Source organism: Burkholderia sp. Bp8994, from assembly GCF_003853805.1.
Classification (GTDB): domain Bacteria; phylum Pseudomonadota; class Gammaproteobacteria; order Burkholderiales; family Burkholderiaceae; genus Burkholderia.
Map to the genome: position 1 here is coordinate 1 of NZ_QTQH01000012.1, position 57671 is coordinate 57671.

General features: G+C 66.4%; 39 protein-coding genes and 1 pseudogene (1 of these 40 running past the window's edge). 15 read left to right on the forward strand and 25 right to left on the reverse strand.

Features of this window, described 5'->3' with window-relative positions:
- The 4 genes from DIE04_RS14775 to DIE04_RS14790 all read right to left on the reverse strand — a co-directional run.
- Positions 1-399, reverse strand: a 399-nt coding sequence (locus tag DIE04_RS14775) for a GntR family transcriptional regulator (protein ID WP_148091651.1), incomplete at its 3' end; no start/stop codon positions are given.
- A gap of 82 nt (positions 400-481) precedes the next feature.
- Positions 482-1273 (reverse strand): aspartate/glutamate racemase family protein, encoded by a 792-nt coding sequence (locus DIE04_RS14780; RefSeq protein ID WP_124484779.1) that lies wholly within the window; start codon positions 1271-1273, stop codon positions 482-484.
- Positions 1270-2514, reverse strand: a complete 1245-nt coding sequence (locus tag DIE04_RS14785) for a D-amino acid dehydrogenase (protein ID WP_124519427.1) — start codon at positions 2512-2514, stop codon at positions 1270-1272. Before DIE04_RS14785 ends, DIE04_RS14780 begins: the two co-directional genes overlap by 4 nt.
- Positions 2515-2526: 12 nt before the next feature.
- Positions 2527-2874 carry a RidA family protein gene (locus DIE04_RS14790; protein WP_124519426.1) on the reverse strand — a complete coding sequence of 116 codons (348 nt, stop codon included), beginning with the start codon at positions 2872-2874 and terminating at the stop codon, positions 2527-2529.
- A 306-nt stretch (positions 2875-3180) separates the two neighbouring features.
- Between DIE04_RS14790 and DIE04_RS14795 the strand changes: the two genes are divergently transcribed.
- Genes DIE04_RS14795 through DIE04_RS14820 form a run of 6 tightly spaced genes read left to right on the forward strand, consistent with a single transcriptional unit; the run spans position 3181 to position 8936 of the window.
- Positions 3181-4275, forward strand: coding sequence for an ABC transporter substrate-binding protein (locus DIE04_RS14795; protein WP_124484776.1), 1095 nt, complete (start codon positions 3181-3183; stop codon positions 4273-4275).
- A gap of 16 nt (positions 4276-4291) precedes the next feature.
- A complete protein-coding gene (locus tag DIE04_RS14800) occupies positions 4292-5185 on the forward strand; it encodes a branched-chain amino acid ABC transporter permease (RefSeq protein WP_124519425.1) in 894 nt (297 codons plus the stop codon).
- Positions 5178-6065, forward strand: coding sequence for a branched-chain amino acid ABC transporter permease (locus DIE04_RS14805; protein WP_124522945.1), 888 nt, complete (start codon positions 5178-5180; stop codon positions 6063-6065). Before DIE04_RS14800 ends, DIE04_RS14805 begins: the two co-directional genes overlap by 8 nt.
- On the forward strand, positions 6062-6844 hold the full coding sequence (locus DIE04_RS14810; protein WP_124522943.1) for an ABC transporter ATP-binding protein: 783 nt from the start codon (positions 6062-6064) through the stop codon (positions 6842-6844). Before DIE04_RS14805 ends, DIE04_RS14810 begins: the two co-directional genes overlap by 4 nt.
- Positions 6841-7560: an ABC transporter ATP-binding protein gene (locus DIE04_RS14815; protein ID WP_124484772.1), complete on the forward strand. Its 720-nt coding sequence runs from the start codon at positions 6841-6843 to the stop codon at positions 7558-7560. The genes DIE04_RS14810 and DIE04_RS14815 overlap by 4 nt, the downstream gene beginning before the upstream one ends.
- The gene (locus DIE04_RS14820; RefSeq protein WP_124484771.1) at positions 7557-8936 is read left to right on the forward strand and encodes an MFS transporter; all 1380 of its coding nucleotides are present in this window, start codon (positions 7557-7559) and stop codon (positions 8934-8936) included. The genes DIE04_RS14815 and DIE04_RS14820 overlap by 4 nt, the downstream gene beginning before the upstream one ends.
- Before the next feature lie 215 nt (positions 8937-9151).
- Here DIE04_RS14820 and DIE04_RS14825 read toward each other — a convergent pair whose 3' ends face one another.
- Positions 9152-10210 carry a porin gene (locus DIE04_RS14825; protein ID WP_260426175.1) on the reverse strand — a complete coding sequence of 353 codons (1059 nt, stop codon included), beginning with the start codon at positions 10208-10210 and terminating at the stop codon, positions 9152-9154.
- Between the two features lie 459 nt (positions 10211-10669).
- On the opposite strand from DIE04_RS14825, the gene DIE04_RS14830 reads away from it, so the two are divergent.
- Positions 10670-11407: a helix-turn-helix transcriptional regulator gene (locus DIE04_RS14830; RefSeq protein WP_260426903.1), complete on the forward strand. Its 738-nt coding sequence runs from the start codon at positions 10670-10672 to the stop codon at positions 11405-11407.
- Positions 11408-11470: 63 nt separating this feature from the next.
- On the opposite strand, the gene DIE04_RS14835 is transcribed toward DIE04_RS14830, so the two are convergent.
- The 13 genes from DIE04_RS14835 to DIE04_RS29760 all read right to left on the reverse strand — a co-directional run bounded on the left by DIE04_RS14835 (position 11471) and on the right by DIE04_RS29760 (position 27759).
- Positions 11471-12178, reverse strand: coding sequence for an ABC transporter ATP-binding protein (locus DIE04_RS14835; protein ID WP_260426177.1), 708 nt, complete (start codon positions 12176-12178; stop codon positions 11471-11473).
- Positions 12175-13950 (reverse strand): ABC transporter permease subunit, encoded by a 1776-nt coding sequence (locus DIE04_RS14840; protein ID WP_124522941.1) that lies wholly within the window; start codon positions 13948-13950, stop codon positions 12175-12177. The genes DIE04_RS14835 and DIE04_RS14840 overlap by 4 nt, the downstream gene beginning before the upstream one ends.
- Complete coding sequence (locus DIE04_RS14845; protein ID WP_124522939.1) at positions 13928-14773, reverse strand: branched-chain amino acid ABC transporter permease; 846 nt, start codon at positions 14771-14773, stop codon at positions 13928-13930. Before DIE04_RS14845 ends, DIE04_RS14840 begins: the two co-directional genes overlap by 23 nt.
- A gap of 4 nt (positions 14774-14777) precedes the next feature.
- Complete coding sequence (locus tag DIE04_RS14850; protein WP_124484768.1) at positions 14778-15962, reverse strand: substrate-binding domain-containing protein; 1185 nt, start codon at positions 15960-15962, stop codon at positions 14778-14780.
- A gap of 36 nt (positions 15963-15998) precedes the next feature.
- Complete coding sequence (iaaH, locus tag DIE04_RS14855) at positions 15999-17420, reverse strand: indoleacetamide hydrolase (RefSeq protein WP_124484767.1); 1422 nt, start codon at positions 17418-17420, stop codon at positions 15999-16001.
- 198 nt (positions 17421-17618) lie between these two features.
- Positions 17619-18851 carry an MFS transporter gene (locus DIE04_RS14860; protein WP_221621947.1) on the reverse strand — a complete coding sequence of 411 codons (1233 nt, stop codon included), beginning with the start codon at positions 18849-18851 and terminating at the stop codon, positions 17619-17621.
- 149 nt (positions 18852-19000) lie between these two features.
- Positions 19001-20053 (reverse strand): carbon-nitrogen hydrolase family protein, encoded by a 1053-nt coding sequence (locus tag DIE04_RS14865; protein ID WP_124484766.1) that lies wholly within the window; start codon positions 20051-20053, stop codon positions 19001-19003.
- A gap of 151 nt (positions 20054-20204) precedes the next feature.
- Positions 20205-21164: a helix-turn-helix domain-containing protein gene (locus DIE04_RS14870; protein ID WP_124573104.1), complete on the reverse strand. Its 960-nt coding sequence runs from the start codon at positions 21162-21164 to the stop codon at positions 20205-20207.
- Between the two features lie 83 nt (positions 21165-21247).
- Positions 21248-22393 (reverse strand): alpha-hydroxy-acid oxidizing protein, encoded by a 1146-nt coding sequence (locus DIE04_RS14875; protein ID WP_124522937.1) that lies wholly within the window; start codon positions 22391-22393, stop codon positions 21248-21250.
- Positions 22394-22486: 93 nt separating this feature from the next.
- A complete protein-coding gene (locus DIE04_RS14880) occupies positions 22487-23833 on the reverse strand; it encodes an MFS transporter (RefSeq protein ID WP_124522935.1) in 1347 nt (448 codons plus the stop codon).
- Positions 23834-24096: 263 nt separating this feature from the next.
- Positions 24097-25548: an aldehyde dehydrogenase gene (locus DIE04_RS14885; protein ID WP_124522933.1), complete on the reverse strand. Its 1452-nt coding sequence runs from the start codon at positions 25546-25548 to the stop codon at positions 24097-24099.
- A 55-nt stretch (positions 25549-25603) separates the two neighbouring features.
- The gene (mdlC, locus tag DIE04_RS14890; RefSeq protein ID WP_124522931.1) at positions 25604-27193 is read right to left on the reverse strand and encodes a benzoylformate decarboxylase; all 1590 of its coding nucleotides are present in this window, start codon (positions 27191-27193) and stop codon (positions 25604-25606) included.
- A 413-nt stretch (positions 27194-27606) separates the two neighbouring features.
- Positions 27607-27759: a hypothetical protein gene (locus tag DIE04_RS29760; protein WP_185500365.1), complete on the reverse strand. Its 153-nt coding sequence runs from the start codon at positions 27757-27759 to the stop codon at positions 27607-27609.
- Here DIE04_RS29760 and DIE04_RS14895 point away from each other — a divergent pair.
- Positions 27738-27959, forward strand: a pseudogene (locus DIE04_RS14895) (ankyrin repeat domain-containing protein); the annotation flags it as partial. The gene DIE04_RS29760 and the pseudogene DIE04_RS14895 overlap by 22 nt on opposite strands.
- Positions 27960-28111: 152 nt before the next feature.
- On the opposite strand, the gene DIE04_RS14900 reads toward DIE04_RS14895, so the two are convergent.
- The 3 genes from DIE04_RS14900 to DIE04_RS14910 all read right to left on the reverse strand — a co-directional run bounded on the left by DIE04_RS14900 (position 28112) and on the right by DIE04_RS14910 (position 33166).
- Positions 28112-30028, reverse strand: a complete 1917-nt coding sequence (locus DIE04_RS14900) for a serine hydrolase (RefSeq protein ID WP_124522929.1) — start codon at positions 30026-30028, stop codon at positions 28112-28114.
- Positions 30029-30037: 9 nt separating this feature from the next.
- The gene (locus tag DIE04_RS14905) at positions 30038-30919 is read right to left on the reverse strand and encodes a sterol desaturase family protein (RefSeq protein ID WP_124522927.1); all 882 of its coding nucleotides are present in this window, start codon (positions 30917-30919) and stop codon (positions 30038-30040) included.
- Positions 30920-31396: 477 nt separating this feature from the next.
- Positions 31397-33166, reverse strand: a complete 1770-nt coding sequence (locus DIE04_RS14910; RefSeq protein WP_124522925.1) for a hybrid sensor histidine kinase/response regulator — start codon at positions 33164-33166, stop codon at positions 31397-31399.
- Positions 33167-33305: 139 nt separating this feature from the next.
- Between DIE04_RS14910 and DIE04_RS14915 the strand changes: the two genes are divergently transcribed.
- Positions 33306-33962 (forward strand): response regulator transcription factor, encoded by a 657-nt coding sequence (locus DIE04_RS14915; RefSeq protein ID WP_124522923.1) that lies wholly within the window; start codon positions 33306-33308, stop codon positions 33960-33962.
- 119 nt (positions 33963-34081) lie between these two features.
- Here the strand turns inward: DIE04_RS14915 and DIE04_RS14920 are convergent, their stop codons facing one another.
- The gene (locus tag DIE04_RS14920; protein WP_124522921.1) at positions 34082-46474 is read right to left on the reverse strand and encodes an LWXIA domain-containing protein; all 12393 of its coding nucleotides are present in this window, start codon (positions 46472-46474) and stop codon (positions 34082-34084) included.
- A gap of 569 nt (positions 46475-47043) precedes the next feature.
- On the opposite strand from DIE04_RS14920, the gene DIE04_RS14925 reads away from it, so the two are divergent.
- The 3 genes from DIE04_RS14925 to DIE04_RS29765 all read left to right on the forward strand — a co-directional run bounded on the left by DIE04_RS14925 (position 47044) and on the right by DIE04_RS29765 (position 49575).
- Positions 47044-48303, forward strand: a complete 1260-nt coding sequence (locus DIE04_RS14925) for a porin (RefSeq protein ID WP_124519407.1) — start codon at positions 47044-47046, stop codon at positions 48301-48303.
- Positions 48304-48637: 334 nt separating this feature from the next.
- Positions 48638-49129 (forward strand): peptidoglycan-associated lipoprotein Pal, encoded by a 492-nt coding sequence (gene pal, locus DIE04_RS14930; RefSeq protein ID WP_124484754.1) that lies wholly within the window; start codon positions 48638-48640, stop codon positions 49127-49129.
- Positions 49130-49404: 275 nt separating this feature from the next.
- Entirely contained in the window at positions 49405-49575 is a 171-nt protein-coding gene (locus tag DIE04_RS29765) for a hypothetical protein (RefSeq protein WP_185500360.1), read from the forward strand.
- Positions 49576-49670: 95 nt separating this feature from the next.
- Here DIE04_RS29765 and DIE04_RS14935 read toward each other — a convergent pair whose 3' ends face one another.
- From DIE04_RS14935 to DIE04_RS14945, 3 genes are read right to left on the reverse strand one after another with little or no spacing between them, the layout of a single operon-like run.
- A complete protein-coding gene (locus DIE04_RS14935) occupies positions 49671-50930 on the reverse strand; it encodes a cytochrome c (protein WP_124522919.1) in 1260 nt (419 codons plus the stop codon).
- Positions 50927-51628: a (2Fe-2S)-binding protein gene (locus tag DIE04_RS14940; protein ID WP_124522917.1), complete on the reverse strand. Its 702-nt coding sequence runs from the start codon at positions 51626-51628 to the stop codon at positions 50927-50929. Before DIE04_RS14940 ends, DIE04_RS14935 begins: the two co-directional genes overlap by 4 nt.
- Positions 51625-54501 carry a xanthine dehydrogenase family protein molybdopterin-binding subunit gene (locus tag DIE04_RS14945; protein WP_124522915.1) on the reverse strand — a complete coding sequence of 959 codons (2877 nt, stop codon included), beginning with the start codon at positions 54499-54501 and terminating at the stop codon, positions 51625-51627. The genes DIE04_RS14940 and DIE04_RS14945 overlap by 4 nt, the downstream gene beginning before the upstream one ends.
- Positions 54502-54998: 497 nt before the next feature.
- Here DIE04_RS14945 and DIE04_RS14950 point away from each other — a divergent pair, with 497 nt between their 5' ends.
- The 3 genes from DIE04_RS14950 to DIE04_RS14960 form a co-directional block, all read left to right on the forward strand.
- Positions 54999-56558, forward strand: a complete 1560-nt coding sequence (locus DIE04_RS14950) for a sensor domain-containing diguanylate cyclase (protein ID WP_124522913.1) — start codon at positions 54999-55001, stop codon at positions 56556-56558.
- 271 nt (positions 56559-56829) lie between these two features.
- On the forward strand, positions 56830-57105 hold the full coding sequence (locus DIE04_RS14955; RefSeq protein ID WP_044844576.1) for a hypothetical protein: 276 nt from the start codon (positions 56830-56832) through the stop codon (positions 57103-57105).
- Between the two features lie 244 nt (positions 57106-57349).
- A protein-coding gene (locus DIE04_RS14960; protein ID WP_124519401.1) for a succinylglutamate desuccinylase/aspartoacylase family protein crosses the window boundary here: on the forward strand, positions 57350-57671 show its start. The gene runs 713 nt beyond the window's last position; the window shows 322 of its 1035 coding nt (coding positions 1-322); its start codon is at positions 57350-57352; its stop codon lies beyond the right edge, outside the window.

A 57671-nucleotide genomic window follows, 5' to 3' on the forward strand; every position in this document is an offset into this window, starting at 1 on the left:
AGATGCGCTCTTCATCACCTGCCGCCAGAAGCGGCGCAGTGTCTTGATGTCGTTGTCGGACGCCCGTTCGCACGCGAGCATCACCGCGGTCGACTCGATCGAACGCCTCAGCTCAAAGAGATCGAACACGTCTTTCCCTTCCAGTTGGCGGATGAAGAATCCGCGATTCGGCACGAAGACCAGCAGGTTCTCCGCGACGAGACGGTTCAGTGCTTCCCGGATCGGCGTGCGGCTGACGTCGAACCGTTCCGCCAGTTCAAGCTCGTTGACCCGCTCGCCCGGCCGGATCTTGTACAGCACGGCCATCTGCTTCAACTGCTCGTAAATCTCGTTGACCGTAAGGCCCGCGCGCCTGGGCGCCATAGCCTCGCGGCCGCCAAGCACGGAATTCGCTGCCATCTCGCCTCCTCCTTCGTCTGTCGGCGACCGTCATTATCGACCATGGACCGGCCTGCGGACGCTTCGGGTGCTTCTGCCACCGTCATTGCATCAACAGGCGTCCGAAGCCCGGCACCGGATCGTCGACGCCCGCGAGCCGCAGCGCATGCCACGCGAGCGCGTGATTGCTCGACAGGACCGGCTTGCCGGCGCGCGCCTCGATCTCCGCGAGCGCGTCGACTAGCCTAAGGCTCGTGCACGACACGAACACCGCATCCACCGCCGGATCGGCGGCCAGCGCCAGCACCGCGCGCTCGATGGAAGCGCGGTCGATCCGCGCCACCTCGTTGTCGTCGCGATGCTCGAACGAACCCGCCCTGACGACGTCGACGCCGCGCGCGCGCAGGTAGGCGGCCATGGCTTCGTTGATCGGGCGCTCGTACGGCGTGAGAAGCGCAACGCCGCGCGCACCCAGCGCGCCCAGCGCGACCCGTGCCGCGGTGATCGGCGTCGTGCACGCCACGCCCGGCCGCGCTTCGCGAATCCGCTCGAACACGCGCTCCTCGCCGAGCACCGTCGACGCGGACGTGCAGCCGAACGCGACCACGTCGAGACGTTCGCCGGGGCGGATCAACTCGACGGCCGCCGCGATCCCGCCGTCCATCCGCGCGAGCGTCTCCGCGGTGATGTCGGCGGAGTTCGCGATCCGGCTCTCGTAGAACGCGACGCCGTCGAGCGAGAGCACGCGCCGCCATTCGTATTCGATCGTATGGTCGGTCGCGAGCACGACGAGCCCGATCGCCGCGCGGCGCGCGATGCCCGCATCGAGCGAGAAGCCGAAGCGCGCGTACGAACCGGCGCCATGCTGCACTGGGGTCGAAAGAAGTTCGCTCACTGGAGTGTCATCCCGGTAATGTCGATGTCGGGCTGCCGGCCGTGGATCAGGTCGGCGACGATCTTCGCGGTACCGCACGACATCGTCCAGCCCATGTGGCCGTGCCCGGTGTTGAGAAAGAGATTGCGATGGCGGGTCGCGCCGATGATCGGCGTGCCTTCCGGCGTCATCGGCCGCAACCCCGCCCAGTACGACGGCTTCGTGTAGTCGGCGCCGTTCGGAAACAGCGCCCGCGCGGTCGCCAGCATGTGCGCGAAGTCCGCGGGCGTGTGGGTCGTGTCGTAGCCGCTGAATTCGGCCGTCGCGGTCAGGCGCAGCCGATCGCCGAACCGCGCCCACGCGACGAGCTGGTTTTCCTCGACGCCGCCGAGCGTCGGCGGCTCGTGGCGTGCATCGATCGGCAGCGTGACCGAATAGCCTTTCACCGGATAGATCGGCAATCGGTAGCCGAGCGCGCGCGCGACGAACGGCGAGTACGAGCCGAGCGCGAGCACATAGCGGTCGCCGCTCACGCGGCCCTGCGACGTCTGCACGTAGTCCACCGCGTCCGCATGCGCGCGCACGCCGTCGATCGTTGCGCCGAAACGGAACTCGACGCCGAGCGCGCGGCAGCGTTCGGCGAGCGCCCGGGTGAACAGGTGCGCATCGCCGCTCTCGTCGGACGGACAGTAGATCGCACCGGCAATCGCGTCCGCCGCGCCGGCGAGCGCGGGCTCGCGCTCGATCACCGCGCGCAAATCGAGCGTCTCGAGCGGCAGGCCGTTGTCGGACAGAATCCGCATGTTCGCGACGCCGCGCTCGAACGATGCGGGATCCCGGTACAGGTACAGCAAACCGCTGCTGATCCGGTCGTACGCGAGGGCCTCGTCGCGGGTCGCCGACTGGAGCTGCTGCTGCGCATAGCGGCACAGCCGCACCTTGATCGACGTGTTCCTGCGCGAGCGCTCCGCCGTGCAGTTCCGCAGGAACAGGCGACACCACGCCCACATCCGCCAGTCCGGCGACCATTTGAGACGCAACGCCTGCCTGTCCGAAAACAGCGACTTGAGCAGGATCTTCGGCGCCCGCGGGGATGCCCACGTATAGGAATGCCCCGGCGCGATCAGTCCCGCGTTCGCGAAGCTCGTCTCGAGCGCGACGCCGTCGCGCCGGTCGACCACCACGACCTCGTCGCCGGCCTTCGCGAGAAAGTACGCGGTCGTCACACCGACGATGCCGCCTCCCAGCACGACCGTCCTCATGACTCGTCTCCGCTAGAGCGCAGCGATCGCCGCGATTTCGACCGTGTACTCGGGAAACGCGAGCGCCGATTCCACGCATGCGCGCGCCGGCGTATCGCCCTGCGCAACCCATGCATCCCAGACCCGGTTCATGTCGGCAAAGCTCCGGTGATCGGCCAGCCAGATACTCGCGGACACGATCCGGCGCTTGTCGAGCCCCGCGCCGTCGAGCAGCCGGTCGATCTTGTCGAGGATCTGGCGTGTCTGGCCGGCGACGTCGAGCGCGGTGTCATCGGCCACCTGTCCGGCAATGAACGCGAAGCCGCCCGCCACCACGAGCTGGCTCATCCGTTCCCCCGCGCCATAGCGCTTGATGTCCATCGCACTGCCTCCGTTTCCGTGTCGAGTCGGTTGAATTCTAAGCATTCGTATTCATCACTGTATACACTTTTTTCGAAAAGATTCGACATTGACCCAATCTGGCGCATCTGCCCGTCGCTGGTGTTTACAGTCGCTCTTGTTGTGCGTCTAGTGCGCTAAAACAAGGCATTTTCTTGTTCATTCCAAGGCACTTTACGGACCTCGCAACATTCGTCCAAAAAATGTTTGCCAACGATTTTTGTTCTGTGATTCTGTCGACACTTTTGTATTTCAAACGCAATTCAACACATGTTCAGGAGCGCAAAAATGAAGCTGGGTTGCTGGAGTCTCGGGATCTGCGTCGCGCTCGGCGCGTGGACAACATTTCCTGCGTACGCCGACGTGAGCGTCGGCGCCGTGTTGCCGCTGACAGGCGCGAGCGCGTCGATCGGCGAGGACCAGCGGCGCGGGATCGAGCTCGCGGTCGCGAAGATCAATGCGCAAGGCGGCGTGCTCGGGCAGAAGCTGCAGGTACGGATCGAGGATTCGGGCGGCACGGCCAACACGGCGCTCGACGCCGCACGCAAGCTGGCGACCGTCGAGCGCGTGCCGCTCGTGCTCGGCGAATTTTCGTCGTCGGTGACGATCCCGATCGGACAATTCCTCGTGCGCCAGGGCGACGTGCACGTCAACATCGGTTCGTCGAGCCAGCAGGTCCGCAAGATCGGCGCGGGCTCGTTCAGCACGATCGGGCTCGACGACCAGTCCGCGCGCTTCGCCGCGCAGGACGTGTACGACCGCAAGCTGCGGCGCATCGCACTGATCGCGCCGAACAACGGTTACGGCCAGGGCATCGCAACCGAGTTCAGGAAGCGTTTCGAGGCACTCGGCGGCACGATCGTCTCGACGGTTCTCTACACGGAAGGCCAGTCGACCTACCGGCGCGAACTGGAACAGGCATCGCGCGCGCAGCCCGACGGCTACGTGTACAGCGCGTACGGGCAGGAAGCCGCGACGCTAAACCGGCAGGCGTTCGAAATGCGCCTCAACCAGCGGCCGTGGTACGGCATCTACCTGACGATGTGCACGAGCGACACGCCCGCCCAGATCGCCCAGGGGCAGATCGGCCTGGAGGTCGCGGCGCTCGGCGGGAGCGCCGCCGCGTACGCGGCGGCCTATCGCGCCGCGTATCACGAGGCGCCGCGCTCGGCGTTCGGCAGCTACGCGTACGACGCCACGATGCTGTCCGCGGCGGCAATCAACCGCGCGCACTCGGCCGATCCAGCGAAGGTGCGTGCGGAACTCGCGGCCAGCCAGCCCTATGACGGTGTGACGGGCACGATCGCCTTCGATGCCGACGGCCAGCGGCTCGTGCAGCCGTACGAGAAGGTCGTGTACCGGCAATCCGTCGTCGCCCAGTAGCCACCGGGAGCACGCGATGCTGCAGTTCCTGATCGATGTCCTGATGCGCACGTCCGACTTGTTGCTGGTATCCGTCGGCCTGTCGACGCTGTACTCGCTGATTCGCTTCCCGAACATCGCACACGTCCAGTACGCGATGGTCGGCGCGTTCGCGACCCTCGGGTTCGAGCGCATCGGCATGCCGTTCCCGCTTGCGACCGCCGTGTCGTGCGCGCTGGTCGGCCTTGCCGCGACGCTGCTGAACCTGTTCGTGTTCACGCGCCTGCTGCGCTCCGGCAGCGCGGTCGCGATGATCGGCTCGCTCGCCGTTTCGCTGCTCGCCGTCGCGCTGATGCTCGGCACCGCCGGCTCGCGGCCGCTGCAGTACGCGCAGGCGGTGCGCCCGCCACTGATGGTCGGAGGCGTCGCGATGTCGCCCGCGCAGGCGGGTTCGATCGCGTGCGGTTGCGTCGCGCTCGCCGTTTTCGCGCTGCTGCTGTACCGCACCCGCCTCGGCCGTGCGATGCGTGCGCTCGCGTCGAATCGCGCGCTCGCGCTCGCGACGGGCATCGATGCGCGGCGCGTGACCAACGTGATCACGTTCGCGAGCGGCGTGCTCGCGGCGCTCGGCGGCACGATGCTCGGCGCGACTGAAAGCGTGCACGTCAACCTCGGCTACGGGCTGCTGATCCCGGTGTTTTCCGCCGCGATCCTTGGCGGTCTCGGCAATCCGCTCGGCGCGGCGGCCGGCGCATTCCTGATCGCGCTTGCCGAGACGACCGCGCTCGATGTCGACTTCGGCGGGCTGGTCGGCCGGCCGGTCGCTTTCTTTCCGGTCGAATACGTCGGCGCGGTGTCGTTCGCCATCCTGCTCGTCGTGCTCGTGTTCCGGCCGTATGGAATCTTCGACGGGGAGGTGCGTCGTGTCTAGTTTCATCGTCCATCTGCTGACCGTCACGTGCCTGTACGCGACGATGGCGCTCGGCCTGAACCTGCAGGCAGGCTACGCAGGGCTCGTCAATTTCGGCTTCGTTGCGTTCGCGGGGCTCGGTGCCTACGCCGCCGGCATCGCTTCGCAGCTCGGCTGGCCGCTGCCGGCCGCCGTGGCGCTCGCGGCGGGCGCGGCGAGCGTGCTGGCCGTCTCGATCGCGCGGCTCGGCCGACATCTGTCGGCCGACTATTGGGGCATCGCGACGCTCGCGATCGCCGAGATCCTGCGCACGTTCGCGCTGAACGAGGGCTGGCTGACGGGCGGTGCGCAGGGTATCGGCGGCATCGCGCCGCTCTTTCCCGGGCTGCGCGCGCCGTGGGCCGATCTCGCGTTCCTCGCCGTCGCGGCCGGCGGCCTCGCCGTCGCCTGCGTCGCATGCCGGCTGCTGACCACCGGCCGCTTCGGTCGCGCGCTGAAGGTGATGCGCGAGGAGCCCGCGCTCGCCGTCTGCTTCGGCTACGACCCGGTCGCGCTGAAGACCTGGGCGAGCGTCGCGGGCGCGCTGCCCGCGGCGTTCGCGGGCGCGCTTCTCATCTGGTACATCAGCTACGTCGGCCCGGATGCGATGGTGGCGTCGGAAACCTTCGCGCTGTGGACCATCGTCATGGTCGGCGGGCTCGGCAGCCACGCCGGCGTGCTGGCCGGCGCGCTCATCGTTCAGGCGGTTTACGCGTTCGCGCCGTTCCTGAAGGACTGGCTCGGCGTCGGCAGCGACCTCGCGGGTGCGGTGCGCCTCGGCCTCGTCGGCCTGATGCTGCTCGCATGCGTGCTGCGGCGCCCGCGCGGCCTCGTGCCGGAACGGCTGGAGGTTCGCCCATGAGCGCCCTGCTCGACCTTGAAGGCGTCACGATCCGCTATGGCGACAACGCGGTGCTGTCCGGCCTCTCGCTCGCCGTCGGCGACGGCGAGATCGTCGGACTGCTCGGGCCGAACGGCTCGGGCAAGAGCACTGCACTCAATGCGATCACGGGCTTCGCGCCCGTCGCGGCCGGCGCGATCCGCTTCGCCGGGCGTCGCATCGACACGCTTGCGCCGTACCGGATCGCACGGCTCGGCATCCGCCGGACGTTCCAGTTGCCGTCGATGCCCGCGCGCATGTCGGTGCTCGAACTGGCGATGGCCGCGTCGTCGGCCCGCCACGGCCCCGTCGCGGCACTGCTGCGCAGCCGCGCGACACGCACGCTGGAAGCCGCGACGCGCGCACGCGCCACCGCGCTGCTCGAGGAACTGAAGCTCGCGCACGTCGCCCAACTGGGCGCCGCGGCGATCTCCGGCGGCCAGAAGAAACTGCTTGGCATCGCGTGCGCGATGATGACCGAGCCGAAGCTGCTGCTGCTCGACGAACCGACCGCGGGCGTTCATCCCAACCTGCGCGGCGAACTGGTCGCCGAGCTGCGCCGCATCCGCGGACTGGGCGTCACGCTGGTCGTGATCGAGCACGACATGCACTTCATCCGCGAGCTGTGCGACCGCTGCATCGTGCTCGATCGCGGCGCCGCGATCGCCGACTGTCGTCCCGCCGAACTCGAAAGCAACCGCCGCGTGCTCGATGCCTACCTGGGCCGGGCCCATGCGCGCCATCTGATGGGGGCGTCATGATCGAAGTTCGCGACCTGGTCGCCGGCTACACGGCCGACATCGACATCCTGCACGGCGTATCGCTGTCCGTCGGGCCGGTCGACATCGTCACGATCCTCGGCCCGAACGGCTGCGGGAAATCGACGCTCCTCAAGGCGATCGCCGGCTTCGTGCCGCCCCGCGCCGGCACGGTCACGATGCATGGCCGCGACATCGCGCGCGTGCCGGTACACCGCAAGATCCGCGAACACGACATCGGCTTCGTCCCGCAGACCGACAACGTGTTCGGCGCGCTGACGGTGCGCGAGAACCTGATGCTCGGCGGCCACGCGATGTCCGCGTTCCCTCGCGAAACGCGGATCGAGGAGCTGTGCGAGCAATACCCCGTCCTGCGGCGCCGCTATCGGTCGCCCGCGGGCGCGCTGTCCGGCGGCGAGCGGCAGATCGTGTCGCTCGCGCGCGCGCTGATGCCGCGCCCGGTGCTGCTGTTGCTCGACGAGCCGTCGGCAGGCCTGTCGCCGAAAATGGTCGACGAGGTGTTCGACGCGATCGTACGGATGCGCGATACCGAGCACGTCGCGGTGCTGATGGTCGAACAGAACGCGATCGAGGCGCTGCACATCGCCGATCGCGGCGTGGTGCTGACGATGGGTCGCGTCGCGCTGACGGGCACCTCGGCCGAGCTGCTCGACAGCGACGAGATGCGGCGCCTCTATCTCGGCGGGCGCGCGGCATGAGCACGAACGCCGCGCCCGCAGCCGGCGCGACCGGCGCGCCTGCCGCGCGGCCGGCACACGTGCTGGTCGCGCTTGCCTGCGGCTTCGTGATGGCGATGCTCGACGTGACCATCGTGAACGTCGCGCTGAAGGCGATGCAGGGGAGCCTCGACATGTCGCTGACCGCGCTCGTCTGGGTCGTCGACGCCTATACGCTCAGCTTCGCCGCGCTGCTGCTGTTCGGCGGCGCGCTCGCGAACCGTTACGGGCCGCGTGCGATCTATGTCGCCGGGCTCGCGCTGTTCGTCGCCGCGTCGGTGCTTTGCGCGGCCGCGCAGACGAGCGGCATGCTCGTCGCCGCGCGGCTGCTGCAGGGCGTGGGTGCCGCGCTCTTCATGCCAAGCTCGCTCAGCCTGCTCACGCTGGCGTTTCCGGCCGGGCCGGTGCGCACGCGGATGATCGGCATCTGGGGGGCGCTCGTCTCGGCGGCGATGGCGATCGGGCCGTGCATCGGCGGCGTGCTCGTCGACGCGATCGGCTGGCGCGGGATCTTCTGGGTCAACCTGCCTGTCGGGCTCGCCGGACTGTGGCTCACGTGCCGCCATGTCGAGCATTCGCCGCGCCATCCCGGCCCGCTGAACACGATCGGCCATCTGCTCGGCGCGCTCGCGCTCGCGGCGCTCAGCTATACGCTGATCGAGGGGCCGGGCACCGGTTGGCGCTCGCCCGCCATCGTCGCCGGCGCGGCCGCGACGTTTGCCGCCGGCGCGGCATTCGTGTGGCGCGAACGTCGCGCCCGCGACCGGATCCTGCCGCCCGCGCTGCTGCGCAACCGGCGCTTCGTCGCGGGCGGACTGCTCGGGCTCGCGATCAATTTCGGCATCCTCGCGGAAATCTTCCTGCTGAGCCTTTACCTGCAGCAGACGCGCGGCGCGAGCGCGCTGCGCGCCGGCTTCGAGCTGTTTCCGCTGATGGCGATGTTCGGCATCGGCAATCTCGCTTCCGCCCGCGTGAGCGCGCGGCTCGGCCCGCGCGGCACGCTGCTCGCGGGCCTCGCGCTCGCCACGCTCGGCAGCGCCGCGCTGATCGGCATCGAGGCACTGCCCTACACGACGCTCGCGATCGCGGTCGGCATCGCGAACTTCGGCGCGGGCCAGGCCATCCCCGCGATGAATCTCGTCGTCATGCAGTCGGCCGGCCCCGCGGACGCGAATCTGGCCGCCGCATCGCTGAACGCGAGCCGGCAGATCGGCTCGCTGGTCGGCGTTGCGATCGCGTCGGTCGTGCTGCACGCGATCGCCAGCCCGGAGCGCTCGACCGCGGCCGGTTTCGCCGTGATCGCGAGCGTCTACCTGGCCGGCTTCGCGATCGTGTTCAGACGCATCGACCCGGGTTGACGCCCCCGCGGGCCGCCCTTCTTCATGACAGCGAGGACATCATGCACACAGCGACTGGCCGCAAGGGATGGTGGATTCAACCGGTCGATGCAACACACTAGACACTGCGTAAGCAGTGGCTCGAGCTTCTCTGCATCCGACAACACTCTGGACTGTGCCCCTTCCCCAACAGATTGGTGAAGCTCCAGTTCGCCATCGGTCTTACCCCGCAACAGTTAGAACTTGTGCCGAATGCCAATTCTCGCCGCAGTCTGAAAACTCGTGCTGGACGGCGACCCGAGCGCTGCTTCGATTTGAGCGCCGTGTGCATGATCATGCGCGAGCGCCCCAACGAAATAAACGTCCGTGCGTTTGGAAATGAAGTAATCCGCCCCGATGGTGACCTGATTCGCGCTGCCGACCCCGTTATTGCGCTCTTGAAACTGGAACCCTGCTCCAAGCGAAAGATCTGGCCTGACAAAGTAAGTCATGCCACCGTCATAGGTCAGCGCCCGAGCTTTGGTGCCGCTGCTCAACTGGACATCGGTCACTACGCCGAATATCTGGGCTTTCCCGAGACTGTAAGTTGCACCGCCTGCGTATTCCGTCAAATTCGCGGAGTTTGTCGCGTTATGCTGCTTGAAATACGACAGCGATGCGGCGAGCCCACCTTGACTGTAGTTCAGCAGAAAATTCATCGAGCTATTGGTCCCCAACGAGCCGGCGACATTGCCGAAACCATACATGGCGCCGGCACTGAAACCCGAAATCTTTGGCGAGAGATACTTCACCGAGTTATTGACGTTATCGCCCCACAGTCGGTTATCAAGCGTATACCCGCCAGCCGCATACGCCGGGATTCCCCACCCCAGGATGCCCGCTGCCGTGTTTCCTGCGATCGAGTACGCCGGGAAAATATCGCCGATGAAGTCGTATTGCCGCCCGAGCGTCAGCGTCCCGAAGCGCCCGTCAAGGCCCACGAAGGCTGCACGATTGAACAACAGCCCGCTCTGCGCCAAGGCCCCGTTGGAAAGTTGAAAGCCACTTTCGAGCGTGAAGATCGCCTTGAGCCCGCCCCCCAGGTCCTCTTTACCCGTCAGCCCCCACCGATCTCCCTGCGAAGACCCGGACGCAAACTGCACGAGCGCGCCATGTCCGGTGCTCGACGTCGCATTGTTCGTGTACGTAATGCCCGCATCCACCAGCCCGTACAGCGTCACTGAGGACTGCGCATGTGCCGCGCCGCACCCAACCGCGGCGCAGACAACCATGCTTCGCTTAATGACCATATTCATATCGCTTTCCTAATTTTATAGCGTAGTTTTCGTTGACGAGAATGACTGAGGAAAACGTCCCGCTGGAAATGCATCGGAATCGTTTGGTCAATGGGCAGGCGTCTCCGGGTAATCCTGCAGCTTGCCTCACTACAACGAACAGTCTCAGCACGTCCGCTTCCCACTGTGCGTCTACTCTATGAGCAGCTTTTTTTGAGCCCCATCGTTAGAAATGTCGACACGAATTCCCTGGCCTCCCCCCTCGCTCACGAAATTCGAAGGCCCCGGCGAGCGTCCCTTTTTGATTTGTAGGTATGCCGTGGATCCAGCTGAGACATGAATGCAACGAACAGGTAGAGGAAGCGAAGTTTCGTTGCCGATCAGCATTTTTTCCCTGCTATGCTTGACGTGTAATGCGAGCCTGTCTTTCAAGGCTGCCGCGCATGCTGTCTCTTGATTCTTCCTACCGATGAGGCACCCTTGAAGCCACCAGTTCACGACCTCACGCTCGACGAACTCCGACTTTTCGGGGACATCATCGGACGGCTCGAAGAGCTCGGACCGATGGTGGATGCAAGACGCGTCGTTTTGCCAGACTTGACCCGGCTGCTGCGATCCGATTTCTGCGTCTCGTACAACTGGGATGCAGAAAAAGGAACATACGTCGACCCGATCGCGGTCAATGTCGACTCCGATCATGTGCGCCGCTACACGAGCTGGTACCAGCACAATGACCCGATGACGGCGCAGCTCTGCAAGATGCGCAAAGCCACCTTGGTGGAGGAGGTCATGGACCGACCTGCACTAGAGAAAAGTGAGTTCTATAACGAGTTTCTCGCACAGGATGGTTTGCATCACGGGATCAACATGTTTGTTTTCGACGGCGAGCGCCAGCTCAGCGATCTGAGAATCTGGCGGACACAGGATCGACCTGAATTCGAGATGCGCGACAAACTCGTGCTCGATGCGCTCGAGCCGTTCCTTTGCCGCGCCATCAAACGTCGGGCAGGTAGTGCAACGGGTCTCACCGACCGTGAGAGCGAGATCGCGCAACTTGTCGCGAAGGGTTGTACCGATCAGGATATCGGCCGCCTGCTCTGCATCAGCTTGTCGACCGTGCGCACCCATTTGCGGCGGATCATGGACAAGAAGGGATTCTCCAACCGCGCGGAGCTTGCTGCTTCCGTCGCCGCGGCTAGAACGACCGCGCCGTCATGAGTGTTGAACGGCACGATCGACGATCAGGTGCACGCGACGCGACGAATCGTTTGATACGGAAGACTAAACCGCCAATACGGCTTCGAGCTGGTCGCGAGACATATCGATCGAGTCGCCCGACAGCACGATCTCTCCATGATCCAAACCGATGAAATTGTCGGCGATCGAAGTTAGAAACGTCAGATTCTGTTCGACAACCACGAACGCCGCTCCTTCTGCGGTCCGAGACCGGATAACAGACGCCATGCGCTCCAGGTTCTCCTGCTGAACCCCTTCCGACGGCTCGTCGATCAGCGTGAGAGGCGAACGCTCCGCGATGATTCTGGCGAAGGAAAGCAACTTCTTTTCACCACCGCTCAGCTTTCCAGCCGGCTGCAACAACCGCTCTTGCAGACGCGGGAAGATCCGGAACAAGTCGTCGTATGCGTCCAGGCTTCTTGTCTTGAATCCGAGTGTCAGGTTGTCTGCGACGCTCAAATTGTCAAAGACAACCCGTTCCTGCGGCGCGTAGCTCATCCCCAAACGTCGTCGCTGATGCGACGGCACTTTGCCGACTTCACCCCCGTTGACGGTTACGGCACCGGACATGGGCCGGATGACGCCCGTCAAAGCGCGCATCAGCGTCGACTTGCCCACACCATTGCGGCCGAATACACCCAGGACGTTACCCGCAGCCACCTCGCCGCTGATCCCTTTGAGCACCATCGTGTCACCATAGCCGGCGACGATCGACGAAAAGCTCAACATGGCTTCTCGCTGGCGTTCGCTCATTTTCTTCCTCCTGAGTAGACAGCCTTGACCTCTGCCGACATCTTGATCTGCGACAGAGACCCGACCGCGAGGCTTCTTCCCTGATGAAGCACCACCACGTTGCCGGCGATCTTTTCGAGCGCGCTCATGTCATGCTCGATCACGATGGCTGACGCCTCCAGTTCGCCGACGGTCGACGTGATCGCGTCCATCATGTGACGGGTTTCGTGCGCCGAGAGGCCCGCGCACGGCTCGTCGAGGAGCAAAAGACGCGGCTCGGTGATGGCCACCATCGCGAACTCCAGCATCTGGCGCATCCCTTGAGAAAGATCTCCCGCACGAACAGCCATATTCGATTCAAGAAACCCGAATTTTCCAAGCGTGCGGACGCGTTGAACCGAATTCCAATGCAGGGGCGCCGCAGTCAGCATCTCTCGAGGACGGATCCGATTCGCCCACAGGGCGATCTGAAGATTCTTGTCGACGGACAACTGGGCGAAAACCGTGGGAATCTGAAACTTGCGGCCGACTCCCAGTCGGGCGACCTGCCAGGCCTGAGAGGACGAAATCTCGGCCCCGCGAAAGTGGATTTCGCCTGAACGGACTGGCAAGCGGCCCGTCATTGCATTGAACGTCGACGTCTTCCCGGCGCCATTGGGGCCAATGAAACAATTGATGACCCCGGCTCCCACCTCGAGATCGAGCCCGTTGAGAATGTTGACGCTACCCTGGCTGACTTCCACCTTCCTGAAACTGAGCAGCGTGGATTGAAGCGGTCGTATGTCAATCGTGGCGATGTCGGGCGCATCGGCCCGTTTCTCCGGAATCGTGTTCGCGACTCGCAGACCCGCAATTCGGGCAAGCGCAGCGGCCATGCCGGCCAGGCCATCGGGAAACAGCCGCACCACACCGATGAAAATCAGCGCAACCAGCACTTCCCAATAGGTAAACAGATCACGCCAGGTCGCTGCGAGCAGTCCGATCACGACGGCACCGAGTTGCGCGCCCAACGGACTGCGCTTTCCCCCGACGGCCGCCCAGATGACAAACTGCGCTGACAACGCCACGCCGACCGCCTGAGGACCGACGAGGCCCTCATGAGGCGCATACAGCGCGCCCCCCAAACCTGCGATCGCGCCCGATAGGCCAAAAGCGGCAGCCTTCAGTTTGTGTGTCGCGAATCCAAAGAACTGGAGGCGATCTTCATTCTCTGAAGTGGCGGCCCAGAGCGTCCCGATCGGTCTGCGGTTCAACCAGGTGATCAGCGCCGTGACGACAACCGCAGCCGCGGCGATCACGTAATACAGGCTTCCATACCTGTCGGTCATCGGCAGATCGGGGATATCGGTCAACCCATTGAAGCCGCCGGTTACGCTGCTCCATTGATTGGCGACCAGAAACCCCAACATGCAAAGCGCAAGGGTAATCAACGAAAAGAACGGCCCACTGTCGATCCGGCGCGCAAAGACGATCAATCCGATTGCATAGGCCAGGGCCGCCGGTACTGCAATTGCAAGCGGAAGCATAATGATCTGCCATTCGCCACCGGCCGCGGCGGCGCAGCGCAATACAAAGGCGCTGACATACGCACCCAGCCCGAAAAACAGGCTTTGGCCCAGCGGCAAGAAGCCCGCATTCCCCCAGCACAAAGCAACGCTTTGCGTGGCCATTCCATACAGCAACAGAAGCCCGATCTGGTTTGCGCTGTAATCACCGGCCCACCGCGGCAAGCTGAGAAGAATCGCCGCCGTGACAACCTGGAGGGCCGTTTCAACGGCGCGAGACGAGGCCATTTGGGCGACTCCACAAGAAATAGATGGACAGGATCAGGACAGCGGTATAGCCCGACGTCTGATCGATGAAACTCGACACCGCGACCTGCGTCCCTCCGATGACGAACGTGCCTACCGCGAGACCGAGCAGGCTGCCCAGGCCACCGACAACGAGCACGAAAAACGAATTGAGCAGATAGTCGAGGCCCATGTATGGCTCGACCCGTACGATCGGTGCGAGAAGCACCCCCGCCAACCCGGCCAGCACCACACCCGTAATGAACGTGCCGCTGGCCAGTCGGGTCGTATTGATGCCGGCTGCCTTGGCAAGAAGCGGATTCGCGACCATGCCTCGAATCCGCGCGCCCGTCTGGCTGCGGCTGTACCATGCGGCGAGCCCCGCGAATGCCAGGCCCACCGCGAGCATCATCGCGAGCCGGAATGCCGGATACTGGGTGCCAAGGACATCCATCGATGTGCCATCCGCACCCGTCACGTCCTGGTAACCCTTTCCGAACAATGCGACCACGCCTTCGCGCAGTAGGATCGAAACGCCCCAGGTTGCGAGCAAGGTGTCGAATGGCCGCTCATACAAAGGGCGAACCAGCAGGCGCTCGACGATCCATCCGACAGCAGCGCATACGACGATCGCCAAAGGTATGGCAAGCAAGGCGGGTAACCCGAGACGCTGCACGACGACCACCGAATACGCGCCCAGCATGATGAACTCGCCATGTGCCATGTTCAACACGCCCAGCAGCCCGAACACGATTGCCAGACCTATCGTCGTGAGCGCGAGGGCCGCGCATGCGTATCCGAGATTGAGAAGATGGGAAAGCAGCATGACTTCAACCCGCACCCGCTCCGCTCGCACAGGTTTCGGCCGAGCTCAGTTGTGAGAACGTCTTGACGACGTCGTATCGGACGCCTGATGCCTTCGCGAGGAAGATGTCGGCCGTCACATTGCGCGACTTCATCGTGACCGCGCCGCGCGGGCCTGTGTAACTTGCGCCATCGGAAGTCTTCGTCAGATCGCCGATCGACGCGGAATTCGCCTTCCTGGCCATGGCGTCATACATCAGGATGCCCTCGTACGTCGACTCGCCGATGCTGCTCAAAACCGCCGAAGCACCGAACTGCTTGTGATAGCGCTCCAGAAACTGCCCGGACGTGGCGGTCGGCGTCGAGAAAAAGCCGGAGGCCGAGTAGAGGTTCCTGGAGTTGGACGCACCGATGCCGATCAATGTGTTTTCTTCGACCATCGTGCCGAAGCGGATCATCTTGTCGCTGAGACCGAAGCTCGCAAAACTTCGGTTGAACGTGACGGCCGACCCGCCCACCAGCGTGATGAAGACCGCATCCGCCTTGCTGTCCCGGATTTTGCCGAGTACCGCGTCGAAGTTGTCGACGTCGAATGGAACGTACTCTTCGCCGACCACGGCCGCGCCGGAACCCTGAATCGCCTTTTTCGCCACTTCGTTCGACTTGCGCGGCCAGATGTAGTCGTTGCCGATCAGGAACCAGCGCTTGACCTGGTGTTTGGCGGTCAGCCACGGAATGACCGGCGCCAGTTGCTGCGCAGGCGTCTCGCCAACGAAGAACGTGCCCTTCGCGCAATCGCCGCCCTCGTACATCGGGGTATAGAAGTAAGGCACCTGGCCTCGGAACAGACTTTCCAGCGCCGTCCGGACAGCGCTATCGTGCGATCCGACAAAGACCTCCGCCTTGTCGCGCTTCCAGAGGCGGAGCGCCGTCTGCGCCGACTCGGAAGGTGCGGCGCCGGCGTCGCCCACCAGCAACTCGAGGGGGCGCCCCAAAACGCCCCCGCGCGCATTGATCTCGTCGATTGCCAACGCCGCACAGTTTTTGCAGGCTTGACCGAAAAATGCGGCCGGCCCGCTCATCGGCGCCATCAGCGCCAGCTTCAGCGGCTGGTTTGCCGCGCGTACCGATGCCGGAACGAGCCCCCCGACGCCCACCGCGGCACTTGCAGCACCGAGCGCAATACTTTTCAGGATATTTCGACGATTCATTTGCTTGCCTTTCTCGTTAAGCCGTTGCCGGATGAATCAAACGTGTGCGTCGAGACGCGGGAACGTCGCGGCACACAGCACGCGCTCCATTTCCTTGCCGATCTGCAGGATTCGCTGATCCGAATACGGAGCACCGTCCAGCGCCAGTCCAACCGGGAGCCCATCCTGGGTCAGACCTGCGGGAATGGTGATGCCGGGTACCCCGGCATTGCTGCCTGGTTCGGTATTTCGCGTGTACGCGGCAAAGACATCGAGCGCTTCAGACCCGACCGCCACGGTTTCAGAGCCGATGTTGCAAGCCGGAATCAGGACGGTGGGAAATAGCAGCGCGTCGGCCTCCATTTCGCGAAGACACGCCACGTAAGACGTGCGCGACCGCTCTCGCGCGAGAAGCGCTTCGGTATATTCGGCCGCGGAAATCGCACCGGCCCCCAGGATGTCGCTGACGATGCGGACTACATCCGGGCTTTTGATCCGGGCAACGATCTCCGGGAACGTCACAGCCACGCCACCTGTTTCCAGATAGCGGCCCACGGCACCGCCAAACTCGAAAAACGGGATGGTTGCGCTCTTCTGCGCACGGAAAAACGGATAACGTCGCAGGTCTACGTCAACCAGTTCGAAGCCTGCATCCTCGAGCTTCTGCAGCGCATGTTCGAGTACCGGCCGCGCATCGGGTGACAGCCCCTCCCACAACGTCGAGTACGGGACTGCCAGGCGAAAGTCACGTGCACCGTCGACAACGGGAGGCGCTGAACCACTTCCGGACAGGATCTCGTCCAGCAACAACATGTCGGAGACGGTTCGGGCAATCGGACCGACCGTGTCGCGCGTGGGCGATATCGGTACGACTCCCTCTGACGGATAGCGTCCATGCGTGGGACGAAAGCCGACCAGTCCACACAGCGCCGCCGGTATTCGCACCGATCCGCCCGTGTCGGTGCCGAGCGCCGCCGGCACCGCACCACTCGCCACCAGCACGGCAGACCCGCCGCTGCTTCCGCCAGGAATTCTGGACGGGTCATACGGATTGCGGGCCGGGCCGAAAAATCCGTTGTCGTTGGTGCAGCCGAAAGCGAGTTCGTGCATGTTGGCTTTGCCCGCGACCAACGCACCCGCTTCGATCACGCGCGCCACGACCGGCGCGTTCGCTCGAGGTACGGCGTTGCGCAGCGCTGCCGTTCCAGCGGCTGTCGGCATGCCCACGCAGTCGATGTTGTCCTTGATTGCCAATGGAATGCCTGCAAGTGACATCCGGCCTGTTCGGGCTGCGGGAGATTCATCATGCGCCCGCGCCGATTGCAACAATTTCTCCGGGTCGACATACACGAACCCGTTCAGCGACTCGGTTTCAGCCTGTCGATCCATCAGCGCCTGAACGTATTCCAGGCAGGAGATCTCGCGTCGATCGATCGCACCTTTGGCGTCGACGACTGAAAGCTGCGGGAGGGTTGGCATCTACGTCTCGCTTACATTTCGGTCTTCGTAGATTGCGCGCCTGCTTTTTTGCAGCGTATCGTCAGAAATGACGACGACACGCTCAACCGTGGCAGCGTTACCTCACCGCGCCCGATACAGCCCCGCGACCGACGTCGGCGGCCTTGATCGCGCGAGTCCCCGCAAAGGTCTGAAATCCGCCTGCTCTTTGCCGAACGTTCAGACCGCGTCGATGTTCGAGACGGAATGCTTCGACGTCGCGGCCGGCACCGTTTCATCGAGAAACATCCCCACGAAAGCGCTCACCAACGACACCCCACCGACGATCAGCATCGGATAGCCAAGACCGAACGTGTCGGCGAGCCCGCCAGCCACCACCGGCATCAGGACTCCACCGATGAGTTCACTGACAGCGGTAGGAACGCCTACGGCGGAGCCAGTCAGCGTGGACGGTACGGATTCGCATGGAATCACGGCAAGAAAGAGCGGTGCGATGCCGAAGCCGCAAATCCCGGCAGCAAAGAGATTCGCGAACATGACGATCGGAGAAGCGTGACAAAGAACGAAAGCCAACATCAGGATGCCGTAGCAAGTCGCAGAGACGACGAGCACGATCCGCCGCCCGAGCCGATCAGAGATCGCCGGAACGGCGATCATCCCGATAAACCCGCCGAAACCCCATCCGGAGATGATCAGGCCGACCGTGCCGAGGCTGAGGCCCGCCACTTTGGTCAGATAGAGCGCGACGAACGTCGAGAACACGAACAGGCCCGTCTGGAAAAGCGATCCGATGACCGTGGTCAGCCAGATGTTCTTGTATCGCAGCACGGTCAAGGGGCCGCCCGATGCCGATCGGACCTGCTTGTCGCGATTTGCCTCCGACTTCCGCATGGTCCTGCCGATCAGGAACGTCAGCAAAAGCCCCGGGATACCGAGAACGAAGAACACCCACTCCCAGCGCATATGCATCGCGAGCTGGGTAGCGATGATCGGTCCAAGACCGATACCAAGAAGGGGGAAAAACGACTGGTGAATGCCAAGATTCAAGCCGCGCCGACGCGGCGTCGATATCTCGTCGATGGTCGCAACGCTGGCGCTGAAGACGCCCCCCTCTCCCACGCCGAGGAGGCCGCGCACAAGCAGCATGCTGTGGAACGACTTGGCGACACCGGTAAAGGATGTCATCACCGAGAAGAAGATTGAAGAACCGAGCAGAATCTTGCGACGCCCATGGCGGTCGGACAGACTCCCGAGCACCCATGTCGAAACTGCCCAAGTCAATGCGAGAACCGAGGCGATGGCGCCTGCCTGCGTGTTGTTCAGTTTGAGCTCCGGCAGCAGCACCGGAAACAGGTACACGATGACCAGACGATCGAGACCGACGATTCCGAACAGCACCGCAAGAAAGATGACCATCTTCCATTCGTAGTCTCGATTTTCTTTGTAGTTCATATCGACATCCTAAATATATGGTCGAGACCGGATTGCTGTTATTTCGAAAAAACCGTCCGGTTTCAATCGATATCAAGCAAACACGGTAGCGACATGAAAACCTCTGACCCGGCTCGCCATGGCATGACATGGCGAACTCGATGGTCCCGTTACTGATCTACGCCACTTCCCGCAAGCTCGGACAAGCAGCCGTTGTCTGATGACGTTTGAGCATCGGCGCGCGTCTCCACCGGCGTTCTGTCGAGAGTCTCGGCGAAAGGGGGGCGCGGCCGCCGATCGATCAGCAATCGCAGAACGTCCGGCCGCGAGTAATGCCCCGCGGGATCGAAAACGCACTTCGAAAGCGATTGCAGGCCGAGATCGATGTTGGCGTAGAGCAAGCCTTCTGCGGTTTCGTCGATCTTTTCGAACAATTCCGCCCCGTCAGGCCCGTATCCAACGCTATGGCCACCGCCTGGCCGCAACAGCTGACGTTTGTCCGCGGTGTCACACAGACTCTCGACCATCTCTTCGGTGACGACTGTCGAAGGCGCAAGGACAAAGCACCCTCCTTCGACGGCGTAGGTTCGCGAAACCGCGTTGTTCACCTGGTGGCTCAATGCGCTCGCAAATTCATAGAGGGAAAAGCTCGGCCAGGCGGCAACGTGGACCTGTTCGCCTTGCGCATACATGGCGGCTTTGGTCAAAGGTTGCACGTGCTCGGCACAACAAAGCGCGCCGAGCTTTCCCAGCGGACTGTCGACCACGGTCAAGCCACTGCCCTCCCCGTCACCGAAAACCGTCCGTTCGAGGTGTGTGGGCTTGAGTTTCTGTCGTTGCAGGAGTGTTTCCCCGTCGGGGCCGATAATCCATTGGGAGATATACAACGAGTGGCCCTTGCGCTCCGAGAGTCCCATCACCACCGTGATACGGTTTTTTCTCGCCGCGTCCCTCAGTGCGTCGGCTTCCGGACTGTCGTAGCTCAGTGAGTTGTCGAAGTAGCGCTGGACATAGCCTTTGCTCATATACCAGGCCGGGGTACCGAGCCAGACATAGAACGGATAGCCCGGCAGCCAGACTTCGGGGAATGCGATCAGGTCGGCGCCGGCCTGCGCGGCCTGTTCAATCAAGCGGATGGACTTTTCGATTCCGGCCTGAAGATCGAGGAACGCCGGGGCGGCCTGCACCACAGCCGCTTTATATTGGGGATGGTTGAGAGCCAAGATATTCCTCCACGACTCGCGGGCGGGACGCCCGCAACGTTGTAGATGAAGTGTCCCGGGCCAATATGGCGGACGCTTGACTCTGACAGAACAGGATTTTCACTTTTGCTGCCAGCAGGTGGGATCGCTGTCGCAGCCAACTCAGGACGCTTCAGAAAGCGTCGCAATGCTTCGCACGGTAGTCGCGGGCGGACATTCCGAAGTGACGTCGAAACGTACGGCTGAAATGCGATGCATTATTGAAACCCCATGCCATCGCAATATCGGTAATCGAGCGGTTTGCGTAGGCGCGCTGCTGAAGCCACTCGCCGCATCCATTGAGTCTGGTCGTACAGATGATCTCGCCTATCGACTCTCCGGCCTCGGCGAACAGTCGGTAAAGGTAACGGCTGGAAACCCCAAGCTCATCGGCGATCTGTTCGGGTCCCAGTTCCGGTTCGTGGATACGATCCTTGATGAACGCACGCGCCCGGAGCAGATGCATCTCCTTCACGTTGGATTTCGGCAGGGGAACCGTGTTGAAATGATCGGCCAGCGCCAGGGCGACCAGATTTGCGGTCACATCGGCAAGCTTCCCGCAGCCGGCCACGGCGCCTTCGTCTGACGAAAGCGCTCTGTGCAGGGATGCGATATGGTCGGCCGCGACGCGGCGGATCCCCGTCGCCGCGGGAATCCTCACTGCCGTATGCTGCCGGCCACACGGCACCAATTTCTCCAGCGCCCTGCGCGGAAAGCGGATCGTGTAATGCTCCCCGGAAAAATGCCACGCGAAATTGCGCGACGAGTCGAACAGCACCATGTCGGTAGGGTCGACGAACGCGGTGCGGGCATCCTGCTCGATTGCACCTCGCCCCTCGATCTGTATCGACACGAGCAGGTAGTCGTCCGCCGTGCGCCGCACTTCCTCCCAGTCATGCGCCGCAACGTGATCGACCGCCGAGATCCGTGACACGCACACTCCGTCGGTGTTCACGCTGGAGGTCTCGCCACGAAATCCCTGATCGGACTCGGTCCTGAAAACCATGGGGACGCAGCTGGCCCGAACCTGATCCGCCCATGCCACAAGCCGGTCGTCGCGATGGTATTGATCCGTAGTAATCACTTGATTCATGGCACAAGATTCCGACTACAAATACGCGGGATAGCGATCCCGAACAATTGCGCATCCAGAATCCCGCGTCAATGCGCAGTAACCTATGACGGTCGCTTCGAAATGTAGCTGCGATCGAGCTCCCCGACCGAGCGGCAACCGATGAGGGCGAGTGTCCGGTCTGTTTCCCGTTTGATCATCTCGATGACGTCGCTCACGCCGATTTCCCCTCTGGCTGCCAACCCGTATAACGTGGCGCGCCCGAGCATCACGGCATGTGCCCCCAAGGCGATCGCCTTGACGACGTCAGCCCCTGTCCGTATCCCACTGTCGAGAATGACAGTCGTTCCCGAGGTGCGCTCGACAATATCCGGCAGCACATCGGCTGTCGCGGGCAGGTCGGCGAGCTGCCGGCCGCCGTGGTTCGAAACGATCACGCCGTCCGCGCCGAGCTCGACGCACCGCGCGGCATCGTCGGCCGTCACGATGCCCTTGACGAGGAGTTTGCCCGGCCATTCGTCCCGCAAACGGCGCAGGTCATCCCAACTGAAGCTCGCATCCATCTGTCTGCGAAGAATCGCTGCCTGGGAGGCCGTGTCCGATGCATCGTCCGTAGCGAAATTTCTCAACTCCGGCATGCCGTGCATCAGATAGGACCAAAGCCAACGCGGGTGCGACAGTCCGTCGACGGCCGCGCGCGCACTTGCCTTGAACGGCATGGCAAAGCCGTTGCGAAGATCGCGTTGGCGAAAACCGTTGACCGCTACATCGGTGGTGAGGATCAAGGTCGAATAGCGAGCCGCGCGGGCACGATTGACCAGGCTCTTCGCGAGGTTGCGATGAACCACATACAGTTGAAACCACAGTTCTCCGTCGGCTCCTTTTGCCACCTCTTCGATGGACATGTTGGAAGCCGTCGATAGCGCAAAGGGAATACCGGCCTTGGCCGCCGCACGCGCAAGTGCGAGGTCGCCCTTGGGCCAGAATGCGCTATTCAGGCCCGTGGGTGCGATCACCAGCGGTGATGGAATCCGCCGGCCTAAAAGTTCCACCGACTGCTCTCGTATGCTGACATCCGACAGCCGGCGCGGCAACAACTGCAATTTATCGAACGCCGAACGGTTGTGCCTCAGTCCCGATTCATCGTCCGCCGCGCCTTCCAGATAGTCGAACACCATTCGTGGCAGCCGCCGTCTGGCTTCGTCACGATAGTCGCTGACGGAGAAAATGCCGGGAAATCCTTTTGTCATGATTGACGTACTGTCGGAGTAGATCGTGATGCGAAGAACACGAGGCGCGCTGGAGTCCGGATTCGCGCGCCTCTGTCAAGCTGGAGCCTGAGGTCAGGCGCGATTGACGGGCGGAACATGACGACGCACGATCATCAGGCAGATAAAGACCATCGACATCGCCCCACCAAGCATGCCCAGGTACGCGGACGCTCCCCCCTGCGTGATCACGAATGCCCCGGCGAACGCGCTGAGTATCGCTCCGAGCCGCCCGAATGCAAGCGCGGATGCGGTCCCGGTCGCGCGTATCTCGGTTGGGTAGACGTAGGCGCAAAGGGCATACATCGTCGACTGAACTGCGTTCACGAAGAGGCCGTGCAAACCAATTCCGAACACAAGCAACGTCGTGTGGGCAGAGACGTCGATGCCGCGCAGGAAAAGCGCGCTCGCGGATGCCATCAGACAGCACACGAGCAAAGGCCAGCGTGACCCGAACCGGCCGATTGCCACTGCGCAGCCCAGTGCGCCGATGACGCCCCCCAGGTTGTAGGCGGTAAGACCCGAACCCGCCACCGAAGAGCTGAGCCCCTCGCCTGCAAGCATCGTCGGCAGCCAGCTGAATGCGCTGTAGACCGCGATCAGGTTCATGAAGAAAGCGATCCAGATTGCAATCGTGTCACGGCCTTGATCGTCCGCGAACAGAGCACGAAAGCCCGGACGCTGTACCGCTTTCTGTTCCTTCTGATCGGCGAACACGGCGTCCGGCTGAATCGAGCGGGACATGCGGGTCAGCAGGTGACGCAGTTCGTTCCAGCGTTCGTCATGGCGGACAAGATACCGGGGCGATTCCGGCATGGCGAGATACAGCAGGAACGCCAGTGCCACGGGAAGCGTGCCGCCGATGAGAAAGAGCCCACGCCAGCCATAGTGAGGAAGCACGACGCTCGCGAACAGTCCCGCAAGCATGCCCCCCAGCGGTACGCACACGATGGTTGCGGTGACTGCGAGCGTCCGCCGGCGAGCCGGCGTAAATTCCGCCGTCATGGTCGTCGCGCTTGGCAGCGCACCACCGATACCCAGTCCCGCGAAGAAGCGCAGGATTGCAATGGTCATGACGTCCGGCGATAGCGCAATCGAACTCGTCGCCAGGCCAAATACCAGCACGCTTCCAATGATGGCCCAGCGCCGACCGAACCTGTCCGCGAAAAGGCCGGCGAACGCGCTACCGATACCCATGCCTACGAGGCCGGCAGCAACGGCGGGCGCAAATGCGTTGCGCGTAATGCCCCATTCCTTGATCAAGCTGGGAATCGCGAACCCGATGAGTTGCCCATCGAAGCCATCCATCACGATCGCGAACGCGGCGAGAAAGACGACCATTCGCTGAAACGCCGAGAACGGTCCGTCATCAAGGGTGCGGCCTATGTCGACGATCGGCAGACCGGGATTACGATCGTTCATTTCGCCCCCCCGACCAGAGCAGTGAAGCCTGAATCGCCTGCCTGGGTAATCCGTTTTCCGACGTGATGGCCCGACTCGAACCGGGTGCGATCGAGCGACCACTCAAAATTGACAACAGGCATTGCAGTCTCCTTAAGCCGATCGCTCGTCGTTACAGGAGCGAAGGCTACTCACCGGTACAGGGTTGTTGTTTTGTTCGCGCCCACGATCCAGCGGCCCGTCTCGTCCGTCGCGAACAAGACGCGCCCCGACCGTGGCAACCATCAGAACGGATAGTGACGAGGCGTCGTTTGCACGGTGATCCAGCGCAAATCGGTAAATTCCGCGATTCCCGCCTTGCCGCCGAAGTGCCCGAAACCACTGGACTTCATCCCGCCAAACGGCATTTGCGCCTCGTCGTGAACCGTCGGCCCATTGACGTGGCAAAGCCCGGACTCGATACGCTTCGCTACCGTCAACGCACGCGCGACGTCACGGCTGAAGACTGCCGCCGACAGACCATATTCGTTGTCGTTCGCGCATGCGATGGCCGCTTCGTCTCCCTCGACGCGGACGATCGCCTTGACCGGCCCGAACGACTCCTCCCGGTAGATACGCATGTCGGCCGTGACGTGATCGAGCAGCGTGGCCGGCATGAGCGTGGTCTCGGATTTTCCTCCGCAGACCAACGTCGCACCTTTCGCCAGCGCGTCGTCGATCAGGTCGTTGCACTTCCTGACGGTCGCCATGTCTACAACGGAGCCGAGCACGGCCGGGCCCTTTCTCGGATCGCCAAGCGGCAGGCTCTTCGCCTTTTCGGCCAGGCGCGCGACGAATTCGTCGGCGATGTTCGTGTCGACGACGATGCGTTCGGTGGACATGCAGATCTGACCGGAATTTGCGAACGCCCCGAATGCCGCGCCTTGAACCGCAGCGTCGATATCGGCATCGTGAAGAACAAGAAACGGAGCCTTTCCGCCGAGCTCAAGTACCGATGGCTTCAGATACTTCGCGCACTGGGTGGCGATGATGCGGCCGACGCGGGTCGAGCCCGTGAAGTTCACCCGTCTGACCGCGGGCTCGGCAATGAGCGCTTCGACAATGGCGCCGGCATTCGCCGGCGCATTCGTGACGAAGTTCACGACGCCGCGCGGCAGCCCGGCGTCCTGCAACGCCTCGATGATGAGGCCGTGGGTCGCGGGGCAAATTTCCGAACCCTTGAGCACGACGGTATTGCCGCAAGCCAGCGGCAACGCGATGGCACGCACGCCGAGGATGACGGGCGCGTTCCACGGTGCGATCCCGAGCACGACGCCGGCGGCCTGCCGAACCCCGAGCGCGAGATTGCCGGGCACGTCCGACGGAATCACTTCGCCCGAAATCTGCGTGATCATCGCAGCAGCTTCGCGCAATCCGTCGGCCGCAAGCTTGACGTTGAAATCGGCCCACAGGCGGGACGCGCCCGTTTCGGTTGCCATTGCCAGCGCGAAAGCGTCGCGCTTTTCTTCGAGCGCATCTGCGGCTCGATTCAGCAATGCGCGTCGCTCGCCGGGCCCCATCGCCGACCAAGCGGGAAAAGCGGCGGCGGCAGCGTGCACCGCGGCCTGTGCATCGGCGACGGTCGCGGCGGGTGCGGTCGATGCAACCGTGCCATCGAGCGGATTGCGGCGCTCGAATGTCGCCCCATCGCGAGCCATCGTGCGCTCGCCGTTGATCAACATCGATACCTGATTCATAGCCGTCTCCTGGAATATGTTTGAAAAGCCAGCCTGTCGAACCACCGACTCGCGGTCAGGCCACGACAATTTCTACAAGGCGCGTTTTGCCCGAAGACAAAGCGTCTTCCAGCGCGGACTTCAGCGACGGCGCGTCGCTCACTCGCACCCCTTCGCAACCCATGCTGTTGGCCAGAGAAACGAAATCCAGCCCCGCGAGGTCGGTGCCCTGTACCGGATCCGACGCGGAGAAGCCAAAGACGGGCGCAAATTCCTGCAAGGCGGCATAGCGGGCGTTATTCAGGATGACAAAGGTGATCGGGAGATCGAGTTGGACCGCGCTATAGATCGCTTGGGGCGAATACATCGTCGAGCCGTCACCGATGAGGCCGATCACGCGGCTGCCGGGTTTGCCCAACGCCACGCCCACCGCGGCGGGCATGCCGTAGCCCAGACCGCCGCTTGCCATCGTGTAAAACGTCTGACTGCGCGTGAACGGCAGATAACGCTGCATGACGGGCCGCGAACTTGGCGCCTCCTCGACCACGATATCCGCTGCGTCGCGCACCTCGGAGAGCGTCTGCAACGCATACGCGACCGACATGACCGCCGTGGGCTCGGCTCGCTCGACGACCTCGCGAGGCGCCGGCAACGGCCGGCCACGCGGCGCCGGACGGGCGAGCAGGTCCGCCAGCCCCAGGCGAACGTTCGCCACCACCGACGTGCCGACCGGGGTCCACGCCGCGGTAGCCGGATCGTCGATCAATTGGTACAACGCCGCGCCATCAGGCACATGCGGCCCACTGCCTTCGACGTGATACGCAAAAGCCGGCGCCCCGATGACGAAGATCAGGTCATGCCCATCCAGAATCCGAACGATTTTTTCGCGCATCGCCGGAAGGAATCCGGCGAAAAGTCGGTGATCTTCAGGGAAGCTGCAGCGTGACGACATCGGCGCGACATAAACCCGCGCATTGTGGCGCTCGGCGAGCTGGATGGCCTCGCTCCAGGCGTCGGCACGATCGAGTTCCGCGCCGACGATGATGGCCGGCCGTTTGCAGTTGTCCAGCGCGTCACCGATCTCCGCGATCGATGCCGGATCGGGGCGGAACCGGGTGCTGACCCGTGTCGCCTCGACGAGGTCGGCCGGCTGATCCCAGTCGTCGACCGGAATGGAAACGAACACCGGGCCACGCGGCTCCTGCATCGCCACGTGGTAAGCACGGGCGAGCGCAAGCGGAACATCCGCGGCACGAGCCGATTCGATGCTCCACTTCACATAGGGCCGCGGCAACTCGGTTGCTTGCGATGCCGACAGAAACGGATCGAACGGCAGAATTGAACGGGCCTGCTGGCCGGCAGTAATGATCAGCGGCGTCCGGTTCCTGAAAGCCGTGAATATGTTGCCCATCGCGTTGCCGACACCGGCCGCCGAATGCAGATTGACCAGAGCGGCATTGCCGGTGGCCTGGGCATATCCATCCGCCATACCGACGACGACGGCTTCCTGCAATCCCAGCACGTACCGGAAGTCCTCCGGGAAGTCGCGGAACATGGGCAGCTCGGTCGAGCCGGGATTGGCAAACACCGACGTCATGCCGAGGCGCCGCATCAAGTCCACGACGGCATCGCGAACGGTCGGCTGCCCACTTGTGTTTCGTTGCATCTCGAGTCCTCTGCGGTTCGCCACTCAGGCTGGCGGTGATTGGATGAGCCGCAGTATGGGATTCGATGCATTGTTTGAAAATTGCCAAAATTGCTCAAAGTCATTACTTTCTGGCATGGGTCCATCGGGCTGCCGGATGCGTCCATTCCGCCCGGAAGCCTTGCGGGTCAAGGCCGTACGCCGTCATCGCCGGCTCTGCGGCGGCCGCGGTGAGCGGCCATGGCGATCCCGTTCAGGGAAGACACCTAGTACCGGACAACTCGGGACCTTGTTCGATTCCTTTAGCCCCTTTCAACGGCCGAGCGGCCGTCGCGGCTGAAACAAGCGGCAGCGTGACGCTGATCGACGCGGCCATGACAACTGCGCCGGCGCACGCTCGCGTGTCCCGCGCCGGCTTCACCCGGGCGGGCCGCCTATGCGTCGGTCCAGGCGCCGGTGCCCTGCCGATACTGGATCACGCCGCTGTTGAACCGCACCTGCAGGTTGCCGTCCGGCAACTGCACCCAGGTCGTCATGTCGAGGCCCTGCATCAGCCCTGCGAAGAAATCCCGCCAGCGAAACGGCATTGTCGTTCGCCGCGCTGTTCGGCCGCCTCGACATGCTGCCGGTGCTCGTCGGCCGTGGCGCGAACCCGGATCACGTCGATGCGCTCGGCCGCACCGCACTGCAGAACGCCATCCTGCAAGGCAACGACGCCGCGGTTGCGGCGCTCGAAAAGGTGGGCGCGACGCCGAATGCCGATGTGACGTTGCGAGCGAGGCCGTAACCGCTCGAGCTTGCCCTCGAGGTTGACTGCCTGTCGATCGTCATGCGGCACAAGGTCACGAAGGCACACGTTCCGGCCTTAACACCGGAGCCGGCTTGCCGGCGCGTCGGTCATGCCGCTGATGTCGCGCCTCGCGCCCTTCCCGCCGGCCCTCACGCGCGCTGGCACAGCCATCCGGAAGCCGCCATCGTCTCGACATTGCTCACGTTCGTCATGCTGATTTCGAACAGATCGCGGCCAGGCATCACTGGTATCTGCACGGTCATCCCGCAGCGGTCGTCGGCCAGCGGCTTCAACAACTGGTAGTTGAAGTGGGCGCCGCCGCTGGTGCTGTAAGCGAACAGGACATAGCCCGGCAACGCGTCGAGGCTGCCGAGCGACACCCGCAGCTTGCCGCCCGAGAACACCGACTGCGCCGATTCGTTGATCACGTTCCACGACGTGTTCACACGTGCCTGCCAGGCGGCGTCGAGCCGCGGCAGCGCCGGCAGTTGCTGCGCATACGGCGTGACGCGGAACACATAGCCCGAGCCGTCGACCACACGCTTGGTCAGATACCGATTGCTCACCGCGTTGCCCGCGTCGTCCGTGCCCGGCAGGATATCGAACCGGTACGACACGGTATCGCCGTCGCTCCACCACCAGCCGTCGCTGCGATACACGTACGGCGCGCTGCTCGGGCCGGCGTCCATCCACGCCGTGCCGTTCCATTGCGTCAACGCCAGGCTGCCGTTCGTGTTCACGACGACCTGCATCGGCGCCGATTCGTTGCCGTAGACGCCGCCGACGGCGGAAACGTCCGGCGACGCAGCCGCCGGCGGTGCAGCGACATTCACCTTCGCGGGGGCCCCGGCGATGCTGCCGTCTTCCTGCAACGCCTGCAGCAGGATCGTGGGCGCGATGCCGGCCGCGTCATAGCCGGTGCTGCCGGTGATCATCAGCGCCATTTGCGCCGCCGGCAGCACGTAGAAATGGCTTGAAAAGAACTGCGTGCCGCCGCTCTTGTACGCGCCGGCGGCGCCGGCCGCGCGCAGGACCGGATCGTCGACGTCGTCCCAGCCGAGCCCATAGGCATACGAGTAACCGAGCCGGGTCGACTTGATCTGCCACCGGTCGGTCTGGTCCGTCAGCATGTCGGCGATTCCGGCCGCCGACGCGATGCGCCGCCCCTGAAACACGCCGTTGCCGATGAACAGTTGCGCGAGGTTCATCATGTCGAGCGGCGTCGTCGACAGGCCGCCGGTGGCGTACGGATTCGCGAATTCCTGCCCGTACTGGATGCCGTTCGCGTACGCCAGCGCGAACTGGCCGCTCGTCGGCACGCTGGTCAGGAAGCCGGAATTCGTCATGTTCAGCGGCGCGAGAATGTCGCGCTGAACGAAATCGGCGAAGCTCAGCCCGGTGACTGCCGCGACCACCAGCTCGAAGATCGTGAAACCGTCGTTGCAGTACACCGCGAACTGGCCCGGCGGATGATTCAGGTGTTCGTTGGCGAGCACCTTTTGCGCGGTCGCCGCGTAGCCCGGAATCGGCGCATACGAGAACATGTCGTCGACGTTCTGGCCGGGCAGCCCGGACGAATGCGACAGCAGATGACGCGACGTGATCTGCGTATACTGCGGCGACAGCATGGTAAACGACGGCACGTACCGGACGATCGGCGCGTCGAGGTCGATCAGCCCGCGATCCTGCAGGATCACGCCGGCCAGCGCCGCGATCACTTTGGATACCGAACCGATGTTGTAGCGCGTCGTCGGCGTGGCGGCGACCGCCGGGTTGATCGACGCATTCCCGAACGCCTGCGCCCACACGACCTGATTGCCCTTGAGCAACGCGACCGAGATGCCCGCGAGGTTCCGCGGATGGGCATCGAGCGCGGCCTGGATCGTTTGCCGCCCCGCCGCGATGGTCGCGTCGTAGGTCGACCGCTGAATCGTATCCGCGCCGCCGCAACCGGGCAGCATCGCGGACAACAACCCCGCGCCCGCGTATTCGAGGAATTGCCGGCGGCCGGCGCTGGATGGCGCCGCATCGTGGCGCCGGTCGTGTGGATCGCGTGTGTGAGCCATATCGTCTTCTCAGGAAACCTGCTGTGCGGCACGCCGCGCATCGCGCGTCGTCAGGGAACTGCCGTCGGGACTCCAGCCGGGCGGCCGGATCAGGTACTGGATCGCGGTGTGCAGGCTGTCGGCTTTCGCGAGGTCGCGCGCGATATTGCGCCACTCGTAGAACGCGATCCTGAACGGATTGTCGGTGCCGATGCTCGACGTCAGCCCGTAGTGCGGCGTGAATCGCTCGGGCGTGTACGAGCGGAACAGCCGATCCCAGATCATCGTGGTGCCGGCGTAGTTGGTATCCAGATAGTCGAAATCGCTGCCGTGATGGACGCGATGCTGCGACGGCGTGTTCAGCAGCGCCTCGAACCAGCGCGGCATCTTGCCGATCGCTTCGGTGTGGATCCAGAACTGGTAGATCAGGCTCACCGACTGCATGAACAGGATCATCTTCGGATGGAACCCGACCCACGGCATCCACGCCCAGAACAGGAACGATCCGGTGATCGTGCCCGTCCACGTCTGGCGCAGCGATACCGACAGGTTGTATTGTTCCGACGAATGGTGGACCGAATGCGACGCCCAGAACCAGCGCACCTCGTGACTCAGGCGGTGGAACCAGTAGTAGCTGAAATCGTCCGCGAAGAAGCACAGCACCCACGCCCACCAGACGTTCGTCGGGATCGTGAAGAGCCGGTGCGCGTACACCCAGCTCAGTACCGCCAGCACCAGCCCGCCGGTCAGCACGCTGGCGACGAATGCGCCGGCCGCGAGCGCGAGGTTCGCCAGCGTGTCGCGGGTCCGGTACAGCGACCGGCCGAGCACCGCCGCGAGTACGATTTCCACGGCGATCAGCACCGCGAAGGCCGGGAACGCGGCCACCATGATATTGGGCAGATTGTCCATCACCGTTGCGCTCCAGGCAGGCGGGGGGCGAGGCCGCGCCATGACCGTTCAAGGATTCGACCGCGAGAGGCCGGTCGGCTCATGCGCAAGGCGAGCGCGATTCAGGGTGCAGGCACGGCACCCTGTCGCGTTGCTTTCAGAAAGGACGACGCCTGGAACAGGATCGGCCGCACTGCGACCGATCCTGTTCCGCGGCATCAGGCCGTGCCGGCGCCGTGCCGATTCGATCGGACGTGCGGCCTGAACCGTGGGTTGGTCTCCCCGGCTGTCCTGCCTTCTTCGCTACCCCGCGCGACTGTTTTTTACGATTGCCAGCAGGTGCGAAGGTACTGCACCCGTTTCGTTTGGGAAATACCGCAGATGCAGTAGCGCCGTCGCCGCTGCGCCGGCCGCGCCGGCTGCCGTCGCGAACGCGTCGCATTCGCGTGCGGGTGCCGAGCGGGCGCGGTGCGATGACATCGCTGCGTCGTCACGCCGTCACGCCGGCGCGTCGATCAAGGTCTGCATTTCCTGCGGGTCGAGCGGCTTGTGCATCACGCTGAAGCCGCTCGACGAAGCGGCATGGATGCCCTCGGGCGACGTATCGCCGGTAATGATGATGGCCGGAATCTCGCGTCCGATGACGCGGAACACCCGGTGGACGACATCGGCGCCGGTCACGTGCCCCGCCAGCCTGAAGTCCGTCACGATCATGTCCAGTTCGGCGCGCCGCGGCACGGCAAGCTCGATCGCACGCTCCAGCGATGGCGCGGCGATCACGGTATGCCCCCAGGTCTGAAGCAGCGTCTGCATGCCGGCCAGCACGTCGCGATCGTCGTCGACGACGAGGATGGTCTTGCGCGCCTGCCCGCGCCCTGCGCCCGCACGCTCGCCCGACGGGTGCGCGCCGGTGGCGTGCGACGGGGCCTGGTCGGCCATGGCCAGCCGCACCGAGAACAGCGAGCCGCGGCCCGCGGTCGAACGCACCTGCACGCTTGCATTGATCAGCGCCGCCGTGCGCTGCACGATGGCGAGCCCGAGGCCCAGCCCCTGCTCGCGGTCCCGCGCCGCGTTGCCGATCTGGTAGAACTCCCGAAAGATGTGCGGCAGTTGATCGCCTGCGATGCCGATGCCGGTATCGAAGACCTGGATCTCGACGTCGGTGCCGCGACGCCGGCAGGCCAGCAGGATGCCGCCGCGCTGCGTATAGCGCACGGCATTCGACAGCAGGTTCGACAGGATCGTGTGCAGCAGCACCGCATCGGTTTCCAGCCAGATCGCGGTCGGCCGGATCCTGAGCGTCACCCCCTTGGCCAGCGCGGCCTGACGAAACTGGCTGTCCAGCGCGTCGAGCGCCTGCTGCAGCGCGAAGCGGCGCGGCTCGACATCGATCACGCCCGCGTCGAGCCGAGAAATGTCCAGCAACACGTTCAGCAATTGCGACATGCCTTTCAACGCGGTGCGGAGCCGTTCGGCGATGTCGTCGAGAGCGGTTCCGTCGACGCTCGGCGCGCGCGCCATCGCCCGCAGCGTCGCGATGTAGAGGCCGAGCGCATGCGTCGGCTGACGCAGGTCGTGGCTGGCGGCGGCCAGGAATTGCGATTTGCTTCGATTGGCGAGTTCGGCGCGCTCCTTCTCCTGCGTCAGTTGCCGGATCAGGTCGACGTTCTCGAAGCGCAGCGACACGGCATCGCGCACGGTACGCTGCAGCGTCCGGCTGAAGGCGAGATTGACCGCGAGCAGGAACAGCGACAGGAAGCCCAGCACCGAAAACAGCGAGCTGCCGTACGCGAACGAGCGGATCGCGAACGGCAGCACCGTCGGCAACGCATAAGCCACGTAGGTCGGCCACCACGACGAGAGCGACGCCACCGAGCCGCCGGTCATGCCGGCCAGCACGATGCAGATCAGCGCGGTCACGATCGTGTTGTCCGGCGAAAAGAACAGCACGCCCATGGCGCCCCACAGGCAGCCGGACACGCCCGCGAACACCATGTATTTCCGCGCGCGGCGCGTGGCCGTCCCGGCAGGATGTTCGCCTGCGCGGCGATCCCGCCAGACCATGACGGTACGGATCGCGGTCAGCACGCAGATCGCCGCGGCCCACGCGAGCAGCGCATGCCGCGACACCTCGTTCCACAACAGAAAGGTGGTCAGGCTGACGACGGCGATGTTGCCGAACAGGATCGGCGGAGACTGTCGGTACAGCGTATTGACCAGTTCCAGCTGCACGTCGGCACGGTATTCTTGCGCTATCCTGTTTGCCATTTCAAAATCGCGTAGCGGATCCGGCGTTGAACGGAGCGAGCGTCGATCTCGCCCGCCGCGTGACACGTCGCAACGGGGTTGCATCGTATTGTCGCAAAGGAACGAGCTTCCGGGTGCCCCGGGAGAAGGCGAAAGAAAAATGAAAAAAATCGTGCTTGCCGAAGATCACGCCATCATTCGCGACGGGCTGAAGTTGCTGCTGAAGACGCGAGCGAACTGGACCGTCGTGGGGGAGACCGGCGACGGCCGGATGGTCGGTCGGCTGGTGTGCGATACGCAGGCCGATTTGCTGCTGCTCGATCTCGATCTACCCGGCTTCCCCGGCATCGAACTGGCGAAGCAAGTCAAGGCGCAATCGCCGCAGACCAGGATCCTGGTCGTCACGGGCAATCAGAACCCGGCGACGGTCCGGGCGGCCGTGGCGATCGGCGTCGACGGCTACATGCTCAAGCACGAAGACGGCGACGAGCTGCTGCGTGCCGTCGCGCTGGTGCTGTCGGGTATCCGCTATGTCAGCGACTCGCTCGCCCATGTCCTCGAGCACACCGCCGCCGCCGTGCCGCCGGTGACGGCCCGGGAGAAGGAAATCCTCGTGCTGATCGCCAACGGGCACTCGAGCAAGGACATCGCCATCAAGCTGAATCTCAGCGTGCTAACGGTACGCAAGCATCGACAGAACCTGATGTCGAAACTGGCGTTGCACAACGTCGCCGAAGTGATCGCGTATGCGCTGCGCGACGGCCTGACCGTGCTGCCGCGGTCCGACGATGTCGGCGCGGAGGCAATCCTGCGCTGACGCGCGGGCCGGCGACGACGACGCATGCATGTGCATCGTGGCACGCCCACCCGTCGGTCGTCGTCACGCGCGACGTGTCGCTTGCTTCCGCCCCGCACACGTTCCGCGCGCCGCCCTCGTCACCCGACCACGACCAGCTGCCCCGGATCGATCTCGCCCGGCTTGCTCGCCAGGTTCGGGTTCAGTTGCAGGATCTCGTTGAGCGCGACGTCGATCCGCTGACCGTCCGACATCCGCTGCTGCTGGTCGGCCGGCACGTGTGCCGCGGCAAGCAACGATCCTTCGTGACTTTGCGCGATCGTCCACAACGAATCGCCGGCCGCCACGGTCACCGTCAGCGGCGTGGGCGCGGGGCTCGGTGAACCCGTCGAAGGCTGCGCCGGTTGCGATGGCGTACCCGACGGCTGCGCGCTCGCCGACGCCGATGCCGTCGCCGATCCCGACGGTGTTGCCGACGCATTCGGCTGCACCGGTGCGCTCGTCGTGCCGGGCGACGGCGCAAACGACGCGCCCGGCGTCGGCGCCCCGGCACTCGAACCCGACGGTTTCGGTGACGAACCCGGCGCCTTGTGCTGATCGTCCGACGCGGTTGCCGACGTGTACAGGCTGATCCCCTGCATGACCCCGAAGATCGCCACGGGCGCCAGCGCGATGCCGGTCGGCAAGCGCTCCATCCACGGCGTCGCGTTCGGGAAATGCGAATGCAGCCGCCCGGCGCCGAGCAGCGCGCCGGACATCGCGGTCAGCGTGCCGGTCACCGGATCCACGGTCAGCGCGGTATGCACGCCGGTTGCGATGCCGACCGCCGAGGTCAGGTAGTCGCCGGTCGCGCTCGCGATCCGCGCCAGCTGGCTGCGGTTCTCGGCATTCACGCCGCGCAGGCTGCCCTTGTAAACGATGCCGGTATAGACGGCGCTGAACGCGCCGCCGATCGCCTGTCCGCCGGCCAGCAGGTCGCCGTGCGTGATCGCCCTGAACGCATTCATCGTGATCGAACCGCCGTAGCCGCCGAGCGCCAGCACGCGACCGACGCGGCCGACCGAATGGCGCGGGCTGCCGTGATGCAGCAGCTTCAGCGACGTCCCGCCGACCACGCCCTGCATCTGCGCGAGCATGTCGGCGGCGATCACCTTCGTATGCGCGACGGTATCGTCGAACGACAGCATCCCGTCGTCGTTCAGCGCGCGCAGCTGGGCGGCCATCGCCTTGCCTTCGTGCGCGATCTGCTCCAGCTGCGCGCCGCGTGCGTCCACGTCGAAGCCGTTCGCCTTCAGTTGTGCTTGCAGCCCGCGCACGAGCCGGTCGACGACGCGATCGAACACGCGCGGATCGCCGTTCTTCAGGCTGGCGACCGCGCCGTGATGCAGCGCCTGGAACACGCGCCCGACCCGCAGGCCCGCATACAGCGAGTTCGTCGCGGTGCGCACCGACTCCCGGCCGACCGCGACGAGCACGCCCGCGCCGGCGCCGCCGGTCACGGTGGCCGCCGCGATGTCGCCGGCGATCCGCCTGGACGATGGCGGCGGCGTGTTCTCGCCGATCGGTTCGTCGTGCACCCGCAGCGCATGCAGTTCCGCCTGCGCGCGCTTCGCGTCGGGAATGTCGACCTTCGCGAGCTGCGCCGCTTCCCGGCGGCTCGTGCCGATCGGCTTGGTGCCGTCGTTGATCAGCGCCGGATCGTGCACGACCGCGCGCCAGTGGTCGAGCGGGTCGGCGGCGGCCGGCCGCTTGCCGGTGGTCACCCGGTCGGGCACGCCGGCGCCGTAGTCGGCCAGCCAGCGGCCGCCGAACCTGCGTGCGCCCTCGTCCGTCCCGGTGCGCGGCGGGTTGCCGTCGGCATCCCACAGCGGCATCGCATGCTCGATCGTCGCCTTGCGCGCCTGGTTCAGCCAGACGGTCGTGTTGCCTTCGTAGAGCTTCTGGCGCAGCGCGGCGATGTCCGCGGGCGTCATGCCGTCCGCGGCACCGAGCCGCTCGACTTCCGCGAACAGCAGCTGATGCTGGTTCGCCAGCGTCTGCCGGTCGACCCGCTCGAACACGCGCGTGAGCGCATCGGCGCCATGCAGGCGATCGATGATCCCGGGCCGGTTGCGGTTCTCCACGATCAGCTTGGCGAGCGCGCCGGTGAGATCCTGGTTGCCGATGAAGTCCGCGCCGTGGGTGCCGTACGACAGCCCCATGTGCACCCATTCGAGCCCCTTGCGCTCGAGCACCGCGCGCAGCAGCTTCTCGTGTCCGCCGCCCGGCACCGATTCCGGCACCGCGTCCCAGCCGTGGAACGTGACCATCACGTTCGGCGCCTTCGTGTCGGGATGCGCGTTCGACCAGCGTTCGAGGGCGGTCATCACACGCACGTAATCGTGATACGTGTCGTTGGTGCCCGACTGGAACCGGTAGTCGGCGCCGGACACGAGCGCGCGCGACGGCGCCGTCTCGAGCCGGATCGCGAAACCGGTGCGTGCGGCCTCGTCGAGCCAGCGATGCAGATGCGCGAGATCGTCGAGCGCGAGCGCCTTCCCGTCGGAGCCCGGGGCCGGATGGATCATCCCGTTCTCGCCGTCGAACACGGCGCGCTTCTGGTCGCCGAGCGCGCGCACCGCGCGCAGGAAATCCGGATCGTGCGCCTTGCCGAGCACCGCCGCGAGCGAATGCGGATCGATCACGAGCGTGGCGACCGGCATCACGCCACCGTACCGCTCGACCAGCGCGCCCATCAACGCCGGATCGTCGCTCAGCGAGAACGAGCGCGCCATCGGCACCATGCGATCCTGCAACGCTTCACTCGAGCGCGTGAAGATCTGCCGGATCCGCTTGTCGGCGACGGTCGCCGCGCCCAGGTTGCGCGTCCGCGCGCGCAGCTTGCCCGGCACCGGCAGGAACCGCGATGCGGACGTCGACACGTCGCGCGCGACGTACAGCTTGTTGAGCAGCGTGCGCCACATGCCGACGTCGACCATCACGGCCTGCGGCTCGCCCTTCAGCACGAGGTTCACGTCGCCGGGCCGCTGTGCCTGCTTGTTGTACGCCTCGATCTGCTGGTGCGTCGCGAAATACTGCTCGGGCTTCGCCGCGCCGTGGCGCAGGCTGAACTCGACGGAGGTCGCCGACGACAGCCCCGGCTGGTACGGCTCGATCGACAGCGGCTCGGGCGCGGTGCCCTTGCTCCCCAGGCGCCGCAAGTCGGCGAGCACCTCGTTGTAGCCGTGCCGCGTGCGCGCCGCGAGCGCGCGGAACGGCGCCGAGTGCAGGCCGCGCGCTTCCGCCGCCTTCCATTGATCGTGCAGCGCCTTCGCGCGCGCTTCGAGCGCGGCGACGCGCGTCGGCCGCGCGCTGGTCAGGAAATCGCGCGGCGACAGTTGCGTGAGCAGGAAATGCACGTCCGTGCCGAAGCGATCGTTGCCGATCGGCATGGCGTCGAGCGGCACGCCCGGATGATTCTTGTTGCTGACCTGCGGGATCTTGTCGAACCAGCGCATCTCGCCATCGCGCTCGGCGATCACGCCGAGTGGATCGCCGAGCGCCTCGGCCACCGCGCCGTCCGTCCTGAACACGTAGATCACGTGGCGGCCGCCGTCCAGCGCGCCGTTGCGGATCGCGGTCAGCAGGTGCGACACGCTGTTGCCGCTGAAGTCGACCGCGTTGAGCGCGGACTTGTCCGACGGCAACAGATGCGGATCGACCGGCGCCAGCGGAGCGGCGTTCGCGTCGTCGCCCTGCTCCGCGCGCGCCAGCGGCCGGCGCACCGGCACGATCGACTGGAACAGGTCGCCGGCCGAGCGGATCGGTTTCTTCTCGACGGCCGGCGCTGCCTTCGCCGGCCGGAACCCGCCGATGCGGTCGACGGTGGCCGGCGCCACGTCGCTGACGACGAAGCGGATCCCGCGGCGCGGCGACCGGCCGACCGGAATGCCGCCGCGGCGGCGGCGCCGGAACACCGTGCGCAGATCCTGCTCGGGGATCTCCGTATCGCCGAGCGACGCCTTTTCGAAATATTTCCACTCGTGATTCGTGTTGCGTTCCGCATGGCCGAGCACCTTGCCCGTCTCGTCGTCGACCACGTGAATCCAGCGCTGCGCGCCGGAGACCGCGCGCACGGCCTGGCGCGGCCGCTTGAAGACCGGCGCGTCCTGCAGCTTCGACACGTCGCCCGCGAGCGTCGTCTCGATCGCATGGCCCGACGCCGTCACGTCCCACGACGTCTTGCCGTCCGGCGTCTCGATCTTCGACGGGCCGCCGAACGCCACCAGTTCGTCATGCGCGACCGGCGACACATGGAAATCGAACTTCCCGCGTGCGCGTCGGCCGCCGCTGTTGGCATTTTCCAGCGCCTTGGTGAGCGCGGGCGGCATGCGCTTGCCGTTCAGCATCCGCACCGGGCCGAGCGCGCCGTTCGCGTCGGTCTCGAGCACCGCGACGAAGGCCGGCGGCGTGTAGGCCGCGGCGCCGTCGGGCGGCGTGTGATGCGCGGTGATCAGCACATGCGCGTTGGAGCCGAGCTGCCGGGCGAGTCCGTCCAGCGTGGGCGCATGCCGGCCGTCGACACGCGTGAGCGTGCGGCGGCCGAGGGTGTCGAGCCAGTCGGCGGCGCGCGCCTGATGTTCCGCCTCGACCGCTGCGGCACCCTGCGGCGCGGCCGGGGCGGCTGAATGACCGGAAACAGTGGCCGGCGTCGCCGCGGCGGACGGGTTGCTTGCCGGGTCGCCGGCCGGGCTCGCCAGACGGCCGGCCGGCCCAGCGTGGCCGAACCTCGGCCAGGTCGGGTTGCCGTCGACCGCGCCGAGCGCGCGCGTCCCGCCGGCATGCACGGCCGCATAGCCTTCCGGCAAGCCGGAACGATCGACGCCGACGAGCCGGTACGACACGTCGCCCGTCGCCGCATCGCGGGTGCGCACGACGTACATGTCGACGCCGGCCGGCTTGAACAGCGAGCCGCCGTCGGGCGTGGTGATGCGCAGCGCACTCGCCGGATCGTGGCCGAGCGCCGACAGCAGCACGACGTCGGCCGGTGCGGCGGCCTCGACCGCGGCCAGGTGCGCGGTGGCGCTGGCCGCGACGCGTTCCGCCGGCGTCAGGTCGCCCTGCGCGAACGCGGTGTCGTCCGGCAGCGCATCGGCCGGCACGTACGCGTGATTGCGCGGCCCGGCTTGCGCCGCATCGAGCGCCTGCCCGAGATCGTCGTGCGCGACCGTCGTCACGCCTTCCGGCAACGCGCGCCGCGCTTCGGCGGCCGTGCGGCCCGTCGCGTGCGCTGCCGACGCCGCGGCGTCCGGCACCGTGCCGCTGAACCGGAACCAGCCCGCCTCGGGATCGAGCGCGCCGAAATCGGTGCCGCTGCCCAGCACGATGCTGTCGTCGCCCGTCACGAATTCGACGCGCAGGTTCGTCAGGCCGGCCGCGTCGAACGCCTGCATCACGTCGTCGATCACGCGGGTCGGCTCGGGGCCGTCGAGGAAATAGCTCGGCCAGTGCTGGCTCACGGTGCCGCCGGCCTGCGTCACGCGCGCGGCATCGCCGATCACGCCCGGCCGGTCGGCCAGCGCGCTGCGGAACGGATGGTCGAGCGTGACCGATTCGAACGTGCCGTCCGGAATCGGCGTGAAGTCGTAGCCGGGATCGGCGAACGTCGGATCGGGCACGCGCGGCACCGTCGGACGCGCCGGCCGCTCGGCCCGTGGCGGCGGCGCCGTATGCGCGGCGCTCGGCGCCGGTTCCGCGTCCGGTCCGGCGGGCAGTGCCGGGCGGCCTGCCCGCGCGGGATCGCCGACGAAGCGCTGCATCGGCAGGCGATCGCTGTCGACCTCGCCGGTCCGGCGCGTCACGCGCACGGTGGCCGAGCCGTCCGGCTTGACGAGCAGGATGTCCTGCGGCGCCCAGACCGACGTCGGCCGCCCGGTGAGTTCGGACAGGCGCTGCGCGAGCGCGGCCGCGAACGTCCCGCTCGCGGCCCGCACCTGGCCCGGCGCGACGCGCAACGGATCGTGCTTGTCCGACCCGCCGAAACAGGAATACAGCGTCACGTCCTGCCCCGCCTCGAGCTGCGGCGCGACACACTCGGCCACCTCGTCCGGCGTCACCGGCCGTCCGTCCGGGCCGAGCATCGCATCGGCCGACATGCCGTGTCCGAACACGACGTGATGGCCCGGCGGCGACATCAGCCCGCGCGCGCCGACCGGATGCAGCGGGTCGCCGGCCGGCATCAAAAGCGTGTCGGCCGGACGCAGGAATTCGGGGTGCTGCGTCGCGTCGACGCCGGTCACGTCGTCGAAGCCCGGTTGCAGTACCGACTCGCCGCGAATCGTCGTCGTCATCACGCCGTCGTTGGCGATCGCGCGGTCCGTATAGACGCGGCTGTTGTTCCGGTACGTCTTCTGCGGAATCCCCGACAGGCCGTCGTCGGCTTCGGCCTCGGCGGCCTGCTCGGTGCGCGCGGCCCACTCGTCCGCCGTGAAAATCTGCCCCGGCGCGACGTCGACGACCGGAACCGGCTCGTCGACGGGCGGCTCGCCCGCATCCGGCTCTGGTGCGAGACGCGGATGCGCCGGGAGCTGCGGCTGGGCCGGCCCATGTGCCGTCGCGCCCGGCCGCGCGGCATCGCCCGGCGTGCCGGTGTTGCCGCGCGGCCCGCTGTCGGCGTCCGGATCGATCTGCGCGTCGATCGGGCGCACCGGTTCGACCGGCGCGCCGTCGTACCCGTGCGCCACCGTGCCCGGCACGGGTTCGCCGCGCCGGGCGAACACCAGCGGCGGTTCGCTCGCGTCAGGCGCCTCCGGGACATGCAGGTAGAGCCGCGTCGACACATCCGGATCGTGCGCCGGCACGACGATGTCGTCGCTGTTCGGGTGCAGTTCCAGCGCACCGGTGCCGCGTATCGAATTGGACGCGATCGAAGCGATCACGGGCACCTGAAGTTCATACGCGAGCTCCTGCGCGAACGGGTAGCCGCCGGAGCCGAGATAGCAGCCGGTCAGCAGCACGCCGTTGCCTTCCGTGTAGGCCGGATCCTCGAGCAGGCTGCGCGCGAATTCCCTGGGCGACATCGTGTTGCCGTCTTTCGTGATGGCGATCGCGCTGTCCCAGCTCACGTCGCGCGGCTTCGTGCCATGCGATTCGGCGATGTCGAAGCCCGACACCTTCAGGAACTGCCGCGCGGTCGCGTGGCCCAGCAGGTTCACGACATTCGAGCCCGGCACCGGCCGCAATTCCAGCGGATTGACGCGAACCGGCTGCGCGCGGCCGGGCGAGAACTTGCCGTTCACGTCGGGTTCGATCTGGAAGCGCGCGAGCCGGCGGCCCGGATCGGGGATCGCGCGCCGCCAGCCGGCCGCGTCGTCGTCGCCGAGCCGGCCGAACACCGGCGCCTGGATCAGGTCCGCGAATTCCTGCAGCAATTCGGGATCGGCGCCGCTGTGCGGCCCCTCCAGCGCGATCGGCGTGCCCGGCGTATAGCCTTTCCACGCCAGTTCCTCCAGCGCGTGGGTCATCTCGAGCGCGCTCGCCGGGCTGCGGCTGCGCGGATTGATGACCGCGCCGCCGCGATTCGTCAGCACGCGCCAGACGTAGACACCGAGCGGCACGCGCGCGTCGCCCGCCGCGCCGCTGCCGCCCCAGCGATTCGACACCGGGCGCGGCGCCACGGTGCTCCAGTCGACCGCGTGCGCGCCCTGGTCGATGACCGCCAGCGCGGGCGAGAAGCGGTAGGTGCGCGGCGCATGCTGCACCGAATGGTCCGGCTTCCCCGCGAGGCTGGGGGCGCCGGGCTCCACCACGATGCCGGTCGTATAGCCGGAGTCCGGGCTGCCGTCGCTGCGATAGCGCGGCGAACGCCACGCGACGAAGCCGCTTGCGCCGTACACGTCCACCCCCAGCACGTTCGCGAGCAGTTGCGCGAGCGGGCTCACCCGCGTACCCGCGCCGCATGCATAGAGGATCACCGGCGATTTGCCGTCCCAGCCGCTCTGGCGCACCAGCTCGGCCAGGTCTTCCGCGCTCATCGGCTTGCCGGTCGCGCTCGCGAACGCGTCGGACCACGCATGCGCGTACACCGCGAAGTAGCCGGGCGGCACCGGCATCAATGGCCGCTCGCCCGCCGGCAGCCGGTTCTCGGGCTGGTCCGGATGGTTCGAATAGATCGCGAGGTCGGCTTCGCGGCGCGGATACGCGCCCCATTGCGTTTCGTCCATGCCGGGCGGCGCGTTGATCACGTCGACACGCCGGCCGTCCTCGCTGCGGATCAGCGGCTTGGCGGGATCGAACCCGCGCGGGTACATCACGCGCAGCGTGCGATCGTACGCGTCGTTCATCGACAGCATCAGCGCGTCGCCGGCGTCGTTGAGCCCGACCCGGGCGACCACCGCTTCGGGCGGCACCGTCCCGTCCGCGGCGAGCGCGCCGTGGTCGACCAGCGCGACCTGGTAGCGGCCCGCCGCCACGCCGCCGCGGGCGACCATCATCGCGTCGTGGAACGACGCGTAACGCGTGACGCCGATCGTGCCGTCCTCGCTGGAGGCGGCGGCCGCGAGCTTCACCGGATCGTCCCCGGCCGCCGCGCGCCGCGCGTCCGCGTTCGCCGCCCGGATGTCGTCTCCCAGGTCGCCGCGTTCGGTCGAGGGGAGTCCGTCTTCGTCCGGCTTGCGCACGTTCCCTTCGCCGTCCTCCAGCGCGTACACGTAGTATTCGACGTCCTCGAGGCGGTTGCCGCTGTCGAGAATCGACCCGACCACGCCGGCCAGCGCGTCCGGATCGGCCGCCACATGCGCGGGAATGGGCCACGACGCGGGGCGTCCCGCCGTGGCCGGCGTGCCGGCCCCGGCCGGCGTCGCATCATCGCCCGCGATCGCGGCGGCAACGGCCGGCGTCGCTTCGCCGTCGATCCCTTCGGCATCGGGCGCGAGCCGCAGCAGGATCGCGTCGCCGTCGTCCGGCGTGCCCTGCGTGCGGCGCGCGCGCAGCCACGCGGTGAAGCGCGACCGCAGCCCGCCTTCCGCCGGCGACACCGGCTCGCCGTCGCCGACGGGCTCGCCGAAGCTGGCCGCCTGTTCCTCGGCGTGCTGCCACGGGTTGCCGATCTCGCCGACCGCGAGGCGCTGGTTCGCCAGCCCGTTGGCGAACATCGCGTTCGCCACGTCGATCGTGATCGGCCGCTGCGTCGCCGGCGGGGCCGGCGTCTTCGTGATCGCCCGAATCGGCCGTTCCATCAGCGTATGCGAGCCGAGGCCCATCTGCGCGACGCCGATCCCGAGGTTCAGCAACTGCTGCGCGCGATCGGAATCGGACATCGCGTCCCAGTTCTTCACGAGCGACACGCCCTGGTCGACCATCTGATAGCCGCCGATCGCGCCGCCCGTGACGTTGAGCACGCCGGCCGTGCGGCCCGTCGTCTGCGCGACCGACTGGAACGCGTCGGCTTCCTGCGCGAAACGGCCGAGACCGGCCACGTCGGCCGTCACGCCCTCGCCGCGCGATGCCAGCGTGACCATGTCCGAGACCTGGCCCGTCGTGCGCAGCAGCGACGACGCCTCCGCGAGCGACTTCGCCGCGACGCCGAGCCCGCCGCCCGCGATGCCCGCGCCGCTGCCGATCAGGCTGATCCAGTCGCCGCGCGCCTGCGCATTGCCGAAGCCGATCGACTGCCCGTGCTCGCTCAGATTGTTCAGGTCGCCGATCGCGGCCGGCACGCCGACCGCCATCCCGGCGCCGACCGCGGTCCACGCGGCGCCGAGCATCAGGCCGCCGACCGGCGCACCGATGCCGCTCGCGACCAGCACGACACCGCCGGCCGCGGCGAGAATCCCCGTGCCGATCTCGAGATAGTGTTCGACGTGCTGGTACCACTCCGTCTTGTGTGCGTCGATCGATTCGTATTGCGCGTAACCGCCGGACGCCGCGCCGTTCGTCAGGCTCTTCGGCACGTACAGCTTGCCGTCGTCCGACAGCGCGTTGTTGTGCTGGTAGTCGTCGACGGTGTCGTACTTCCAGCCGCGATCGTCGATCAGCTTGAACTGGTCCGGATGGTTCGCGACCTGCACCTTGAACAATGCGCTCGGCGCGGTACCGGTCCCCTTCGACACGTAGTAGATCGGCACCAGCGACACGACCGCGTGGTCGCCGCCGACCTTGCGGATCTGGTCGACGACGGTCTGGATCATCTGCGTCGCCGCCGAATTCCTCGCGTACAGCGACCGACTGTTGACCGCCACCCCGTTCTGCAACTGCCCGTTGCCGACGATCAACTGCTCGAGCATCGCCATCGACGGCACGTCGTTGCGGTCGGTCGGCGTCGCGGCTGGGTCGTCCGGCTGGATTCCGAGCCCCGCGCCGACGAAGTTCGTCATCTGGTCGGAGCCGGTGGCGAACGTGTAGGACTTGTCGTCGAAGTTCTTCTGGAAGTCGTCGAAATACGCCTTCAGCTGCTTGTCCGGATCGGCCTGGAACAGCTTGTAGCTGGCGTTGGCGGCGTCCTTGTTCTGCTTGTTCTGCGCACTCTTGGTGCCCTGGTCGTAACGCAGCTGGAAGTCGTTCGCGAAGCCCGCCTGGAACCGGTCGTCGTTCTGCATCTTCGACAGCAGCGCCTTCGACAGCGCCGGATCGACACCCGACGACAGCGCCTCGCGCACCGTGTCGAAACCGTAGCCGGTGTTGCTGCCGCGCAGCGTGTAGATCAGCGTCTTCGCGTTGCCCTTGTCGTTAAGCAGCCAGTTCGCGACGTCGTCCTCGCGCCGCACGGGCACGCCGCTCGCGGTCGGTTGCTGGTCCGCCAGCCCGACCGCCTTGCTGAGCCCCTTGTAGAACTCGGTGCCTTGCCCGTACGGCTGCGGCGTGCCCGTGTTCGTCTGCATCCACTTGTTGCCGAAATCGTGCTCGACGGTATCGAGCACGACGCCCGCGAACTCGGGCGGCGCATTGTTCAGGATGTCCTGCATCCACTTGCCGGCCTTGTCGGCGTTCATCGTGTCGTCGTAACGCGCACGCATGCTCGCCTGATCCGTTGCATCCGCATCGGGCTTCTGCATCAGCGGATCGATCTGCGAATGGATGAACTTCGCGTCGAAATGCGGCTGGCCGGCCTGGGTCCACAGCGTCTGGCGCTCGTCGAGCGAGAACGACGCGTCCATGTTGGTCTTCAGCACCTGGAGCGCCGCGCCGGGATTGCTGCCCGGGCCCTGCATCAGCTGCGCGACCTGCTGCTTCGTGTACTGCAGCCGCACCTCGGGCGCCGCCGCAAGCAGCGTCTGGATCTTCTGGTAACCGGGATTGTTCTTGTCCGCCTGCGCCTGCGCCATCGCGTACGCGAACACGCCGCCCGCCTGGTCGATCTGCGCGTTCAGCGCCTTCGCGTCCGCGTCGCTCTTGCCGTCGGTGCTCACCGGAATGCCCGTCAGCTTGACGAACGCTTCCGCGAGCGGATTCTGCTGCGCGAGCGCCTTCTCCTGCGGCGACAGCTTCGGATCGTTCGGATCGACGGTCACACCGGTGTCCTGCAACAGCGCAAACGTGACCGGATCGGATTGCGCGAGTTGCTTCATCTGCGGCGACAGCGACGGATCGTCGGGATTGATCGTCGCGATCGTGCGCTTGAGCTGGCTTTCCTCGCCCAGCGCGTCGACGAGGCCGGTGTACCACATGCCGTCGTGATTCTGCTTCACCGACGCGACGACCTGCTTCTGCTCGTCGGCCGTCACGTAGGTCAGTGCGGTGTCGTCGCCGCCCGTCACGACCTTGTCGTACTGGCTCTGCGCCTGTGCCAGCGCCTGCGTGACGTCGGCCTCGTCGGCACGGCGCAATCCGCCCGGCTCCTTCTGCCACGCCGCGTAATCGGCCTTCGCGTCGTTCAGGCGCAGCGTCGCGGCCGACGTGCTGTACTCGTGGCGCAACGCGGTGGTGAGGGCCGTGTACGCGTTGTTGGCATTCGTGTCGGCCGTGCCGGCCGCCTGGCGCAGTTGCACGCCGGTGTCGGGATCGGCGCGCCGGATTCCGCCCGGCAGCGCGTCGTACTGCTTCACGTCGGCGTTCGCGGCCTGGTCCTTCTGCATCGCCAGCGCGAACTGGAACGCCTTCACGTTGGTCGCCCGCTCGGGCGCCGATTCGGCCGACACCGCCTTTTGCGCATCGTCGAGCACCGAGCCGAGCACCGGATCGTTCGGCGTCGCATTGCGCAGATCCGAGGCCACGCCCGCGATCGCCTTGTTCGCGTCGCCGCCGCCGTCGGCCGCGACGCGCATCTGGTTCTCGACGGCCGCCTGCACCGAGCCCCATGCCGCTTCGGCCTTCTTCACCTGGTTGTCGAGATCGGCCTGCGACGCGCCCTGGTCGTGCAGGCGCTTGAGCGTCGCCATTTCGGCCTGCGCGAGCTGCAGCAGGCGCTGCGTCTCGGCCTGGGCGGCCGCGAGGGCCTGCTGTTCCGGCGTCTGCGCCGGCGGGGTGCTGCCGGCCCCGTTCGTCGGTGCCGGATCGTTGTCATCCTGCGGCTGCGGCACGTTCACCGGTCCGCCCCCGCCCACAGCCATCAACACCATGTCCGTTCTCCCGCGGCATGCGTGACGTGCCGGCACAGCGGCAGGCGGGCCACGCGCAATGGTCCATTGTGCCGAACGGGCGCACGTGAAAAAGCCGCGCATTACGTAGTCGCCGGGCCGGTTGCGGCAGCGCGGGAAGACCCGCGCTACGAACGCAATCAACCCGATGCCGCGATTCGGTCCTTGGCGCTTCGGGCGGAAAATTTTGCTGGTTGCCGCGCATCGGGTCAGAAATACACGATGCCGCCGACCGGCGACTCACGACCTTTCGCGACGCATCCCCACCCCGCCGCGCTCCGCCGCCTGCTCCTGAACGCGCCGACGCTCACGCTGAACCGCCCCGGCGCTGCCGAATCGTTCCGCACGCGAGACGGCCGTATTTCGCGCAGATTCGACCGAAACACCCCGCGTCGAAACCCCGCGATTCCACGCGATCCCGCAGAGGACCTTTCCTGTGCAGCGCCTTAATCGCCGGTCGCACGTTCTCCAATAATGCCCACTCGATCCGTCGGCCCGCGCGCCGATACGACCCACCGGCGATCGGGCCGGAGACCAGCGAAAAAAGTCATATGCATTCCTATAAAACAACCAAGCCCGCCGGCGCACGCGTCGCCGCGCCGCTTGCCGCCCGCCGCGGCCGTCGTACCGGTGCGCTCCCGCTGAGCGTGATTGCCGCCTGTGCGGCCGGCTTCCTGATTCCCTGCGCCGCGCGAGCACAGAGCAGCGTGACGCTGTACGGCCTGATCGATACGTCGATCACCTATTCGACCAACCAGCGTACGCAAGGCGCCGGTTCGCCGGGCAGCGGCAGCGTCGCAATGACGAGCGGTGCGTTGAACGCGTCGCGCTGGGGGCTGCGCGGCCGCGAGGATCTCGGCGGCGGGACGGCAGCGGTCTTCACGCTCGAGAATGGCTTCTCGGGCACGACCGGCAAGCTGTCGCAGAAAGGCGTCGACCTGTTCGGCCGTCAGGCGTGGCTCGGCCTGAGCTCGCGGACGGCCGGCACGCTCACGTTCGGCCGCCAGTACGACCTGATCCTCGATTTCGTGACGCCGCTCGGCGCGTCGGGCCCCGGCTGGGGCGGCAACCTCGCGGTGCATCCGTACGACAACGACGACTCGAACCGCAACCTGCGCATCAACCATGCGGTGAAGTACACGAGCCCGACGTATCGCGGGCTGACGCTCGGCGCGATGTTCGGATTCTCGAACACGGCCGGCGCGTTCTCGAACAACGCCGTATGGAGCGCGGGGCTCGGGTATGCGAACGGGCCGCTGAAGCTCGGCGCCGGTTACCTGAAGATCAGCCGCGACCGCAACGCGCCGAATCCGGACGGCGCACTGAGCACGCTCGACGGCTCCGCGACGATCACGGGCGGCAACCAGCAGATCTGGGCCCTGGCCGGCCGTTATGCGTTCGGCCCGCATTCGGTCGGTGCCTCATGGTCGCACTCGGCCACCGACGGCGTGAGCGGCGTACTCCAGGGCAGCGGCATCACCCCGCTGAAGGGTGAATCGCTCGTGTTCGACAACTTCACGGTCGACGGCCGCTACTTCGTCACGCCGGCGTTCAGCGTGGCCGCCGCGTACACGTACACGATGGGCCGTTTCGACACGCGCACGGGCCAGACGCGCCCGAAATGGAACCAGGTGGTCACGCAGGCGGACTACGCATTCTCGAAACGCACGGACGCGTATCTCGAAGCCGTCTATCAAAGCGTGAGCGGCGGCAACGGCAACCCCGCGTTCAACGCGACCGTCTGGACCATGACGCCTTCGGCCAACAGCAACCAGGTCGTGGTCGCGCTCGGGCTGCGGCACAAGTTCTGAGTGCGCCGGCGACGCGCGATACGCCCGCACCGGAAAGGCGCATCACGCATGCGCGGCGCATGCTGCGCGCGTTCGCGCAAGCAAGAATGCGTCCTGCGTCGTTTCCGCGCGAAAAAGACGGAGAAACTGGTCACACTGTGACATTTTTCCTAATCTTGTTGCAGCGGCGCCGTGCGTCGGCGTCCGGCCGAGACAATCTTTCATCCGGCACGTCGCCGGCTTACGAAAGCGCATCGCGCACGGAAGCCGGCGCTTTCATGTCGTCTCGCCGCATGCGTGACGCGGCAGATCGCCCCACCACGCTTTCCATGCAGTCAACCGCAGGAGACGCACGATGAGCAAAACGAACCGATTCGCGGTCATTGCGGCGTTCGCGCTGCTGGCGGGTTGCCACCACGCGGCGAAAACGCCCGAGAATGCCGAGATGGCGCCGGCGCCATCGAGCGAAGCGGTCGCCACGGTGGCGGCCGACGATCTCGACAACCCAAACAGCCCGCTCGCGAAGCGCAGCGTCTACTTCGATTTCGACCAGTACTCCGTGAAGCCGGAATACCAGACGCTGCTGCAGGCGCACGCCGACTACCTGCGCAGCCATCCGTCGCGCCGCGTGCTGATCCAGGGCAACACCGACGAACGCGGGACGTCCGAATACAACCTCGCGCTCGGCCAACGCCGGTCGCAAGCCGTGATGGGCGCGCTCGAAACGCTGGGCGTGCAGGCCACGCAACTCGAAGCGGTCAGCCTCGGCAAGGAAAAGCCGGTCGCGCTCGGCCACGACGAAGATTCATGGGCGCAGAACCGCCGCGCCGATCTCGTCTATCGTTGACCGGATGCCGCCGCGACGGCGACATTCCGGCCCCGTCCCCCGTTACCTGTCATGCGACGAATCGCCGGGGCGCCCCGGCTGCGTGCTCGTGCTCGTGCTCGTGCTCGTGTGAGCGCGTGCGCCCCGCGCGCCGATTCGTGTCGCTATATGCCGCGACGCACTGATACCCAAAAAACATGGAATAAACCGCCTGACGGAGACGTTTCGTCATCGCGCGGTCGCCGGTTCACGCGAACCGCCCTGCCGCGCGGCCTGCGCGGTCCAAGGAGAGTGAAATGAAATCGGCAAGATTGGCCGCGGCGCTCGTCGCGGCGCTGATGCTGGTGCTGTCGGCGGGATGTACGTCGTCGGGCGGCGGGATGTCGCAAGGATCCGGCATGAGCCGCTACGGCGGCGCGGGCGGCAACGGAGGGGGTAGTGGCGGCGGAGGCGGCGGAGGCTACTGAAACACCGCCTCCCGGAATCGGGCGAGGCATCGCGCGGGAACACGGCCGGGAACCGGCTGCGTTGCGCGCGACGCCCCGCCCTGCCGCTCGACGGCTCAACGCATGGCCTTCACGTCGGCCGGCGTGACGCTTGCGGGCTGTCCGCCCCATGTCGCACGCAGGTAGTTCGCGAGCTGCGCGAGTTCGTCGTCGCTCAGCGTGTGCGCGAAACCCGGCATCGGCTGCAGGTTTTCGTAGCCGGCAAACTTCTGCTCGTCGACGCCGTCGAGCATCGCGACCAGCAGGTTGCGCGCGTCGCCCTGGCGCAGCGTCGAATTGCCGTTCATCGGCACCGCCACGTGCGGCTTGCCTTCGCCGTTGAAGCCGTGGCAGCCCGCGCACACCGCGAGATACACCGAGCGGCCGGCCGCGAGCTGCGCGGCGTCGGCCGACACCGGCTTCACCGGCTGCGGTGCCGGCGGCGTATCGCCGAGCAGGTACACGGACAGCGCGCGCAGGTCGTCCTTCGCCAGGTACTGCGTGCTCAGGTGCACGACCGGATACATTTCGCCGAACGCCGAGCCTTGCGGCGCGATGCCGACGCCGAAGAACGTCTGCAGGTCGGTGCCCGTCCAGCCGCGCGCGGCGAGGCCGGCCGGCGTGATGTCCGGTGCGGCCACGCGGCCGAGCGCCGCGCCCGCGAACGGCTTCGCGCCGTCGAGCTGGCCCGTGAACGCACGCGGCGTGTGGCATTCCGCGCAGTGGCCGAGCGCGCCCGCGAGGTAGCGGCCGCGCTGCCAGTCGGCGGACTGGCCGCGCGACGCGTCGGGCAGGCTGTCCTTCAGGAACACCATGTCCCAGAACACCATGCCGAAGCGCAGGTTGTACGGGAACTTGAGTGCGTGCGCGCGGTTCTCCTGCGCGACCGGCTTCACGGTCCTCAGGTACGCGTACATCGCGTCGCTGTCGGCGCGCGTGAGCTGCCGGTACGACGTGTACGGCATCGACGGATACAGTCGCTTGGCCGGAGCCTTGCCGTCGTGCAGCGCGGCGTAGAAGTCGTCCGCGCTCCAGCTGCCGATCCCGTGATCCTTGTCGGGCGTGATGTTCGAACCGTAGAACGTGCCGAACGGCGACTCGAGCGGCGCTCCGCCGGCGAACGGCGCGCCGTCCTTCGCGGTGTGGCACGCCGCGCAGTCGGCGGCCTTGACGAGATAACGGCCGCGCGCGACCGGGTCGGCGCCGGGCGCGCCGGAAGCCGCGTTCGCGGCCGGGGCGTCGTGGCCGCCGCAGGCGGCGAGCAGCAGCGCGCAGGCGGCCGCGAGCGCGGGCAGGCCCGCGGCCCGCGCGGCACGATGGGCGAATGTGCGTTTCATGCGGCGTCCTTCACGAGTCCCGGCGTCGTCAGGATCACGTCCTTCACGGCCTGGTAGTAGCGGACGTAACCCGTGCAGCGGCAGAGGTGCGCGTTCAGCGCGTCGGTGATCGTGCGCTCGACGTCGGCCTTCGCGACCGGCTCGCGCGTCAGCCGCTCGATCAGCACCGTCGCCGCGTTGACGAAACCCGGCGTGCAGTAGCCGCACTGGAAGCTGAAGTGCTCGAGGAACTTCTGCTGGATCGGCGACAGTTCCACCACTTCGCCGGCTTCGTTGCGCTTCGCGTGGCCTTCGATCGTGCGGATCGAACGGCCGTGGAAGAAGTGCGCGCCGGTGATGCAGGTGCGCATTTCCTCGCTGGTGCCGTCCGGCTTGTCGACGATCACGACGCATGCGTGGCAGATGCCCTGCCCGCAGCCGAGCCGCGAACCGGTGAGGCCCGCGTACTCGTGCAGGAACTCGATCATCATCAGCCCCTCGGGCACCTGCATCGGGCCGACGGACTTGCCGTTGATCTTCAATGACAGCGGCTTCAGCTGAAAGCGCACGAGCGGACGCTCGACGGCGGCCGGAGCTGCGGCGGATACAGCCGATGCAGCCGGCACCGCAGCGGATGCGGATGCCGGCGCGGCCGAAGCCGCGTTCGGCACGGCCGCGCTGGCGCTCGCGGCCGACGCGGCGGTTTGGGCGGTCGTCATGCGAGCACCTCCTGAATCTTTTGCGGGGTCACCGGCAAGTCGGTGAAACGATGGCCGATCGCGTGCGCGATGCCGTTCACGATCGCGCCGACGACGGGGATCATCACCACTTCGGCGACACCCTTCGGCGGATCGGTCTCGGACAGCGGCGGCAGGATGTCGCCCGTCTGCGACCACACGGCGACGTCGGTCGCGCGCGGCAGCTGATAACGGTTGAAGTTCCACGTGCCGTTGCCCGGGCCGTCTTCGTAGAGCGGCAGGTACTCGTGCAGCGCATGGCCGATACCCATCGCGAGGCCGCCCTGCAGCTGGCCCGACACGAGCTGCGGCGAGATCTGGTTGCCGCACTCCATGATCGAGTGATGCGTGAGCAGCTCGACCTTGCCGGTCGCTTCGTGCACGGCCAGCTCGACGAGCGTGCCGACCGCCGTGTAGTACGTGACGGCCGCGTTGTTGCGGCTCGTCGGCGGGATGAACACGCGCTTGCGGTCCAGCACGCGATAGCCGTTCGCGGTCGGCGCCAGCGTGCCGCGCAGCGCGGTCGCGCCGGCCGGCGCGACGGTGCCGGGCAGCGGGCCGTCGGCGCCCGTCTTCGGCGCGCCGACACGCAGCGACAACCCGTCGATCGGCAGACGCTCGACCGCGCCGCCCACGTCGAACTCGGCGTCGGTCCATTGCCAGCGGTTGAACACGTGCACGACGGCGCCGGTCGGCAGGCCGAGCGCATGCGCCTGCTTCGCGAGCTGCTCGAACGTCAGCGGCTCGAGGCCGTCGGCGCTCAGCTTGCCGTCGACCCAGCGCGCGTCCTCGATGCGGATCGTGTACGGCGCGGCCTGGCCGCCGCCGAGGCCGCGCGTCCAGATCGACATCGCGGCCGGCCACAGCCCGTAGCGGAACACCGCGCGCGCGGCTTCGCGCGTGCTGTGCGTGAAGTAGTACGCGGAGTTGGTCGCGCTCGACGGCGACGCATAGCCCGGCGACCAGCGCGGATTCGCGCTCAGCCGATCCTGGTCGGCCTGCGACATCAGGTACGGATCGCCGTTCGTCTCGACCGGCAGGTCGGGCCATTCGGTCACCGCGACGCGCACCTCGGTCGCCGGGCGGCCGAGCCACTTCGCGACCGCGACGGCCTGCGACGTCGACATCCCGGTGCCGATCTCGGCAGCCGTGTGTTGCAGCGACACCTTGCCGTTCTCGTCGAATTCGACCTTCGCGAACGATGCCTCGGCGCCCGTGCCGAAGTCCTTCTGCACGCACGCGAAGCCGACACCGTAGCGCTTGCCCGGGTTCGCGGCCTCGAATTCGGCCTTGCGCGCCGCGCGACGCGTCCACAGCGGATGCTGCCTCGCGCGCTCCAGCACTTCGTCGACGCGCAGCGCGCCGGCGGGAATCGCGCCCTGGGTGTTCTTCATCCCCGAACGCAGCGCGTTGCGCAGGCGGAATTCGATCGGGTCGAGGTTCAGTTGCGCGGCGATCTCGTCGACGGCCATCTCGGTCGCGGCCATGCTCTGCAGCGTGCCGTAGCCGCGGGCGGAGCCGGCATCGATCGCACGCGACGCGATCGCGACCGCCGCGAGGTCGCTCTTCGGGAAGTAGTAGATCGATTGCGCGGCCGTCGCGCCGACCATCGCCACCGACGGCGAGAAATTCGAGCGCCCGCCGCCGTTCGCCTCGAAGTCGCCCTTGAACGATTGCAGCAGGCCCGTGTTGCGGTCGACCGCGATCCGGTAACGCATCCTGAACGCGTGACGCTTCAGCGACGTCTGGAACTGCTCGTAGCGGTCGTTCGCGAACCGCACGGGGCGGCCGTCCGCGTACAGCGCGCAGACGAGCCCGTAGAACGGCACGTTGAAGTGATCCTTCGAGCCGTAGCCGACCGTGTAGCACGGATGCACGAACAGCTTCTTCACCGGGAAGCGGCATTTCGCGACCATCGCGGCCGCGTTCTCCGACACTTCGAGCGGCGACTGGGTCGGCACGACGAGGTGCAGCGACTGCGTCGCGGCGTCGTACCAGCAGTTCGCGTTGTCGGGTTCGAGCGCGGCGGTGTCGACCGACTGCGTGTTGTACTCGCGGTCGAACACGAGCCAGTCGGCCGACGGATGGTCGAGTTCCGCGGCGATCTGGCCGGCGAGAAACATCCCCTGCTCGTCGAGCTTGCCGTGCTCCTTGCCGTCCGGCCAGACCGGCAGGTGCTTGCGCATCATGCTCGGGAAGATCGGCGCATCCTTCAGGCTCGAATAGACATCGTCGTCGTAGGCCGTCTTGCCGCCCACCCGCACGTAGCGGAAGGTACCCCACGGATCGCGCTCGAGCGGGCCCGTGACCGCGCCGTAGCGGATCACGTCGTCGCGGAACTTGAGCGCGTTCTTCGCGAAGCGGAAGCGCGCGAAGTCGTGGTAGATCAGGATCGCGACCGCATGGCCGAGATACGCGGGCGTCTTGCCGGCGGGCAACAGCATGTCGTCGCCGTAGAACGTCGGGAACGCGACGCCGTCGCGCGCGAGATCGTCGGCCGTGACCACGCGGTCCGGCTTCAGCTCGTCGCCGAGCAGCGACAGGTCGAAGCCCTCGTAGGTGCGGTCGGCCTGCGTGACGCGCAGGATCAGCGCGTGCGACTGCTGCTGCGGCCAGTGCGGCATGTCGGCCGCGCGCACGTCGCGGGCGAACACTTTCGAGCCCGTGACCTTCGCGATGCCGTCGATGCGGAATTGGGGGATGCCGGTGACGCTATCCCATTTGACGGGAGTGAGGAGTTTTTCTTCGAAGAGCGCCGCGAACGCGCGGCTGCCGATGGGCGCGACGTAGACCGCGACGCCCGCCAGCACGCTGGCTTTCAGAAAACCCCGCCGTGACAGGCCGTGGTTTTTCATTGGGGGGAACCTCCTGATGCGGCTCGGACGGCGATCGGGTGTCGCGGCGTTCGGAGCGGCGCGCATTCTGGCATTGTTTTTGATATATCGCCTATAGTATTTCTCGCATGAATTGCTTATTGGATTTCTTATAACGGGATTCGGACGAGCTGCGGCGCGCGGTCGCGGGCGGCACACGCGTGCGACTGCGCGGTGTCGCGCCGGCCGCATCGGTGGCTGCCGGCCGATCGTGCGCCATCGGCGGCCCGCGTGCGGCGCGGGCTGAAACCGGTCCGCGCGCGGCTGCCCGAGATCGTTCCGTCGGCAACGATCCTGCCTGCGCATCGGCGAATCCGCAAGATGCGCGCGAACGAAGTTGACGACGACGCGCCGACGTCCCCGCACGGCACGCGCGGCCGATGTTTCATGTTAATGTCGTGCGCATCCGGTTCGCCGGCCATCCCGTGCCGGGCGGGGCGGCCGGCGGTGCACCGCATCGTGTCGAGGTCAAAATAGCCATGGCAGTCAAGGCACGCCTCCTGAACGCCGTTCTCGCCACGCCCCCCTGCGGCGATCACTACGTGACGGCCGCGCTGCGCCCGTCGATGCTCGTCACGCTGTTCGAGGACGTGCGTCCGATGGCGCTGTCCGGCTTCGCCAGCGCGTTCGTCGCGGCGATCGCGCTGATCCGGCTGCAACAACTCTGGTGTTTCGTGTGGCTCGTCGTCGACGTCGGCCTGCTCGCCGCGCGGCTCGCGATCGCACGTGCGTATGCGGTACGTCGTGCCGCCGGCGACGATCGCGCCGAATACTGGGCCCGGCGCTATGCGCCCGTGTCGCTCGCCGCGTGCTTCGTGCTCGGCCTCGGCGTGATGGGCTGCGTGGATGCGCCCGACGTCGAGCTCGGCACGCTGGCCGTGATGGTCGCGGGCGGCGTGTTCGGCGGGATCGCGTCGCGCAATTCGGCGCTGCCGCGGCTCGCGATGACGCAGGTCACGCTCGGCGTCGTGCCGATCGGCGTCGGCGCGCTGCTGGTCCAGCGGCCCGGCGCATGGCTGCTGCTGCCGCCGCTCGTGATCTATCTCGCGGCCATGCGTACGGTCGTCGAACGCCATTACCGCGTGCTGGTCGCGCTGATCGCCGCACGCCAGCGCAACGCCGAGCTCGTCGCGCGCTTCGACGCCGCCCTCACCTACATGCCGCACGGCCTGTGCATGATCGACGGCGAAAGCCGCGTGATCGTCGCGAACCGCCGCACCGCGCAGCTGTTCGGCTCGCCGCGCGAGATCATGCTGGACACGCCGCTGCCCGACGTCGTCGCGGCGCTCGGCGCGAACGCGCTCACCGATCCCGACGGCGCCAGTCTCGCCGTGCAATGCGACCTCTGGCTGAACCATGACGAACCGGAGCCGCTCGACATCGCGCTCGCCGACGGCCGCCAGCTCGAACTCACGCGCCACCGCGTGCCGGACGGCAACGCGGTGATCATCGTCGAGGACGTCACCGCGCGCCGCCAGACCGAGCAGCATATCCGGCACCTCGCGCGGCACGACGCGCTGACGGGATTGCCGAACCGCCACGAGTTGCATGCGCAACTCAAACGGATGCTCGCGCACCGGCCGCACCTGCCGCACGTGCCGAGCCCCGCGCTCGCCGTCATGTATCTCGACCTCGACGGCTTCAAGGCGATCAACGACCGCTTCGGCCACCAGGCCGGTGACGAAGTGCTCATGCAGGTCGCCGAGCGGCTCGGCAAGACGCTGCCGCCCGGCGAACTGGCGGCGCGGGTAGGCGGCGACGAGTTCATCGTCGCGCTCGACGCAACCACCATGCAGGCGTGCTCGGTCCTCGCCGCGCGGATCATCCGGCAGATCTCGGCGCCGTACACGCTGTCGATCGGCGAGACCGTCGTCTTCGGGATCAGCATCGGCATCGCGCTCGACGACGGGCACGGCTCACCCGACGAACTGATCCGGCAGGCCGACAGCGCGCTGTACGACGCGAAGTCGGCCGGCAAGGGGATCTACCGCTTCTATTCGGCCGGAAGCAGCCGCGTGACGCCCGCGACCGCGAGCTGAGCGCGCTCGTTCCCGCCAGCGGCCGCCGCGCTGTCCAGCTTGCCCGTTCGCTTCCCGCGATTCATTCCGGAAACGCCTTGCGTGGTACGACGCGTGCGCGCAGGTGTTCCGCCGCGGCCGCCCGTGTCACGTGACGTGTTCCGTAACATCGGCGCGCGCCGCGCGTAGCGTTCGCTGCAGAAGCCCGCACGATCGCGACGGCGCGCGGCATTTGATGGCTGGCACTCTTATTGCTCCTTGACCGGGAAACAGGATGTCAGGGAGGCCACTCATGAATACCGTCGAAGTTCTCAGCCGCGCGGAAACGATCGATCAACTGGACGTGATCGACGGTGCCTCGCTGATCCGGCGGCTCGTTTCCGAGCGCCGCATGCCCGCAGCGCGTGAAGCCGCGTGCGTCGCCAATCCGCCGCTGACGCTGTACGGCGCGTTTCGCCAGGGCGTCACCGACCATGCGGCGCGGCGCGCGAATCCGTATCGCGCCGGCAGCCGTTTCTGGACGCTGTGGGAAGAAGGCCGTATCGAGGCTGAAACATCGGGCCGCTGACGCGCTCGCGCGCCGGCCGCCGTCGCGGCAAGGGGCTGGCGCACCACACGGCGTGTGCAGGCGGCCGGCCCGCACGCCGGCGTGCGTTTCAGCGCTGCAACATCGCGCGCGGCTGCTCTGGTTGCGCTTGCCGCGCGTTCGCGCGCGGGCCGCCTGACGGCGCTCGACCTCGGCCGCACCGCTCGCCGCGCGGCGGTCGTTTCCCGATAAGATGGCGGATTCCCGTTCTCCGAACGATGTCGCCATGACCGCCTCCTCCTCACACCGAAATCCCATCCACTGCGAAATCGATCTCGATGCGCAAGGCAAGCATGCGGGCTATCTGCGCCTGCCGCATTCCGTGCATCGCTCCGCGTATGGTTGGCTGCCGATCCCGATCGCGTCGATCCGCAACGGCGACGGCCCGGTCGCGCTCGTGATGGCCGGCAACCACGGTGACGAATACGAAGGCCAGATCATCGTGTCGCAGCTGATGCGCGAGATCGACCCGGAGAGCGTCACCGGGCAGCTGATCCTGCTGCCGATGGCCAATTTCCCCGCGGCCGACGCGGGCCTGCGCGTGTCGC

What these genes read in the sequence shown, in the direction of transcription:
- DIE04_RS14785 (WP_124519427.1), bottom strand. Translation starts at nt 2,514, where the DNA reads ATGAGGACGGTCGTGCTGGGAGGCGGCATCGTCGGTGTGACGACCGCG.
- DIE04_RS14790 (WP_124519426.1), bottom strand. Translation starts at nt 2,874, where the DNA reads ATGGACATCAAGCGCTATGGCGCGGGGGAACGGATGAGCCAGCTCGTG.
- DIE04_RS14795 (WP_124484776.1), top strand. Translation starts at nt 3,181, where the DNA reads ATGAAGCTGGGTTGCTGGAGTCTCGGGATCTGCGTCGCGCTCGGCGCG.
- DIE04_RS14800 (WP_124519425.1), top strand. Translation starts at nt 4,292, where the DNA reads ATGCTGCAGTTCCTGATCGATGTCCTGATGCGCACGTCCGACTTGTTG.
- DIE04_RS14810 (WP_124522943.1), top strand. Translation starts at nt 6,062, where the DNA reads ATGAGCGCCCTGCTCGACCTTGAAGGCGTCACGATCCGCTATGGCGAC.
- DIE04_RS14815 (WP_124484772.1), top strand. Translation starts at nt 6,841, where the DNA reads ATGATCGAAGTTCGCGACCTGGTCGCCGGCTACACGGCCGACATCGAC.
- DIE04_RS14820 (WP_124484771.1), top strand. Translation starts at nt 7,557, where the DNA reads ATGAGCACGAACGCCGCGCCCGCAGCCGGCGCGACCGGCGCGCCTGCC.
- DIE04_RS14825 (WP_260426175.1), bottom strand. Translation starts at nt 10,210, where the DNA reads ATGAATATGGTCATTAAGCGAAGCATGGTTGTCTGCGCCGCGGTTGGG.
- DIE04_RS14835 (WP_260426177.1), bottom strand. Translation starts at nt 12,178, where the DNA reads ATGAGCGAACGCCAGCGAGAAGCCATGTTGAGCTTTTCGTCGATCGTC.
- DIE04_RS14840 (WP_124522941.1), bottom strand. Translation starts at nt 13,950, where the DNA reads ATGGCCTCGTCTCGCGCCGTTGAAACGGCCCTCCAGGTTGTCACGGCG.
- DIE04_RS14845 (WP_124522939.1), bottom strand. Translation starts at nt 14,773, where the DNA reads ATGCTGCTTTCCCATCTTCTCAATCTCGGATACGCATGCGCGGCCCTC.
- DIE04_RS14850 (WP_124484768.1), bottom strand. Translation starts at nt 15,962, where the DNA reads ATGAATCGTCGAAATATCCTGAAAAGTATTGCGCTCGGTGCTGCAAGT.
- iaaH (WP_124484767.1), bottom strand. Translation starts at nt 17,420, where the DNA reads ATGCCAACCCTCCCGCAGCTTTCAGTCGTCGACGCCAAAGGTGCGATC.
- DIE04_RS14860 (WP_221621947.1), bottom strand. Translation starts at nt 18,851, where the DNA reads ATGAACTACAAAGAAAATCGAGACTACGAATGGAAGATGGTCATCTTT.
- DIE04_RS14870 (WP_124573104.1), bottom strand. Translation starts at nt 21,164, where the DNA reads ATGAATCAAGTGATTACTACGGATCAATACCATCGCGACGACCGGCTT.
- DIE04_RS14875 (WP_124522937.1), bottom strand. Translation starts at nt 22,393, where the DNA reads ATGACAAAAGGATTTCCCGGCATTTTCTCCGTCAGCGACTATCGTGAC.
- DIE04_RS14880 (WP_124522935.1), bottom strand. Translation starts at nt 23,833, where the DNA reads ATGAACGATCGTAATCCCGGTCTGCCGATCGTCGACATAGGCCGCACC.
- DIE04_RS14885 (WP_124522933.1), bottom strand. Translation starts at nt 25,548, where the DNA reads ATGAATCAGGTATCGATGTTGATCAACGGCGAGCGCACGATGGCTCGC.
- mdlC (WP_124522931.1), bottom strand. Translation starts at nt 27,193, where the DNA reads ATGCAACGAAACACAAGTGGGCAGCCGACCGTTCGCGATGCCGTCGTG.
- DIE04_RS29760 (WP_185500365.1), bottom strand. Translation starts at nt 27,759, where the DNA reads ATGCCGTTTCGCTGGCGGGATTTCTTCGCAGGGCTGATGCAGGGCCTC.
- DIE04_RS14900 (WP_124522929.1), bottom strand. Translation starts at nt 30,028, where the DNA reads ATGGCTCACACACGCGATCCACACGACCGGCGCCACGATGCGGCGCCA.
- DIE04_RS14905 (WP_124522927.1), bottom strand. Translation starts at nt 30,919, where the DNA reads ATGGACAATCTGCCCAATATCATGGTGGCCGCGTTCCCGGCCTTCGCG.
- DIE04_RS14910 (WP_124522925.1), bottom strand. Translation starts at nt 33,166, where the DNA reads ATGGCAAACAGGATAGCGCAAGAATACCGTGCCGACGTGCAGCTGGAA.
- DIE04_RS14915 (WP_124522923.1), top strand. Translation starts at nt 33,306, where the DNA reads ATGAAAAAAATCGTGCTTGCCGAAGATCACGCCATCATTCGCGACGGG.
- DIE04_RS14920 (WP_124522921.1), bottom strand. Translation starts at nt 46,474, where the DNA reads ATGGTGTTGATGGCTGTGGGCGGGGGCGGACCGGTGAACGTGCCGCAG.
- DIE04_RS14925 (WP_124519407.1), top strand. Translation starts at nt 47,044, where the DNA reads ATGCATTCCTATAAAACAACCAAGCCCGCCGGCGCACGCGTCGCCGCG.
- pal (WP_124484754.1), top strand. Translation starts at nt 48,638, where the DNA reads ATGAGCAAAACGAACCGATTCGCGGTCATTGCGGCGTTCGCGCTGCTG.
- DIE04_RS29765 (WP_185500360.1), top strand. Translation starts at nt 49,405, where the DNA reads ATGAAATCGGCAAGATTGGCCGCGGCGCTCGTCGCGGCGCTGATGCTG.
- DIE04_RS14935 (WP_124522919.1), bottom strand. Translation starts at nt 50,930, where the DNA reads ATGAAACGCACATTCGCCCATCGTGCCGCGCGGGCCGCGGGCCTGCCC.
- DIE04_RS14940 (WP_124522917.1), bottom strand. Translation starts at nt 51,628, where the DNA reads ATGACGACCGCCCAAACCGCCGCGTCGGCCGCGAGCGCCAGCGCGGCC.
- DIE04_RS14945 (WP_124522915.1), bottom strand. Translation starts at nt 54,501, where the DNA reads ATGAAAAACCACGGCCTGTCACGGCGGGGTTTTCTGAAAGCCAGCGTG.
- DIE04_RS14950 (WP_124522913.1), top strand. Translation starts at nt 54,999, where the DNA reads ATGGCAGTCAAGGCACGCCTCCTGAACGCCGTTCTCGCCACGCCCCCC.
- DIE04_RS14955 (WP_044844576.1), top strand. Translation starts at nt 56,830, where the DNA reads ATGAATACCGTCGAAGTTCTCAGCCGCGCGGAAACGATCGATCAACTG.